This is a genomic window from Desulforhopalus glucosivorans (assembly GCF_054397165.1).
Genome location: NZ_AP044854.1, coordinates 3,145,001 through 3,202,671 on the forward strand (window position 1 = coordinate 3,145,001; position 57,671 = coordinate 3,202,671).

General features: G+C 43.5%; 47 protein-coding genes and 2 rRNA genes (2 of these 49 running past the window's edge). 27 read left to right on the forward strand and 22 right to left on the reverse strand.

The window, feature by feature from the left end; translation table 11 throughout:
* The 4 genes from ACX6CI_RS13635 to ACX6CI_RS13650 all read left to right on the forward strand — a co-directional run.
* Nucleotides 1-2,002 (forward strand): 23S ribosomal RNA (locus ACX6CI_RS13635) (it extends 1,017 nt beyond the left edge of the window).
* A gap of 192 nt (nucleotides 2,003-2,194) precedes the next feature.
* Nucleotides 2,195-2,311: ribosomal RNA gene (rrf, locus tag ACX6CI_RS13640) — 5S ribosomal RNA — on the forward strand.
* A gap of 310 nt (nucleotides 2,312-2,621) precedes the next feature.
* On the forward strand, nucleotides 2,622-3,641 hold the full coding sequence (locus tag ACX6CI_RS13645) for a bifunctional UDP-N-acetylglucosamine diphosphorylase/glucosamine-1-phosphate N-acetyltransferase GlmU (RefSeq protein WP_458774194.1): 1,020 nt from the start codon (nucleotides 2,622-2,624) through the stop codon (nucleotides 3,639-3,641).
* Nucleotides 3,642-3,699: 58 nt separating this feature from the next.
* The gene (locus tag ACX6CI_RS13650) at nucleotides 3,700-4,989 is read left to right on the forward strand and encodes an IMP cyclohydrolase (RefSeq protein WP_458774195.1); all 1,290 of its coding nucleotides are present in this window, start codon (nucleotides 3,700-3,702) and stop codon (nucleotides 4,987-4,989) included.
* Between the two features lie 123 nt (nucleotides 4,990-5,112).
* On the opposite strand, the gene ACX6CI_RS13655 is transcribed toward ACX6CI_RS13650, so the two are convergent.
* From ACX6CI_RS13655 to ACX6CI_RS13665, 3 genes are all read right to left on the reverse strand, one after another.
* Nucleotides 5,113-6,048: a divergent polysaccharide deacetylase family protein gene (locus ACX6CI_RS13655; protein WP_458774196.1), complete on the reverse strand. Its 936-nt coding sequence runs from the start codon at nucleotides 6,046-6,048 to the stop codon at nucleotides 5,113-5,115.
* 66 nt (nucleotides 6,049-6,114) lie between these two features.
* Nucleotides 6,115-7,101: a polyprenyl synthetase family protein gene (locus ACX6CI_RS13660; protein WP_458774197.1), complete on the reverse strand. Its 987-nt coding sequence runs from the start codon at nucleotides 7,099-7,101 to the stop codon at nucleotides 6,115-6,117.
* 42 nt (nucleotides 7,102-7,143) lie between these two features.
* On the reverse strand, nucleotides 7,144-9,108 hold the full coding sequence (locus ACX6CI_RS13665; protein ID WP_458774198.1) for an ATP-dependent DNA helicase: 1,965 nt from the start codon (nucleotides 9,106-9,108) through the stop codon (nucleotides 7,144-7,146).
* Between the two features lie 135 nt (nucleotides 9,109-9,243).
* On the opposite strand from ACX6CI_RS13665, the gene ACX6CI_RS13670 reads away from it, so the two are divergent.
* The gene (locus ACX6CI_RS13670; protein WP_458774199.1) at nucleotides 9,244-11,133 is read left to right on the forward strand and encodes a response regulator; all 1,890 of its coding nucleotides are present in this window, start codon (nucleotides 9,244-9,246) and stop codon (nucleotides 11,131-11,133) included.
* On the opposite strand, the gene ACX6CI_RS13675 is transcribed toward ACX6CI_RS13670, so the two are convergent.
* The 3 genes from ACX6CI_RS13675 to ACX6CI_RS13685 all read right to left on the reverse strand — a co-directional run bounded on the left by ACX6CI_RS13675 (nucleotide 11,130) and on the right by ACX6CI_RS13685 (nucleotide 15,720).
* Entirely contained in the window at nucleotides 11,130-12,533 is a 1,404-nt protein-coding gene (locus tag ACX6CI_RS13675) for an MFS transporter (RefSeq protein ID WP_458774200.1), read from the reverse strand. The two genes, ACX6CI_RS13670 and ACX6CI_RS13675, sit on opposite strands and share 4 nt — an antisense overlap.
* Nucleotides 12,534-12,637: 104 nt before the next feature.
* Nucleotides 12,638-13,804 (reverse strand): hypothetical protein, encoded by a 1,167-nt coding sequence (locus tag ACX6CI_RS13680; RefSeq protein WP_458774201.1) that lies wholly within the window; start codon nucleotides 13,802-13,804, stop codon nucleotides 12,638-12,640.
* A 185-nt stretch (nucleotides 13,805-13,989) separates the two neighbouring features.
* Nucleotides 13,990-15,720: an FG-GAP repeat domain-containing protein gene (locus ACX6CI_RS13685; protein ID WP_458774202.1), complete on the reverse strand. Its 1,731-nt coding sequence runs from the start codon at nucleotides 15,718-15,720 to the stop codon at nucleotides 13,990-13,992.
* Between the two features lie 330 nt (nucleotides 15,721-16,050).
* Between ACX6CI_RS13685 and ACX6CI_RS13690 the strand changes: the two genes are divergently transcribed.
* The 7 genes from ACX6CI_RS13690 (at nucleotide 16,051) to ACX6CI_RS13720 (ending at nucleotide 23,686) form a co-directional block, all read left to right on the forward strand.
* Complete coding sequence (locus ACX6CI_RS13690; RefSeq protein WP_458774203.1) at nucleotides 16,051-16,602, forward strand: hypothetical protein; 552 nt, start codon at nucleotides 16,051-16,053, stop codon at nucleotides 16,600-16,602.
* 262 nt (nucleotides 16,603-16,864) lie between these two features.
* Nucleotides 16,865-18,115 (forward strand): glycosyltransferase family protein, encoded by a 1,251-nt coding sequence (locus ACX6CI_RS13695; protein WP_458774204.1) that lies wholly within the window; start codon nucleotides 16,865-16,867, stop codon nucleotides 18,113-18,115.
* A 67-nt stretch (nucleotides 18,116-18,182) separates the two neighbouring features.
* On the forward strand, nucleotides 18,183-19,451 hold the full coding sequence (locus ACX6CI_RS13700; protein WP_458774205.1) for a glycosyltransferase: 1,269 nt from the start codon (nucleotides 18,183-18,185) through the stop codon (nucleotides 19,449-19,451).
* Entirely contained in the window at nucleotides 19,451-20,089 is a 639-nt protein-coding gene (locus ACX6CI_RS13705) for a histidine phosphatase family protein (protein WP_458774206.1), read from the forward strand. Before ACX6CI_RS13700 ends, ACX6CI_RS13705 begins: the two co-directional genes overlap by 1 nt.
* Nucleotides 20,086-21,246 carry a glycosyltransferase family protein gene (locus tag ACX6CI_RS13710; protein WP_458774207.1) on the forward strand — a complete coding sequence of 387 codons (1,161 nt, stop codon included), beginning with the start codon at nucleotides 20,086-20,088 and terminating at the stop codon, nucleotides 21,244-21,246. The genes ACX6CI_RS13705 and ACX6CI_RS13710 overlap by 4 nt, the downstream gene beginning before the upstream one ends.
* A 44-nt stretch (nucleotides 21,247-21,290) precedes the next feature.
* On the forward strand, nucleotides 21,291-22,034 hold the full coding sequence (locus ACX6CI_RS13715; RefSeq protein WP_458774208.1) for a polysaccharide deacetylase family protein: 744 nt from the start codon (nucleotides 21,291-21,293) through the stop codon (nucleotides 22,032-22,034).
* 155 nt (nucleotides 22,035-22,189) lie between these two features.
* Nucleotides 22,190-23,686: a carboxypeptidase M32 gene (locus ACX6CI_RS13720; protein WP_458774209.1), complete on the forward strand. Its 1,497-nt coding sequence runs from the start codon at nucleotides 22,190-22,192 to the stop codon at nucleotides 23,684-23,686.
* 97 nt (nucleotides 23,687-23,783) lie between these two features.
* Here ACX6CI_RS13720 and ACX6CI_RS13725 read toward each other — a convergent pair whose 3' ends face one another.
* Together ACX6CI_RS13725 and ACX6CI_RS13730 are read right to left on the reverse strand one after the other, a co-directional pair.
* Nucleotides 23,784-24,953: an ABC transporter substrate-binding protein gene (locus tag ACX6CI_RS13725; protein WP_458774210.1), complete on the reverse strand. Its 1,170-nt coding sequence runs from the start codon at nucleotides 24,951-24,953 to the stop codon at nucleotides 23,784-23,786.
* Nucleotides 24,950-26,851 carry a TIGR00341 family protein gene (locus tag ACX6CI_RS13730; protein ID WP_458774211.1) on the reverse strand — a complete coding sequence of 634 codons (1,902 nt, stop codon included), beginning with the start codon at nucleotides 26,849-26,851 and terminating at the stop codon, nucleotides 24,950-24,952. Before ACX6CI_RS13730 ends, ACX6CI_RS13725 begins: the two co-directional genes overlap by 4 nt.
* 218 nt (nucleotides 26,852-27,069) lie before the next feature.
* Here ACX6CI_RS13730 and ACX6CI_RS13735 point away from each other — a divergent pair, with 218 nt between their 5' ends.
* The 9 genes from ACX6CI_RS13735 to ACX6CI_RS13775 all read left to right on the forward strand — a co-directional run bounded on the left by ACX6CI_RS13735 (nucleotide 27,070) and on the right by ACX6CI_RS13775 (nucleotide 40,023).
* Nucleotides 27,070-27,264, forward strand: coding sequence for a twitching motility protein (locus tag ACX6CI_RS13735; RefSeq protein ID WP_458774212.1), 195 nt, complete (start codon nucleotides 27,070-27,072; stop codon nucleotides 27,262-27,264).
* Nucleotides 27,265-27,545: 281 nt separating this feature from the next.
* Complete coding sequence (locus tag ACX6CI_RS13740; protein ID WP_458774213.1) at nucleotides 27,546-28,172, forward strand: ABC transporter permease; 627 nt, start codon at nucleotides 27,546-27,548, stop codon at nucleotides 28,170-28,172.
* Between the two features lie 27 nt (nucleotides 28,173-28,199).
* Nucleotides 28,200-28,937, forward strand: coding sequence for an ABC transporter ATP-binding protein (locus ACX6CI_RS13745; protein WP_458774214.1), 738 nt, complete (start codon nucleotides 28,200-28,202; stop codon nucleotides 28,935-28,937).
* Nucleotides 28,938-28,969: 32 nt separating this feature from the next.
* The gene (locus ACX6CI_RS13750; protein ID WP_458774215.1) at nucleotides 28,970-33,808 is read left to right on the forward strand and encodes an FtsX-like permease family protein; all 4,839 of its coding nucleotides are present in this window, start codon (nucleotides 28,970-28,972) and stop codon (nucleotides 33,806-33,808) included.
* On the forward strand, nucleotides 33,808-35,808 hold the full coding sequence (locus ACX6CI_RS13755) for a DUF6785 family protein (RefSeq protein ID WP_458774216.1): 2,001 nt from the start codon (nucleotides 33,808-33,810) through the stop codon (nucleotides 35,806-35,808). The genes ACX6CI_RS13750 and ACX6CI_RS13755 overlap by 1 nt, the downstream gene beginning before the upstream one ends.
* A 136-nt stretch (nucleotides 35,809-35,944) precedes the next feature.
* Complete coding sequence (locus ACX6CI_RS13760; RefSeq protein WP_458774217.1) at nucleotides 35,945-37,903, forward strand: peptide transporter; 1,959 nt, start codon at nucleotides 35,945-35,947, stop codon at nucleotides 37,901-37,903.
* A 251-nt stretch (nucleotides 37,904-38,154) separates the two neighbouring features.
* Nucleotides 38,155-38,763, forward strand: coding sequence for a hypothetical protein (locus ACX6CI_RS13765; protein WP_458774218.1), 609 nt, complete (start codon nucleotides 38,155-38,157; stop codon nucleotides 38,761-38,763).
* Nucleotides 38,760-39,629, forward strand: coding sequence for a hypothetical protein (locus ACX6CI_RS13770; protein WP_458774219.1), 870 nt, complete (start codon nucleotides 38,760-38,762; stop codon nucleotides 39,627-39,629). The genes ACX6CI_RS13765 and ACX6CI_RS13770 overlap by 4 nt, the downstream gene beginning before the upstream one ends.
* Nucleotides 39,607-40,023 (forward strand): PqqD family protein, encoded by a 417-nt coding sequence (locus ACX6CI_RS13775; RefSeq protein ID WP_458774220.1) that lies wholly within the window; start codon nucleotides 39,607-39,609, stop codon nucleotides 40,021-40,023. The genes ACX6CI_RS13770 and ACX6CI_RS13775 overlap by 23 nt, the downstream gene beginning before the upstream one ends.
* A gap of 485 nt (nucleotides 40,024-40,508) precedes the next feature.
* Here ACX6CI_RS13775 and ACX6CI_RS13780 read toward each other — a convergent pair whose 3' ends face one another.
* Nucleotides 40,509-41,564: a cytochrome c3 family protein gene (locus ACX6CI_RS13780; protein ID WP_458774221.1), complete on the reverse strand. Its 1,056-nt coding sequence runs from the start codon at nucleotides 41,562-41,564 to the stop codon at nucleotides 40,509-40,511.
* Nucleotides 41,565-42,432: 868 nt separating this feature from the next.
* On the opposite strand from ACX6CI_RS13780, the gene ACX6CI_RS13785 reads away from it, so the two are divergent.
* A complete protein-coding gene (locus ACX6CI_RS13785) occupies nucleotides 42,433-42,951 on the forward strand; it encodes a hypothetical protein (protein ID WP_458774222.1) in 519 nt (172 codons plus the stop codon).
* A 52-nt stretch (nucleotides 42,952-43,003) separates the two neighbouring features.
* Nucleotides 43,004-43,477 carry a hypothetical protein gene (locus ACX6CI_RS13790; protein WP_458774223.1) on the forward strand — a complete coding sequence of 158 codons (474 nt, stop codon included), beginning with the start codon at nucleotides 43,004-43,006 and terminating at the stop codon, nucleotides 43,475-43,477.
* 225 nt (nucleotides 43,478-43,702) lie between these two features.
* Here the strand turns inward: ACX6CI_RS13790 and ACX6CI_RS13795 are convergent, their stop codons facing one another.
* Nucleotides 43,703-44,509, reverse strand: a complete 807-nt coding sequence (locus tag ACX6CI_RS13795) for a uracil-DNA glycosylase (protein WP_458774224.1) — start codon at nucleotides 44,507-44,509, stop codon at nucleotides 43,703-43,705.
* A gap of 54 nt (nucleotides 44,510-44,563) precedes the next feature.
* A complete protein-coding gene (locus ACX6CI_RS13800; protein ID WP_458774225.1) occupies nucleotides 44,564-45,070 on the reverse strand; it encodes a hypothetical protein in 507 nt (168 codons plus the stop codon).
* Between the two features lie 376 nt (nucleotides 45,071-45,446).
* Here ACX6CI_RS13800 and ACX6CI_RS13805 point away from each other — a divergent pair, with 376 nt between their 5' ends.
* On the forward strand, nucleotides 45,447-45,818 hold the full coding sequence (locus tag ACX6CI_RS13805; protein ID WP_458774226.1) for a helix-turn-helix domain-containing protein: 372 nt from the start codon (nucleotides 45,447-45,449) through the stop codon (nucleotides 45,816-45,818).
* Between the two features lie 64 nt (nucleotides 45,819-45,882).
* Nucleotides 45,883-46,071: an FmdB family zinc ribbon protein gene (locus tag ACX6CI_RS13810; RefSeq protein ID WP_458778468.1), complete on the forward strand. Its 189-nt coding sequence runs from the start codon at nucleotides 45,883-45,885 to the stop codon at nucleotides 46,069-46,071.
* Nucleotides 46,072-46,158: 87 nt separating this feature from the next.
* Here ACX6CI_RS13810 and ACX6CI_RS13815 read toward each other — a convergent pair whose 3' ends face one another.
* Entirely contained in the window at nucleotides 46,159-46,518 is a 360-nt protein-coding gene (locus ACX6CI_RS13815) for an FtsB family cell division protein (RefSeq protein WP_458774227.1), read from the reverse strand.
* Between the two features lie 13 nt (nucleotides 46,519-46,531).
* On the opposite strand from ACX6CI_RS13815, the gene ACX6CI_RS13820 reads away from it, so the two are divergent.
* Nucleotides 46,532-46,951 (forward strand): 2-thiouracil desulfurase family protein, encoded by a 420-nt coding sequence (locus tag ACX6CI_RS13820; RefSeq protein WP_458774228.1) that lies wholly within the window; start codon nucleotides 46,532-46,534, stop codon nucleotides 46,949-46,951.
* 183 nt (nucleotides 46,952-47,134) lie between these two features.
* Here the strand turns inward: ACX6CI_RS13820 and tatC are convergent, their stop codons facing one another.
* Nucleotides 47,135-47,860 (reverse strand): twin-arginine translocase subunit TatC, encoded by a 726-nt coding sequence (tatC, locus tag ACX6CI_RS13825; RefSeq protein ID WP_458774229.1) that lies wholly within the window; start codon nucleotides 47,858-47,860, stop codon nucleotides 47,135-47,137.
* 303 nt (nucleotides 47,861-48,163) lie between these two features.
* Here tatC and serS point away from each other — a divergent pair, with 303 nt between their 5' ends.
* Nucleotides 48,164-49,441 carry a serine--tRNA ligase gene (gene serS, locus ACX6CI_RS13830; RefSeq protein ID WP_458774230.1) on the forward strand — a complete coding sequence of 426 codons (1,278 nt, stop codon included), beginning with the start codon at nucleotides 48,164-48,166 and terminating at the stop codon, nucleotides 49,439-49,441.
* A gap of 86 nt (nucleotides 49,442-49,527) precedes the next feature.
* On the opposite strand, the gene mobB is transcribed toward serS, so the two are convergent.
* From mobB to ACX6CI_RS13875, 9 genes are all read right to left on the reverse strand, one after another.
* The gene (gene mobB, locus ACX6CI_RS13835; RefSeq protein WP_458774231.1) at nucleotides 49,528-50,205 is read right to left on the reverse strand and encodes a molybdopterin-guanine dinucleotide biosynthesis protein B; all 678 of its coding nucleotides are present in this window, start codon (nucleotides 50,203-50,205) and stop codon (nucleotides 49,528-49,530) included.
* A 164-nt stretch (nucleotides 50,206-50,369) separates the two neighbouring features.
* On the reverse strand, nucleotides 50,370-50,969 hold the full coding sequence (locus tag ACX6CI_RS13840) for a redoxin domain-containing protein (protein ID WP_458774232.1): 600 nt from the start codon (nucleotides 50,967-50,969) through the stop codon (nucleotides 50,370-50,372).
* Between the two features lie 23 nt (nucleotides 50,970-50,992).
* Entirely contained in the window at nucleotides 50,993-51,562 is a 570-nt protein-coding gene (locus ACX6CI_RS13845; RefSeq protein ID WP_458774233.1) for a peroxiredoxin family protein, read from the reverse strand.
* 235 nt (nucleotides 51,563-51,797) lie between these two features.
* Entirely contained in the window at nucleotides 51,798-52,679 is an 882-nt protein-coding gene (locus ACX6CI_RS13850; RefSeq protein WP_458774234.1) for a formate dehydrogenase subunit gamma, read from the reverse strand.
* 85 nt (nucleotides 52,680-52,764) lie between these two features.
* Entirely contained in the window at nucleotides 52,765-53,349 is a 585-nt protein-coding gene (fdh3B, locus tag ACX6CI_RS13855) for a formate dehydrogenase FDH3 subunit beta (protein WP_458774235.1), read from the reverse strand.
* A gap of 15 nt (nucleotides 53,350-53,364) precedes the next feature.
* The gene (locus ACX6CI_RS13860) at nucleotides 53,365-56,157 is read right to left on the reverse strand and encodes a molybdopterin-dependent oxidoreductase (protein WP_458774236.1); all 2,793 of its coding nucleotides are present in this window, start codon (nucleotides 56,155-56,157) and stop codon (nucleotides 53,365-53,367) included.
* 28 nt (nucleotides 56,158-56,185) lie between these two features.
* Entirely contained in the window at nucleotides 56,186-56,374 is a 189-nt protein-coding gene (locus ACX6CI_RS13865; protein ID WP_458774237.1) for a twin-arginine translocation signal domain-containing protein, read from the reverse strand.
* 200 nt (nucleotides 56,375-56,574) lie between these two features.
* On the reverse strand, nucleotides 56,575-57,186 hold the full coding sequence (locus tag ACX6CI_RS13870; protein WP_458774238.1) for a TorD/DmsD family molecular chaperone: 612 nt from the start codon (nucleotides 57,184-57,186) through the stop codon (nucleotides 56,575-56,577).
* A 2-nt stretch (nucleotides 57,187-57,188) separates the two neighbouring features.
* On the reverse strand, nucleotides 57,189-57,671 hold the 3' portion of the coding sequence (locus ACX6CI_RS13875) for a 4Fe-4S binding protein (RefSeq protein ID WP_458774239.1). The gene runs 1,383 nt beyond the window's last position; 483 of the gene's 1,866 nt are visible here — the last part of the coding sequence; its start codon lies beyond the right edge, outside the window — the gene reads right to left on this strand; its stop codon occupies nucleotides 57,189-57,191.

A 57,671-nucleotide genomic window follows, 5' to 3' on the forward strand; every position in this document is an offset into this window, starting at 1 on the left:
CCAAATCTATGCTAAGTGGAAAAGGATGTGGAATTGTTTATACAACCAGGAGGTTGGCTTAGAAGCAGCAACCCTTTAAAGAAAGCGTAATAGCTCACTGGTCTAATGATACCGCGCCGAAAATTTAACGGGGCTAAGCATAGTACCGAAGCTACGGATTCAGAAGCTGATTTAAGTTTATTAATTATGTTGGGATGAGCGGTAAATTTCGCGAGCGTTTTTTGCGAGCAACTACCCTCCCCGGCTAAGCAGTTAGTAAGTTTAAATCAGCTTCTGAATGGTAGGAGAACATTGTGGTCGCCTGAGAAGGTACACCGTAAGGAGTGCTGGAGGTCCCACAAGAGCTTATGTTGACACGAGTAGCGAAAAACAAGGTGAGAAACCTTGTCGCCGAAAGCCTAAGGTTTCCTGTAGTCAAGTTAATCTGCTCAGGGTTAGTCGGCTCCTAAGGCGAGGCCGAGAGGCGTAGTCGATGGGAAACAGGTTAATATTCCTGTACCACTATCATAATGTTATGGTAAGGGGGGACGGAGAAGGTAAGACCATCCGGGCGTTGGTTGTCCCGGTTTAAGCGTGTAGGTTTAGGACTTTGGCAAATCCGGGTCCTTTTAAGACTGAGGCGTGATGACGATGTCTTTTAGACAACAAAGTGGTTGGTTCCATGCTTCCAGGAAAATCCTCGTATCTAGTTATGATTGTGACCGTACCGTAAACCGACACAGGTAGGCAGGTAGAAGATACCAAGGCGCTTGAGAGAACTCTGGTTAAGGAACTCGGCAAAATAGCACCGTAACTTCGGGAGAAGGTGTGCCTGCATGGTGATGTTATTTACTAACTGAGCCTAGTCAGGTTGCAGTGAAATGGGGGGAGCGACTGTTTACTAAAAACATAGGACTCTGCGAAGTCGAAAGACGAAGTATAGGGTCTGACGCCTGCCCGGTGCCGGAAGGTTAAGGGGACGTGTTAGCGCAAGCGAAGCATTGAACCGAAGCCCCGGTAAACGGCGGCCGTAACTATAACGGTCCTAAGGTAGCGAAATTCCTTGTCGGGTAAGTTCCGACCTGCACGAATGGCGTAACGATTTCCCCACTGTCTCAACCAGAGACTCAGCGAAACTGTAGTACCGGTGAAGATGCCGGTTACCCGCAACAAGACAGAAAGACCCCGTGAACCTTTACTACAGCTTGGCATTGGTTTTTGAGGTAACATGTGTAGGATAGGTGGGAGACTTTGAAGTGGGCACGCCAGTGTCCATGGAGTCACCCTTGAAATACCACCCTTGTTATCTTAGGAATCTAACTGCGGTCCATTATCTGGATCCAGGACATTGTCTGGTGGGTAGTTTGACTGGGGCGGTCGCCTCCTAAAGAGTAACGGAGGCGCGCGATGGTTCCCTCAGGCTGATTGGAAACCAGCCGTAGAGTGTAAAGGCATAAGGGAGCTTGACTGCGAGAGAGACATCTCGAGCAGGTACGAAAGTAGGTCTTAGTGATCCGGCGATTCCGCATGGAAGGGTCGTCGCTCAACGGATAAAAGGTACTCCGGGGATAACAGGCTTATCTCCCCCAAGAGTCCATATCGACGGGGAGGTTTGGCACCTCGATGTCGGCTCATCACATCCTGGGGCTGAAGCAGGTCCCAAGGGTTTGGCTGTTCGCCAATTAAAGTGGTACGTGAGCTGGGTTTAAAACGTCGTGAGACAGTTTGGTCCTTATCTGTTGCGGGCGCAGGATATTTGAGGAGATCTTTCCCTAGTACGAGAGGACCGGGATGGACGAACCTATGGTGCACCAGTTGTTCCGCCAGGGGCATTGCTGGGTAGCTAAGTTCGGCAGGGATAACCGCTGAAAGCATCTAAGCGGGAAGCCCACTTCAAGATGAGATATCCCATGGCATTAGCCATCTGAAGGGTCGTGGTAGACCACCACGTTGATAGGTCAGGTGTGGAAGAGTAGTAATACTTGGAGCTAACTGATACTAATAACCCGTGTGGCTTATCCATATTTTTTGATTAAACTAACTACTGATTATTCTACTATTCGATTATTTAGATACTCTTAGTATTGCAAGAGCCTAGCTCTTGCAACGCTTAGAGAATCGTATCCCACGAGCCACAGGCGAGATGGGATTACATAGTAAAACAGTGCACGGTAGAATGGATACAATCCTCCCCTACCCCAGGCACAAAAAGTTTTACGGCGGTCATAGCAAAGAGGATCCACCCGTTCCCATTCCGAACACGGAAGTTAAGCTCTTTAGCGCCGATGGTACTGCACGGGCGACTGTGTGGGAGAGTAGGTCATCGCCGTATTTTTTATACAATCCCCAATTAGCATTTATGCTGATTGGGGATTTTTTGTTCTATCATATGTATTACTTCTCATAAGGTATCAGCAGAAGTGGTCTTTTCAACACAGCCTGGGCTCAATGTTCAAAAATTTTTCCCCCTCTTTCATAGACACCCACTTTTACTCTATCTGCTTTTCGCCACGAAAAAATAACGTGCCTTGCAATTCACTTCTCTTTTTAATATATAATTGAGCTATGTAGAATTTGAAAAATATCCTTACCAATCTTTCTTTATTTACCCTTGAACTACCCTACTAATTATTGAGTATATTATGAATGATTCACTTTCTGTGATCATCCTAGCTGCCGGAAAAGGTACTAGAATGAAATCTGCAAAAGCCAAAGTTCTTCATGAAGTATTTTACGCCCCTATGGTTCAACATGTACTAGATAGTGTTAACACCTTAGAAATTGCAAAAACTGTAGTCGTCGTTGGCCATCAAAAGCAATCGGTGCAAGAACAATTAAAAGATTATGATGCGACTTTTGCCGAACAAACGGTTCAATTGGGTACAGGCCATGCTGTACTGGCTGCAGAACAGGCTCTAGAGGACATTTCAGGCACTGTCATGATATTATGTGGAGACACACCTCTGATTCGTCCAGACATGCTCTCTAAACTCTTTCAAAAGCATCAAGAGCATTCAGCCACAGTAACTCTTGTGACGACCCTTCTTAACGACCCGAGTAATTACGGAAGAATTATAAGTGATACTGATGGAAACATCAGGGCTATTGTTGAGCACAAGGATGCAAACAGTCAAGAGTTGTTAGTACAAGAAATCAACGCCGGTATCTACTGTGTAAACAAAGAATACCTCTTTTCAACACTTAAAAATGTTGGAACTGATAATAGTCAGGGCGAAGTATATCTCACCGACATTATCAAAATGGCTGTTGAAGATGGACTAATTGTCAAAACTTTTGTAACAGAAAATTCAATTGATGTTCTTGGTGTCAATTCACGACTCGAGCTATCCCAGGCGCAAACCGAACTTCAATCACGTAGAAATGAACAACTAATGGCCTCTGGTGTTTCCATGATTAATCCTGAAACTATTAGAATCACACCTGATTCCATAATTGGACCTGACACTATTATCGAGCCATGCGCACATATATGTGAGAAGTCTCACGTCGGTTCCGGAGTAACGATTGAACAAGGTGCAGTTATTAAAGGTTGTGTTATTGCAGACGGTGCTTTTATAGGTGCCCACAGTTATCTTGTTGATTGCACTGTTGCCGAAAATCAACGAATACCTGCACATACTGCCAATTTTTCAACCCATTGAAAGAATTACAAATAAAATATCGCACTTTACATGTACCAACTTTAACGAGGATACCACTATGAGTGATCTAAAAAAAATGTACTCAACCATTCTGGGAGATAGTTTTCCAGCTGATATGACTATTACTTTTGGCGACCAGAAACTTGTATATAAAAAGAAAACCTGGGGAATAAAACAGGAAGATGGAACCATTGATGAACGTGGAGTTCGTTACGGTGAGAACCCAGACCAGGAAGCCGCACTATACGAACTTGTTAATGGTAATTTAAGTCTCGGTGACTGCACTTTCATAGAGCCTGGTCATGGTCTTGTATCATCTATTAATGTTGAAGACATGTTACAGGTTGGAAAACATCCTGGAAAAATTAACCTGACTGATATAGATAATGGACTTAATATTATCAAATATTTGATGGCTAAACCAGCAGCAGTCATCTTGAAACATAACAACCCTTGTGGAGCTGCCTGGGATGCTGATCTTCCTACAGCTTTTAACAGGGCGCTTCGATGTGACAGAATAGCAGCCTTCGGTGGTGCCGTTATACTTAACCGTCCTTGCGATACAATAACTGCTGACCTGCTTGCTAAAAACTACCTTGAAGTCGTGTGCGCTCCTGCGTTTGAAGACGGTAGTCTTGAGATACTCCAGAAAGCAAAAAACCTTAGAATAATTCAGATCAATGATATTGAAAAGCTTAGTGATTTTGAAAAATATCGTTTTGTTGATTTTAAAAGCCTTATAGACGGTGGAATTATTGTCCAACAATCCGCTGTTAATTCAATCCGATATATTGATGATTTATCTCAAGCCACCACTACCTGGAAAGGGAATAGTTACAGCTGTGAACGACAACCAACCCCGCAAGAACTCGATGACATGCTTTTTGGCTGGGCAATTGAACATGGAGTAACCTCTAACTCTGTTTTGTTTGTAAAAGATGGTTGCACTGTTGGTATAGGAACAGGAGAACAGGACCGAGTAGGCGTTGCTGAAATTGCTGTCCAGAAAGCCTATGTTAAATATGCCGATATCGTCTGTTGGGACACCCATGGTATCGGCTATGCTGACCTTGTTCTTGCCATTAGCAAAGGAGAACGACCTGAAGCTGAAAAGGAGGCCATTGACTTTAAAGTGCAAGAAGATAAGGCTGGATTACCTGGTTCAGTTATGATTTCAGATGCATTCTTCCCATTTAGAGATGGAGCGGACGTTGGTATTGCTCAAGGAATTTCAGCAATCCTCCAGGCGGGTGGTTCAATGCGTGACTTTGAGACAATCGAGGCATGTAATGAAGCAGAACCAAAAGTTGCAATGATGTTTACCGGACAACGCTCTTTTAAGCATTAATCCTCCCATTGTATCATCCCACAGCGTAAAACGGCCAGAAGATCAATGATCATCTGGCCGTTTTACTCTCAACATCTCGTTATCTTGTTATTCCAAACTTACAGGCACAAACTTAAAAAATATCTATAGAAGATCTAAAACACTCACATATTGCACTTCAGATTTGTAACCGGGAGCACACGTTTTAAGTGCCTCTAACGTTACCCTATGGGGATGAGCAATGCCAATTGCGACACCACCATCTTTTGCTATATTTATGAGTTTATCTAATTGTCCACAAATATGATCCTGACTGATTTCATTGTCTAGAAATACATTTCTTCTGGCATTTTTAATTCCATATCTTTGAGCACTTTCTATAGCAATACTTGAGGAAGTTGTATAGCTGTCAATAAAATAGAGCGACTTACTGGCAAGCGTAGTCATCACCCCATCCATCGCATCTGTATCTTCTGTGTACAGTGATCCCATATGATTGTTAACTCCAACGGCATAAGGGACCTGCTCAAGACAACGATCTAATTTTTCTTTTTGCAGCTCAGTGGAGTCTGTAAGCAATAAAGCACCAGGTCCTGGATCAAACTCATCCGACTGGGGTTGCAAAGGCAGGTGTAAAAAAATTGTCTTTCCCAAATTGTACGCAGTTTCCTGAAGCTTTTGTGTATATGGAGCAAAAGGTAAAAAGGAAAATGTCAACTCAAAGGGCATTTCAAGTAGCTGTTTACCAATTTCGTATTGATAGCCAATATCATCAATAATCACAGCAACTTTAGGCAACTGCGGTTCAGCGGCTATTACTTCTGCTTCTACAGAAACAGGAGGCTCGACAACCTCTTCTATCAGCAGGGAGATATCTTCCCCGACTGGCGGGTCCGGCTCTTCAAAGACGATACTGTTTTTCAGCACCGGCATTATTTCCTGGGCAAAAACAGTTCGGAAGAAAATCACATAACCTGCGGAGCAAAGGGAAAACAGGAGAAGAAAAAATAGCGTAAAGAAGATTAAAATCCGTCTAATATTTGGAATAAACCACTGCTTTTTTGCAGGCTTTTTTCTCACACGCCTCTTTGATGTTTTTCTAACGACCATGCTAAATTTCTAACCACCAGTGTAACTGTACATACGTTACTTATTTCTCTTGAGAACAAACTGTCCTAATTTTTGCAGAAAATCTCGTTCCCTCTGAACTTCCGGACCACTAAATAATTCCAACTCGGCAAAGGCCTTTTTAATAGCAAGTTCAGCCTGATTTCTCGCAGCGGTAAAACCTTCGTATTTTTCTATTATGTCTATAACTTTATCAACAGATAGATCTTTACTCGCCGAGCTCAAGCCTTCCATTAAATACTGTCGATCTGACTCATCTGCCTTGGTTAGAGCAATAATCAATGGAAGAGTCATTTTACCCTCTGCCAGATCATTTCCCACAGCCTTTCCTGTTGCTGCTGAATCGCCTAAATAATCAAGAATATCATCAATTATCTGGAAGGCACACCCAAGATGTTCTCCATAGCTTCGTAAAGCCGCAACAGACGTATCATCAGCACCTGCATAAATACCACCAACCTCACAGGACGATGCTATAAGCAATCCGGTTTTACCCATAATCGCATTATAATAATCAATTTCTGACAAATTATGTTTATCTGCATTCTGCAGCTGCATAAACTCACCATCCACCATACCCATGGTTGCAGTGCAAAAACTGGCGAGTCCTTTGGCCCCAGCATATTTAGATACCGTTGCCATGGAGTGCGCATGGAGGAAGTCTCCCCCAAGTATAGCAGCCACAACACCAAATTGTTTATGAACTGCTGCTTTACCGCGCCTGGTCGCTGAATCATCTATAATATCATCATGGAAAAGCGTAGCCCCATGAAGGTACTCAAATGCTATGGCAAGCCTGTACACCTCTACAGACGTCATCCCGCATAATCTGGCACAGGTCACAACCAGCATTGGGCGTAGACGCTTACCACCGTTAAATAGACCGTATTCTAAAACCTTATTCAGCAAGGGATCAATTGCTGACTGCATAGCTCCTAGATCCTCACGCATATAGCGATCAATAACAGCAGCCTCTTTTTTTACAACTTCCAGTAAGTCTCTCATATTCCTATAAATAGACTAATATTATGTGTTTGTAACATAGTCTTATTTGTACCTTGAAAAAAACTGTCTTACACCCTCAATCTCCCGACTAACCGGCGCCTGGGGCAGACTCTTCAAAAAGGTTTTTCCATATCCCTTTGTATATAAACGAACATCCATAATTGCGACGACGCCTGTATCTGTAACAGAGCGTATAAGACGTCCAACGCCCTGCTTTAATGCAAGAACAGCCCGGGGAACCTGGTACTCAAAAAAAGGATTTCCCCCATCGCTACGTAATTTTTCAATCCTTGTCTGTAAAACAGGATCCGTTGGAACCTCAAATGGCAGTTTATCAATTATCACACAACTGAGAGATTCACCACTCACATCCACCCCTTCCCAAAAACTGGCTACAGCTATCAAGACACTGTTCGTTTCTTTACGAAAGGTATCAAGTAAGGCAGTTTTAGCCCCCCTGCCCTGTACGAGTATTTTATAATCCAGTTTCTCTTCGAGATAATCTGCAAGTCTTTCCAGTGCCTTAAAACTTGTACATAAAACAAGGCCCCTTCCTGAGCTGAGTTTAAGTAACTCACACACCCGTTTGTTCAATTCTTCTGGATAGTCCTGATCCACAGGCGCAGGAAACTCTCTACCTGGAATATAGATCATCGAATGTTGTGCATAATTAAATGGAGATGCAAACTGTAAGTACGTTGTTTCCTCTTTCAATCCAAGTCTTTTTTTAATATAAGAAAAGGACCCTCCTGTGGAAAGAGTTGCCGAGGTCATAATGCAGCAGTCTACAGAGTTATACAGGTGTTCTCCCAGCAGGTCGGAAACCTCAAGAGGTGTTGCTGAAAGTGCAACAGATCGCTCCCTCTTTTCATACCAACGTATCATTTCACCCTTCTCATCCTTGGATGAAATCGCAATATCCCTTAGTCTTTCCCCAAGACCATTACTGCGCCCGGCAAATGAGAGCCAGCTCTCCCCATACGGCGTAAGTATAGTCATCTCCTTTTCAAGATGAGCAAATCCCGTATTCAGTAACTCAACTTCTTCAAGCCATACCTCGGGTGTAATTTTATCGATAAATGAGTTAAGATAATACCTTCCCGTCTCCTTAGGAAATAAAGCGGCAAAGATCTCTCCCCGTTTTCTAAGACCACTTAACATTGGAAGCAGAGTATCAATTTTTTCAGCAGTTAGATCATTTTTGGCTTGCTGTTCAATATCACTGAGTAGATCAATTAATTGATAGTGACTAAAACTGCAGGAAAAAAAGAGGCTGGATATATCTTCAATATGGTGGGCCTCATCGAATATGACTGCTTCATAGCGTGGTAAAATTTCACCATACCCTTGCTTTTTAAGGGCAAGATCTGAAAAAAACAGATGATGGTTAACTATCAATAACCGTGCTGAACCTGCTTTTTTTCTCAGCCTTGTGACAAAACATTCCGATCCCTCAGGGCAATTACTCCCGAGGCATTGAGAGGACTTCGCAGATATTTTCGACCAAAGTTCTCCCCTCTCTCCAAGCCACTCTAGCTCAGCCTTGTCTCCGGAATACGTTTTTTTTAACCACTTATCAATCCGCTTAATATCATCTGCCGCGCCAACTGAGAGCTGTGGATTAGAGCAGAATTGATAATAGCGATAAGAACACAGGTAGTTTTCCCGGCCCTTGACGCAGACAACAGGTAGATCTTCTCCGACGATGTCTTTTACAAGTGGTATATCCTTGTAAACAATCTGATCTTGAAGATTTAAGGTCGCCGTGGATATAACAATTTTCTTTCCTGACAATGCTGCCGGTATTAGATAAGCCAATGTCTTACCAATGCCTGTCTCAGCCTCAACAACAAGACAACCACTCCCCTCCAAACGATCCACACACCTTGCACCAAGAGCGGTTTCAATGGCAAAGGCCATCTCTTTTTGTCCTTCTCTTGGCTCAAAACCAGGCAAGACGTCTGCCAACACGCCATTTTTTACAAATATATCATCTAACTGAAACATGCATTCACCCTATAAAGTAGAGGCCACTATACACCAGAATCCAATGCTCTGTAATACAGATTTTCATCGGTCACTATTATCTGGTATAATAAAAGAAAGGTTAATGACCTTTTTAATGCATGACAGTCACTTTCTATGCTACAAGTAGAAAAGCAGTTATTGTATTTTAACCGTTCCTCTACCGCTTTCGGTGTCATGGTTGAATTGCGTTTTTCCCAACATCTACAAGAAGCTAGTGCAACAACGTTACTCGCCCAGGACGAGGTTGTAGCTGTTGTTGATGATTCTCCTGAAGTATCTCTGTTGCTGTCCCACTTTCTTGAAAGTGAAGGCTTTACAGTTATTCAGGCGGGAAGCGCCTACGAGTTTCAAGAACTACTCAACACCCATAACATCGCTTTAGTTCTTCTTGATATCGGTCTTCCTGATCGCAACGGTGATGAGTTGCTTAAAGATATTGTCCCCGCTCACCCTGATCTTGGTATCATCATGGTCACAGGAACAACGGATATTGATACAGCTCTTGCCTGCCTTCGTCGGGGAGCTGATGATTATTTAACAAAGCCGGTGTTCAAAAAAGAATTTTCTCGTACAGTTCGAAATACACTCAACAAAAGAAGACTGGTTATAAACAATCGTAGCTTTCAAAAAGAGCTGCAAAATACCAACAGTAGAATGCAGTTTTTGCATCAACTGAACTACAAGATGAATACAGCTTATCTGAATGCCAGAGAACTGCGGGCAATTCTAAAAGCTATTTTAATAGGTATCACAGCCGACGAAGGTCTTCGCTTTAACAGGGCTTTTCTCGCCCTTGAGAATAAAGAGAAGAATCTCCTGGAAGGCCATATTGCCATTGGTACTTCCTCGAAGGTGAAAGCTGGGGAGATATGGGAATCCTTCAAACAACAGGGAATTCAGCTGGAAGATATCCTTAATAGTGGCCTTGGTGATGATAACTCCACTGATGTAACCACAAACGAAATTATTCAAGCGCTTCAGGTTCCAACAGATGATACGGATAATATTCTCATATACGCATTACAACACAAGAAGACAGTGTATGTCGAAAATGGAATTGCCGATGAGTGCACTGTGCCAAGCTCACTCATCGAAAATTTAAAACAGGCAACCTTCCTGGTTGTTCCTCTCTTCTCCCCAAGTCAGTCTTTTGGTGTTATCATTGTTGATAATTTTATAACCCAGGCCACAATAAGTCCTGCTGATACCAATGATTTGGAGATTTTTGCAAGTCATGCAAGTCTTGCCATTGAACACAGTTACCTCTATGAGGAAATGGCATGTAAAATCTCTGAGTTAGAGCTAGTAACAACTGAGTTAAATAAGAACAAAGACCTGTTGCTGCAAGCTGAACGCTCAATGACAATCAATAGAATTTCGTCTCAACTCCTGCATGCCCTGCGTAATCCAATTACTTCCATTGGTGGAACTGCACGACTCCTCACCAAGAAAACCCACGATCAGTACACAGTAGATTTTCTCAATATAATTACAAATGAGACTGACAAGATAGAACAGACCTTGGAAGATTTATTCAGTTATACAGAAGAGAAAGAGATAAAGCAGCAACCATATCACCTCTATTCAATCATCCGGGAAGCCGCCTTTGTCTTTTATTCAAGATTTAAAAAGTATAACATCGAATACCATCTCTGTTTTGAAGGAAATGGACCTGAAATTAGTCTTAATGAGAATAAAATTCGCCAGGTTTTCTCACACTTAATCCGAAATAGTACAGAGGCAATGTTAGGAGGCGGTTCATTAATTATCGAGACCTTCGAAGATGAAAACAACGTTTCTATTTCCATTAGCGATACCGGGCCAGGTATTCCAGTAGAACAGCTTCACAGGGTGAAAGAACCATTCTACACCACAAAGACATATGGAAACGGTATGGGACTTGCTCTGGTTCAGCAGATTATTGCTGCACACAACGGTACATTTCTTATCGAGAATCGCACGCCACATGGCTTAAAAGCAACAATTACCCTACCAAAGCTTTAATCCCGTAGTAGTGAAACGAAACACGCCGTCAAACTGAGTCCTGCAACACACTTCAAGGTCATTGATAAAGCTTCAATAAATGTGTCATTACTGACCATCTGAATACTCATATGACTCAAATCAATATCTGCCCCAGAACTAAAATGACTAAAGAGAACTGTCGCAAGGGTTGCACCAACGACCATACCAAAGTTACGTGCAGTTGCGAGTATCCCTGCTGTTGCGCCAACGCGATTATCTTCAACCCTTGAGAGAACAGATGCACTATTGGGGGATAGGAAAATAGACTGGCCAGCTCCAACAGTTGCGAGTAAAAGGATCAATTGCAGCGTCGAACTGTCCACAGACAATTGAGAAAGGCCAAAAAGTGCAAAACAACTAACAAAGAGGCCGGAGCTTGTTAAAAACTTTGCACCAATTTTATCATACAGAAAACCAGCTGATGGAGAGCAGAGAATTAATGTGGCGGGTACGGCCATCATGATCATGCCAATCTCCCTACTTGTAAGCTTTTGAACGTATTCCAAATAAAATGGGATCATAACAAGTACGCTGAAAAGCGAAGCGAAAGAGATTGCAGCTGTAACAATCCCAACCCAATAGTATCGCTTGGAAAAAATATCTAGCGGCAGTATCGGATAGCCAGCCTTTCTCTCAACCCTGATAAAAAAAATTATCAATAAAAAAAGAGCTATGGCCTTTACCACAGATACCATGGGAGAAACCAAATGCGCTTTTTGCAATAAATTGATGAGTAAAAGAACAATCCCTACCCAGCATAACCCACCCTTCCAATCAAACCTTGTTGCAAACTGTTTTCTCTTTTCACGTAATTTTCTTTTAAAAAGAACAAAGGCACCACAGCCGATCCCACAACTCAACAACGCCATAAGCATATAGATACTGCGCCAACTAAAGTGTGACAGTAATTGCCCACAAACAAATGGCCCTGTAAGCAGTCCACTTGCTGTGGCAACACCCACAAGACCAAGATTACGCCCTAACTCGCCTTCAGCTACAGAAGACTTTATAATAGCAGGCCCCGATGACATCATCATCGATGCTCCAAGCCCCTGAATACAACGGGCAACCAGAAGAACAAAATAGCTTTGACTCATATAGCAGGAAACTGCACCTAGAGAAAAGATAAACAAGCCAGTAAGATACACTTTCTCAAGACCTAATCGATCGGCTATTCTGCCCCAGAAAACGAGTGAGATGGTAATTGTGAGTAGATAGACTGTAACAACTTGTTCTGCAGCTTCTATTGGCAGCTTGAAATAACGCATGATTGTGGGAATAGCGACGTTTATCATCCCACTGTCCATTGTGGACAGAAAGACCCCACCCATTACAACAAGGATCGCATACCAGTTTCTTTCTGCTTTTAGTGGATGCATATTCTGCGGCATAGAGACCTTATAACACAAAAAAAAGCCCAGTGGATAAATCCACTGGGCTTAAGATAACTACTACAACGTATTAAAACGTGGTGTTTCTCAGATTAGAAGCTTAGAGATAAACGTACACCAGTTTCAAGAGAGTCTTCATCGCCAACAGCGTCACCGCCTACGAGATAGGCAAGAATGAACTCAGCTTTCAAGTTATCCATGAGAGAGTAAGTAAGCTTACCATCAAATTCAAGACCAAGCTCATCTGCACCGTCTACATCTTCAGAAAGCATTGCGTACCAAACGTCAGCATCAATCTTTAGTTTGTCAGCAGGCTTAAGGGTAACACCAGCGTTTACAGCCCATACGTTGCTGATTGCGTTACCTACACCACCAGCAGGTGAGGAGTTATCAAATACACCAAGACCTAAGATCTCAGACCAGTAGTAAGACTGACCTGGAGCAGATACGAAATCTTCAGTAGCGTAGAAAGCTTGACCGTGTGCGATACCAGCGTCAACACCAACAGCACCGAGGAATTCGTCTCCATCAGTATCCATGATCTCAAAGCTATTGTATATCAAGGTACCCCAAACAGATACAGCGTCCATCTTCATATCGAAGTCAGTACCGAGGTACCAGTTATCAATATCGCCAGAAGCAGCTGAAGTTTCAACACCATCTGCATCTACGGTTACGGTGGTACCGGCACCAGCAGCGTCATACAGGAAGTATGGAGTTAAAGAAACAGCATCACTGATCTTAATACCAGCGGTAAGACCAAAGAGGTTGCGGTCGAAATCTTTACCACCAGCATCTTCACTGTCTACAGCGATCCAGAAAGGAGTTACAGAAGCAGCACCCATATTTGCGGTCATCATGATTCCAGAGAAATCATCGTCGAAGATGAAACCACGAGCAATTGCAGCACCCTGAATACCAACCTTAGTTCTTACTGAACCCATGGTGAAATCAGCGTAAGAATTCTTCACTTTCCAGGTAGAACCATCTGCTCCAATATCTCCACCGTCGCTATCACCCCAGTTAGAGTTGAACTCAAACTTGTTAACGAATTTGAAGTTGTCGTTAAACTTAGCAGTGTAGTAGAGACGGGTACGATTATCGACGCGGAAGTAGTCTGTATCAGGTGTGAATTCATCCTGATAGAAAAGACGTGTACGCCAGTAACCACCAAACTGGCTTTCAAAAGCTTGAACGGATGATGCAGCAACACCACCAACCATCATAAGACCTAGAGTTGAAGCAATAATCTTCTTCATTGTTAACTTCTCCTGAGTTTTTTGTTTAACCCTTAACGGGTCAAGTAAGCTCTACCAAAATGTGTACACCAAACTACCGGTAAACATTTGGTAAAGTTTTGTTCTGACGCTTGTACGTTAAACCCGCAAAAATCCTTTGTCAAGATTTTTTTACCCAGAAGTATAATTTTTTATACTTTTATCAGTTAATTATTATCGACTTGTTTTTGTTTATAAAAATCTAGGTCGTAAACAGTAATTTTCGTATCATTTGTTCCAGGAAGCATTCCTATAAAGGTACCGCTGAGAGGCATATTTGCCACATAGAGCTGCCCGCTTGATGTAAGCATTCCACTTTTACCTGGCTGTATAGATGAAGTATTTTCAGTTTTTCTGAAGCCATAATCCACCAGATAGCCTTTATAGTGCCCTGTTTTCCACGCTTCAGTGAGCGCCTCACCATTCCAGATAAGGCCCACAACAGAACCTCCATCATAGGATCTCAGTCTTTTCAAAAATCCTAGGGTTCCACTTTTATTTTCATTCACCACAACTTCTGACAAGCCATCGCCATCAACATCGGTCACGAGGATTCGTGCAGGGACAAAAATGAGCTCCCGATCAGCATCTTCATCTACACTAAGGCCAGTTTTTGACTGTTCATCGACAGCACTACCGATACTTGGGCCGATATAAATTTTGCTACCACCATAATTAGATTCACTCACCCAGAGTAATTCATTATTATTACTTATCACCTGAAGCTTCTCATTAGTATCGAGAACGACCAACTCATCACCTTTCTTCCCATCCAGTTCTGCAAAGGCAAAGTCAAAGAGGTTTATACTATCTGGTATCCCGATACGCTTATTTTCAGATATCTTGAAATTTTCATCTATGTTAAGCCAGTACAAGCCCTTGGCCAAAAAATCGGTTTTTGCACGTCCCCGCTTTTGCCCAGCCAACTGCCAGGCCTCATTTGTATTTTTTACAGGTCGAAGATACCATCGAATGTTTTTTGCAAACGTTGTAAAATTTCCCTTTCCATTCCAGCCAATGATCATTGAAGCGACCCATAAATCATCGGTTGCACTAATATAAATCTCTTTTTTCCCATCACCATTGAGGTCTGCAACTGTCAATCCGTGGCTTCGCAGGCCATTGGGCAACTTCAAACTGTCAATTTGTATGATTTTTCTTTCCTGACTTTGGTAAATATTGATATTTGAAGAGGTCAGTGTAATTATTTCATCACTTCCATTGCCATTGAGGTCTCCAACTGTACAGGCCAGTATTCCGCCGGATATATCGAGTGTTCTTTTAACCCCACGGGCTTTTGCTTGAATACCATGGAGGTCAGAATCAACTATGGTTCCTGAATAGAGGCCTTTTTTATATTCTGCCTCGGGATGAGTTGTAGTGAAACCAGCAGTAGCCTCTCCAGGAAAGTCAGGTCTCGTTTCCACCGTTGACTCCCCAAACAGCTTTCCCACAACAGCATTTATAAGTGCATCGTTACCGGCAATGATGTCATTTGGTGTTTCAGATAATTGAGAAAAATTCAGCACCTCGTTTTCAGCATTAAACGGGTACATAGTAATTTGAACCTTTATTCCATGTGCAAGGGCATAAATACTGCCAGTTACCATATAATCTGCGTCAATTGAGCTAAGGTCACTAGAATGATTCTTTGCCAGAGCTGTGACTTCCTTCTTGCTCAGGACCTTGTCTACAACTTCAATAGCATCATTGGCTGAAAGCCGGCTCATCAACATTGTCTGGATACTATCTCGTAAGAATGCATAGTCCTTTGCTGACGTATTATCAAAGGTTGAAAAAATCAGTTTGTAATCTTTGTCAGTCTCAGCGGCAGGTGCCAGTCCAAAAGAAACAAGAAGAAAACAGATACAACAGGTCAGAACAGAGAATAAACGCATACTTTCACCAAAAATTATTTTTGTAATATTGATCAATTAATACTGTCGTGCTGGTGCCTTTAATTTTTACACTATCTATATCGCACTTCCATGCTACTAGCAAGTATATGTACCCACCTGTAACATCTTTCAGGTAGCTATTTAAAATAGCTTGCAATTTGTATCATCCAGGTAAAGTTATATATCGTTTCTGAAAACTTCGTTCAGCTCCATATAACAAACAAATTACACTTGACTTTTTCTTCGTCACGTTACAAAATATACATATAATAGAGTAAACTTTACAAGCATAAAACCGGACCTTTTACACTGTACATATATGTGATTACAATGAGATACAAGCTCCTCTCACTACATATATTTTTTATTTTCTTCCTTGTTGCACCGTGCAGCTATGCAGCTGAGAAGAATACACACCACGCCTACAGGGTGACATCATATAACCTTGGTGCCATTTTAGATTTCCACAAAAAAAGTTCGCTTTTTCAGTCAGGAAACTATAATCCACTCATGATCACCTCCACAACCTCTGATATTCTGAATAATGAACTGACCCCAACTGTTTCCTGGGCTGAACCTATACCCCATACTGCATCCAGCAAAGGTATAGCAGTTTCTGCACAATTTGAAGCAACTGATAGAATCTCACTTCAAGGTGCATTTGGTATCACCCGGAACCTATGGACGCCAGATAATGTAGAATATGAGAATGAGTCCAGCTGGGAGGCCAATCTTGGGTTCATCTACAAATTAGTAAACAATCTCTCATACGAAATTCATTTCGGCTATATGGATACAGGAAATTTATTTACCGATCAATCGTCCTATAGTGATGTTGAAAATATCATCATGGTCAGCAACAGGCTGAGCATGAGTTTCTAATGTAGTTACCTTCCTTTTATACCTCATCGCCTGCTCTTAATATCCACACCTGCTTGACTTCTTTGGCTACTTAGAATAAGAAAAAGTTTCTCTATAATATAATGCGCGCACGCTTATCCGTTTACCATTATTTATTAATGGGTTTCAGTTATTCCAGACTTTGCACATTCGTTATCCTATGCAATTGATCTGAAATGGCTATGCTCTGTTACTGGGAATAGTATTCTTGTATCCGCAACCATAAAACCTGCGTCTTTAGGCCATGATGAAACGAGAAAACAGCACATATAATATCCTGATGTATTCCCACGACACATACGGACTTGGTCATATCCGCAGGACCATGGCCATTGCTAACCATCTGAGGGATGAGAATACCAATGTTCTCATTCTTACTGGTTCTCCCCTTGCTGGACGTTTCAAGTTTCCCCAGCAGGTTGATTTTGTAAGAATCCCGGGGATGATAAAGCACACCAATGATGAGTACAAATCACTCTCAATTAAAATTGAAGAAAAGCAGGCCCTTTCGATTCGAACCAATATCATCCTGGCTACTGCCCAAACCTTTAAACCAAATTTGTTTATTGTAGACAAAGAACCCTTAGGTCTGAAAAAAGAAGTTTTACCAACCCTCCAGTGGTTTAAGACGGACAGCCCCACAACCAAAACCGTACTTGGGCTCCGGGATATTCTGGACCACTCATCGGTTATCCAGAAAGACTGGCAGGAAAAGAATGTCTATTCCTACCTTGATGAACTCTACAGTGAAATTTGGGTCTATGGGAATCGGGAAATTTATGATCCCGTTAAGATGTACAAAATTCCTGCACCCATCCATGATCGCGTTAAATTTACGGGCTATATTCCTCGTAAAAGTATCAGTCATAGTAAAAGAAGGACCGTTCGCAAACAATACAGGATCATGGATGAGGACAAATTTGTCCTCGTCACAACAGGAGGTGGTGGGGACGGCTTTGAAGTCATTGATCATTTTCTTGACATGCATGACTACTATCCAACCTCACTCCCATTTAAATCCATCATCATTACCGGGCCATTTATGCCCAAGAAGGTCCGTGAAGGTTTGAAGAAGAGGGCGAAAAAATTTGGTATTAAGACCCTCCCCTTTCACCCCCGTATGGAAGAGTTGATGGACGCCGCCGACCTTGTCATATCCATGGGTGGCTACAACACAATCTGCGAAATACTCTCCCAGAAAACTCCTGCTCTTATTATCCCAAGAGAACATCCTAGAAGGGAGCAGCTTATCCGCGCAGAACAATTAAAAGAGCAGGGTTTACTTGATTACATTCCGTGGTCCGAGGTAACCCCCCAAGGCCTGCGAGAAAAGGTCTTTGATCTTATCAAACAGCACAGTCGTTATGTCGACAAGATAAATTCTTTTAAACTATCCGGCCTTGATACAATGCTGGCAAGACTCACTCACTTTAAGGATGTTGATAATTCGACCGTCTCCTCTAATGTTGACAAAACTCCTGTGCACAGCCTTTAAGTTATCTGATGTTTATGACAGGTGCTCTTGAGTAACGCACTAAAATTTAAACCACAACGAATTCTCCATGAATCAACCCGCCCCTGCAAACAACAAAGCCCTTGCATATATACTTAAAGGCTATCCACGTATCTCTGAGACCTTTATCTCCAACGAGATCCTCCTTCTTGAAAAATTGGGTTTTTCCATGCACCTCTTTCCCATGAGGCAACCAAGAGAGTCCTTTACCCATGCCTCAGTTAAAGAGATTAAAGCGGAAGTGAGTTATCTGCCAACCGAGCTGGGAGACAACTTCAAAGAACTCCTCGCGCCAGCAATTTTACTCGCAGCTCAGGATCCTAAGAAGTTTCTCAAAACCTTAAAGCTGGCGTCTGCCGGCAAGCCCACAAATAAACTTGCCACACTCAAGCATCTTTTACAGGCAAGTTTTATGGGATACTACCACCTCACAGGTGACACCAGCATTGGTCATCTCCATGGCCATTTTGCCCACTCCCCAACTTCTGTCACAAGATTTGCAGCCTCCCTTTCAGGGCTACCCTATAGCTTTACAGCCCATGCTAAAGATATATACACCTCTAAAAGAGAAAAATTACGCCAGAGAATTACGGAGGCTGAGTTTGTAGTAACCTGTACAAAACACAATAAGGAATATCTCGAAGAACTTCGTGGTGATGGAACAACTCCTGTCCACTGTATCTACCACGGTATTGACCTCGCTCTTTTTAAAAATGATTTGGGAGATAATCAGAATAAAACTCCCCATAATATCTTTACTGTGGCACGGCTTACGACGAAAAAAGGTCTACCTACAATCTATAAGGCCCTCGCTCTGCTTAAACAAAAAGGTATTAATTTCAGTCATACCCTCATTGGGGATGGTGATGATCGCGAAGAAATTGTACAACTCATAGAAACACTTGACCTTGGTGCTTGCTGCCAATGGCTAGGTACCAAAACCCATGAAGAGGTGTTAAAAAACTTTAGAAACAGCGACCTTTTTGTCCTGGGCTGTGAAATTGCTCCCAATGGCGATAGAGACGGCATCCCTAATGTTCTGGTTGAAAGCCTTGCCATGGGAATACCTGCCCTTTCCACCCATATTTCAGCAATTCCTGAGATATTAATTAATGAAAAGACAGGACTCACAGTCCCTCCTAAAGATCCTGAAATAATGGCTCAGGCAATAGAGAGAATGCTCACAGATTTTCAACTCAGAGACCGCCTTATCAAAGGCGGAAAAGAACATGTCGCGGCGCATTTCAACAACAAACAACTCATTGGCGACTTGGCTAAAATTTTCAAAGAGCAGGCCCCGACACTTGCCTCGTTATAATGGACCAACAACTCCAATCAAGCGTTAAACGCTCCCTATTTGGCCTCCTTCGACATGGGGAAACTGAATGGAACACCCAAAAGAAAATTCAGGGCTTGAAAAACTCTCCTCTCACACCTTGGGGGATTAGTCAGACAAGAGCCTGGCTTCCCACCCTTCAGAAGTGGGATTGGGATCAGATTTACGCCAGCGACCTCGGTAGAGTAAAACAGACGGTTGCACTACTTAATGAAGGATTACATATCCCCTTCCATTTTGATGTGAGACTACGGGAACAGAATTGGGGGGACTGGGAAGGTCGTACCATTGCATCAATACGCGCTGAACAGGCAGAACAACTCAAAACAAGAGTTGCACGAGGATGGGATTTTTCTGCGCCTGGCGGAGAGACAAGAGCAAGCGTACGGGACCGGGTTTTTACCGTCCTTAAAGAGATTGCGGATAATAGTCCAGGTAAAAAAACTCTTATTGTCTGTCACCAGGGTATCATAAAGGCAATCCTCTACCACTTAAGTAACCGGGCCTTTCTTCCTGAGGAAGATTCTATTGTCAAGGCAAATAACCTTCACCTCATTACCCACAACGACAATATCTTCACCATTGACACTCTCAATATTGAAAGGGGCGCACGACCATGAGAGTATCCTACTATTGCCAGCATGTACTTGGAATCGGGCATCTTAGGAGAAGCCTTGAAATATGTAAAACACTCGCAGAAAATCATGAGACGACCTTAATCCTGGGTGGCCCTCCTGTATCAGTAGACACCTCAGGTCTGACATTGCTTCAGTTGCCGGGATTGCAGATGGATTCTGAATTCAACAATCTGACTCCCTGCGACAATAACCAGAGCCTAGGGTCCACCAAAGAGTGTCGACAAAAACTTTTATACAGCCACTTTGAAACTACAGCTCCTGAGTGTTTTATAACGGAGCTCTACCCATTTGGCAGAAAGGCATTTCGTTTTGAACTCGACCCTGTACTCATGGCTATTAGTAAAGGTACACTTCCTACCTGCCAATGCCTTTGCAGTGTCAGGGATATACTTGTGGAAAAACAAGAGGGTAAAGAAAAGTTCGAATCAAGAGTCGTAAAAACACTAAATGACTATTATGACGCCGTCCTTGTCCATGCAGACGCCGCAGTTGTGACTCTAGACGAGACATTCACCCTAGTGAAAGAGATTACTATTCCGGTTCAATACACTGGCTTTGTCAGTGAAAAAGTGTCAACCAAATCAGTCGGAACAATACGTAAAAAACTCGGCCTTGATAAGAAACAAAAGCTCATAATAGCAAGTTCTGGTGGTGGAGGCGTGGGAGCCGAGTTACTCCATGCTGTACTGCCTGCCTTTAGAAAGCTCCTTGAACACGAACCGGAGTCCCATCTCCAAATCTTCACTGGTCCCTACTGCACAAAAGATGACTTTGAACTCCTCAAGAACCAGAGCCAGAAGAATATCACAGTAGATCGCTTCACCAGCAACTTCCCTGACTGGCTTGTCGAAGCTGATCTTTCTATCTCCATGGCTGGCTACAATACCTGCATGAATTTATTGCAGACTGAAGTTCCAGCTCTTGTACTCCCTTTTTCCCAAAACAGAGAACAGTCTCTTAGGGTTGAAAAGTTACGTGAAAAATCAGCTATCAGAACCCTTTCAGAGAACGACTTGTCTTCTGACCGTCTATCCAAACTAATGGCCGAGCAGCTTAAACGCCCTCCGATACATAACACTATTAATCTTAGTGGTGCAGCAAACAGTCGCACAATCATCGACAACATTCTTGGGCAATAAAAAATATGAGCAAACCATCATCACAACTATACCGAGTAGGGCTAATGGATGTAGAGTCGCGCATTCAGAAAGCTATTGAAGAGGGTGTACATCAAATTGATGGAAAGGCCACTGTTTTTTTCCGTGCAGATGATATTGGAATTGCTTCGCTAAATTTCACTCAACTCATAGACTGTTTTACTCAGCACAAGCTTCCTCTCTGCCTGGCGACTGTTCCGACATGGCTGACTCCCAGTCGTCTCGCCGAACTGCAATCGCTCACCGGGATTTCAGAGCACCAATGGTACTGGCACCAGCATGGCTATGTTCACCGAAATTTTGAGAACACAGGTAAGAATCAGGAATTTGGCCCAGCAAGAAATTATGAAGATGTGCTGACAAGCCTCACAAATGGCAAACAACGCCTCGACTCACTCCTGGGACCACTCAACAAACCTGTCTTCACTCCTCCCTGGAACAGGTGCAGTGCGGAGACTCTCCAGGCACTTAAATTCTTGGGATTTAAAGCTATTTCAAGATCCCGGGGGGCAAAGCCATCAACGCTGCCTCCCTTCCCCGATTTACAGGTAAATGTTGATCTTCACACAAGAAAAGAACCTTTGGCAGAAGAAAGCTTTCAGAACCTGCTGGAAGAATTGAAGAGAAGCCTTAGCTCAGGCAATTGCGGCATCATGCTCCACCACCAAAGGATGAACAAACGTGCGACGGAGTTTCTGGATATTCTTATGAAATGTTTAAAGAAACAACAGAACATTTCCTTCGTCCATTTTGGAGATCTCATTATTTGACCCTTGCCAGTGACTCATTTTCCACAAAGATTGGTGATAAAAATGACATCTATACAATTCATTCCTATTGTCACATAAGTTCAGGACAAATTCACCAGTTCAGCAACTCACCATTTAGATGAACGTTCCACAGGCACCTATCATTTGGAAATACTATGAATGAATCATATAAAAAATTGATCGCCCATTTCGAAAAACTTGGGCACCTTGAGCATGCTCTCACCTTTCTTCAATGGGATCATATGGTCATGATGCCCCCTGGAGGTAACACAGCCAGGTCCGCAGCAATTGCCGAGCTCACCAGCATCCATCACCAAGAACTCACCTCCGCTGAAACAGGGGAACTGCTCAGTACTGCAAAAGCAGAAACTCCAATTGAGCAGCAATCTATAAAAGAGATGCAACGAGAATACAGCCAGGCAGTCTGTCTGCCTGCAGATCTCGTTAAAGCACAGTCCCTTGCGGGGTCTCAATGCGAACATGACTGGCGTTGTCAGCGTCAGGCCAATGACTGGAAAGGATTTGTAGGAAATTTCAAAGAAGTCGTTGCCCTGTCTCGAGTTGAAGCCCGTGCACGTTTTGAAGCTGCAGTTATCCCGCTTGAGACACCATACGATGCAATGCTTGATCTCTACTGCACCGGCGACAGTACTGACTTTATCACCAAAATATTTAATCGATTAAAAACAGAACTTCCCCCACTGTTACAACGCGTCATGGAGCAACAACAGCTGGAAGTCAAACCCGTTTTCACTCCGCCATATGATATAGACGCACAAAAACGACTCAGCCAACAACTCATGCAATCCCTTGGTTTTAATTTTGAGCGAGGTCGCATGGATGTCAGCGCCCACCCTTTTAGCACAGGATGCCGTGGGGACCAGCGAATTACGACACGGTTTCGTGAAAACGATTTCCTTGATGCTTTAACAGCAACAGCCCATGAGACCGGACATGCAAGCTACGAAAATGGTCTGCCGGAGCAGTGGGATTCCCTACCAATCGGAAGAGCTCGAAATCTATCCCTCCACGAAAGTCAGAGCCTGCTTTTTGAAAAACAAATTTTCCTCTCAGCGCCCTTTATAAATCATTTTGCGTCAGCTATTCATAAGCAGCTTCCTTCAACAAAGCACCTGTCCGGGCAAGAATTACGGCGTGCAGCAATTTCAGTCCAGCCTAGTTTTATCCGGGTAGAAGCGGATGAAGTAACCTATCCTCTGCACGTTATTCTTCGTTTTGAAATCGAGAAAGAGCTCATCAATGGACAGATTGAAGTGAAGGACATACCTGAACTCTGGAATGAAAAAATGAAGGAATATTTAGGTCTTTCAACATCCAATAACTACAAAGACGGTTGCATGCAGGACATGCACTGGACAGATGGCTCCTTTGGCTATTTCCCATCCTATACAATGGGAGCGCTAAACAGCGCCCAGTTTTTCTCGGCTATCAAAAAAACATATCCTGAATGGGCTGAACAGGTCAGTACAGGCGATATTTCGTTTATAATAGAATGGTTACAGGACAATGTATGGTCCCAGGCTTCAAGTCTAGAGGGGCAGGAAATCATCGAAGCAGCAACTGGTGAAAAAACAAATCCTGATTACTTCCTCACCCATCTGGATGAGCGTTATCTTAAGAATTTGTATTAATACTGTAGAAATTCATTTGACACTTCTAGTATCTGCCGATTTGTATGAATAGATTTCGTGAAGGTACTTATCCCGGCTTATTTTCCATCTTCCGGGGTTAGTAGACCATCACCTCAAACTCTAATTTACTGTTCACAATTTTATTGATAAATATTGGTCTCTCGACCTTGCCTTCAGCACTGATAGAAATTTTACTGTTTACACCTAGAAAATTATTTGTCTTATGGATATTGCCGTTAATACACTCCGTATCACTACTATTCCCGCAACGCTCCATAGCCCCTAAAAGAATAGACATACCTTCAGCACCAAGTGCTGCGTATGTCGTTTTAGGGGCATCAAAAGAACTATCGAATATCTTCACCAGCTTTTCACCATATCCTTTCGTCAACACCAAACTGGAATAAAAATCAGTCGCCATCATCCCATCCACAAGGCTGAGGTCGTGATCAAAGTCTAGAATAACCCGGCTTAGAACACCATCACTTAACATAACCTCTGGATTGTAGTTCAATTTACGGCAAATCCTCTTGATCTCAACAACACTGGAGCCATGGAGCGGCAAATACAAAAAACCTTCCCCACTCTCTTGTAACCGTAACAGGATTTTTTCAAGCTCATTATTATCCGACGGATATTCTATACGCTTCGCGTGACCTCCCGCCTCAATAAATTTATTGACAAATATTTCAGCAAGAAAGAAAGAATGCACTCCCTCAGGTTCTACAAAAACAGTCGCTTTATCAATAATCATTTCGTCTAAAACATATAGTGCGGCCACCGTACCCTGAAGTTCATCATCAATTGGTAACTGTGTAGTATAATCGCCCCTGGAAACGTCCGGGTGTGTTGCAAGAAGCGCAATGGCCGGAATTTTTTGCTTGTCTATGTAATCTGTTACTGATAATAAGGCCTTACTTGTTGAGCCCAACAAAATTGCAGAGACACCTTCTTCTCGTATGAGTTTTTCCACTGCAGAAGTTGTAAGAGCCGGGTCATTCTTATCATCTGCGACAACTATTTCAGGACGATCACCATTAAGCAGAAACGGCTGAAGCAATAATGCTGTTTTTACTCCAACGAGACTATTTTCCCCGAGACCGCTGCTCTCACCAGTCAGGGGGCCAACAAAGCCAATTTTAACGACCTTACCACTAGTGCCACTCGCCTCATACGTTTCCTGCGTCTCTTGACACGCAGAAAGAAACAAACAGACCAACAGTATTACCAATAAACATCTCACCTGTTGTATACGTAAATTTTTCATAATATATAGGAAACCTGGGCTCTAATCACAATATCATCTCCAAAATTTCTCTTAATTTTTCGCCTGAACTCATTAAGGTCACTTCTATTCAACTGCTCCCTGGCATGAATCTGTATATCTAATATTTTACTGTTCTGAATTTTATTCATCTTAGTCTTGTGCACGATTAAATACTTACCATTGACAAGAAACCTATCCTTTTCCCAGCTCGACTCAAAAGATGAACGTTCCACAATTCCCTCAAAAGAGACAAACAAAGGAACACAAATAGCCAGAAGAAAGAAGATAACTATACTAATTCCCCTTTTGTTGTGTACAGCAGAAGAATAACCAAGCAAACGAAAGGTGAGTGCCGCCGCCACCACAATACCTATAAGATTTGTAGAAAACAGCAGAAATGCTTCAGAAAAGATATAGAAATCAAAACGACCTAAACCAACGCCAGCCACAGCCAGAGGCGGCACCAAGGCAACAGCAATAGCCACACCAGCCAGACTCTGGAGGATTTCCTTAAATGACTTAGTGTAAGCCCCTGCAACCCCTGCTGCAATAGCCACTGTCAAATCAAGTACGGTGGGATTTATCCTCGCCCCCATCTCACCGGTAAAAGGCTGATACGGTGAGATCAGAGTTAACATTGCAGATGCAGTTAAGGCCAAAAACACCCCGAAGATAATTTTATATACAGATTTCTTGAATAATTTCTGGTCATGGCGAAGCAATCCCATGGCAAGGGATATTATCGGGGCCATAAGTGGGGCCAGCAACATAGCACCAATAATAACCGAGGCGCTATTTAAATAGAGCCCAACAGTTGCAAGCACAGTACTGAGTAGCATCAGTACGACATATTGCGAATTGAGTGATGCATCTTCCCTAAGAGCAATAAACAGATCTTTAAAACGCTCCTCAGAGGCGTAGGTAAAAAAAGGTACCTTGCGGTTGCGTGCCTTTGACAGCTCCTTACCGGCAGGAAGAGAACTGGTGACAAACTTTTCAGTCCTGTCTCCACCGGCACTGGACCGTTCCTCTCCATCCTCTGGCTTAAAATTGAGCTTCAGTGCAGCGGGTTTTACTTCAATGTGAACTGGCAGAGTGGTCAGATCCTCACCATCGATATTAAAATTGAGAGGAGAATCCGAATCAATGGTCAGCTGCGGGCTCTTAATGAATCCTATGGAGGCCGGAACCCGATTTGAGTCCCCGGAAAAAAGGATACGAGTCCACATAAGTTTGAGATAATCCAGCACTGATATTGGAGCCACAATTACAGTGGAAATCAACCCATCCATTCGTGAGGTATTATGCCCTATCATTGCAGAGGCATAACTCTTTTCGGAGTGCTCAAGAATCATACAACCACTTGCCGCTGTCTTTACTGTTGTGACACTCTTTCCCTCGCTTGTAATCTCAAACGGCAACAGTTTCAGAGCATTTACCTTTTTTAGACCATCAATAAGAATTGACCATTTACTGGTATTACTGAGATTATCAATGAGAGGAATCCTACCCACTGTTCCCTTAAAGAGTAATAGTCGGTCATTACAGTAGACAATATCCAACTCGATTGACTCATCACACAAACTAAGACTCACCATTTCACCGACATCTTTTGGTAACAGGTAACTTTTCCGGAGCGTCTGCTGCTCGGGTAGGGGTAAAAGTCCCATAGTGAGATTATGATCTATTGTAAACTGCATCACCTGTTTTATGGCGGAAAGATCGGCTGCAACCACAACATGAGAACCCGGCTCAATTAACCTTTCTCCCAGCTCTATAAAATCCTCAATAGAAACTGATGTGACCTGGACATCATGGAGGTTATTTACAACAGCTTCCCTGTACTGTGCGCCCTCTTCGTTATGAACAAAAAAGGCCGATTTAACATATCCACTCATATTTTGTCTCTTTGCCTGATTCCTTTTTCCGATCAATGCATCTTGATAGTGTATCTATCCGGGTGAAACGATGTCCCTTGCATAAAACAAATTAATCTGGTCAAACTCCATCTATAATTTGCACATTTTTAAGTTCCTGTTGTATATTTTATATCTAGAATTACTTAAGATATCATTATTACATTAATTATTGTTACATAAAAGGAGTAACTTTCCATATGGAGCTCACAAAAAACCAATCAGCCTTAATCCTGGATGCTTCAGAAGATGGTGAAATCACCGTGGATATAGCAGCATCAGATCATACAAACCTCGCCGGAGCAATTTGCCAGGCGATTGCGACCAAGCTGATGAATGATGAAGAGTTCCAGGCCGAGATCATGCAAATGGTTGAAGGCGACATCATGAACTAGCCTGCCTTCCACCCGGCCCATCAGCAAACTCACTGATGGGCAACCTCTCCCCAGCCAAACGTACGTGCTCTATCACGTTTAGTCTCAACGAGCTTTCCTTCTGAATTCACTCTAAAAAGTTATCTTCACTGTAACTTGTTCAATTAGTTTTCTCTACATTGACAACACGTTGATAAGCAGCTAGATTTATAAAGTAGAATTCATCTCTTCATTGTTAGTATTATTTTGTTCCCCTACTTAGAAAGGCTATCAGACCCATGAGACGCTTGGTTGCATTACCTTTGTCAAAATCCTTTCAGATGGCCTACCAATCCATCAGAGTACGATTTTTTCGCTCTCTGGTAACGACCATGAGTCTTGTTCTTGCTGTTGCATTTTTCACCTTCATACAAGCTGGTAATGACACAGCATCAGGTCTTCTTGAATCCGGCAACCCTGCCATAGAACGAAGTCTCAGCAAGGCCGGCTACGATATAAACAGTGAAACCGGGACAATAGCAAGTTCGGCTAAACAGAGATGGATAGTATTTCTTTCCCTGCTCACCTGCGTGGTGGGGATCATAAACGCCCAACTGATGTCAGTTACAGAGCGGTTTCGAGAAATTGGTACTCTTAAGTGTCTTGGAGCACTAGACCGCTTTATTGTTAGAATTTTTGTCATTGAAGCAACTCTTCAAGGGCTTGCCGGAGGATTCTTGGGTGCACTTCTTGGAGGATTTGTTGCCTTTCTCTCCACCCTCGTTACGTTTGGATTTTCGGCAATTATGTATATTCCATGGTCAACCATTTCTCTTACAATGTTTTATGCCATGTGCACTGGAACATTTTTAAGTCTTGTGGGAGTTCTTTATCCAGCCATTGTGGCCTCGAGAATGCAGCCGGTTGAAGCCATGCGCGTTGATCAATAGCTTAAGCTTAAGAGAAGGGACTCTGCTATGGGTGAGAGTAATAATATTGTTAGAGTTTCCGGGGTCACAAAAGACTTTGACCTTGGAAAGATTGTGGTAAAGGTCCTTAAGGGAATAGACCTTGAGATAGAAGCTGGAAAGTATATTTCCATCATGGGCCCTTCAGGCTCTGGAAAGTCTACGCTGTTCAATATGATCGGCGGCCTCGACAAACCTACCGGCGGTAAAGTTTTTATCGATGAAGTTGATATCGCCCAGCTCGACGCCTATGAACTTGCCTGGCTTAGATGCAGGAAAATTGGATATATTTTTCAGACCTTTAATCTGATTCCGGTAATGACAGCCCTTGAAAACATTACCATTCCCATGACATTTGCTGGTATCCCTTCAGATGACGCCAATAAACGAGGAATGCAACTCCTTGACCAGGTGGGCCTTGACGGACGACACAGTCATCGCCCCTCAGAATTATCAGGTGGCCAGCAACAAAGGGTCGCTGTTGCCAGGGCTCTTGCCAACAGTCCATCAATTATACTGGCCGATGAGCCCACCGGAAATCTAGATCTAACAACAGGGGAAGATATCATTAAGCTCCTCAAAACAATGAGTCTTGAACGTGGCGTGACCGTCATATCCGCTACCCACGATTATAAGATGCTTAACGTCTCAGACCAGGTAATCTGGATTCGGGACGGACGGATTGACAAAATCCAGGAAAGAGACGAACTGGATATACAAACAGGTGGCCTTGCGAGTACCAGCTAATCACCATTACGAAAATTCTTAGACCCTATTGAATGCGAAACTCTTCTATCCTACATATCCTTATCGTTCTTCTTACCCTCATGGCCTGCAGCCCATTTGCGGCCTATGGAGAGATCGATAAAAATCGTCTGACTGAAAATATTCAGACCTTGAGTAGTTTTGACAGCAGATCAACTGGATCAGCGGGGTATCTTAAAAGTCTTGAATTCATCAAAAACAAGCTAACTGCACTTGATCTGGAACCACAAAGTTATCTCTACAACCTCCCTGTACGTCGCTTTCTTGGAGCCCAGCTGAGGGTAAACAGTAAAGAATACCCTCTCGCGCCACTTATATACAATGCCATCACCCCCGAGGCCACAGACGGAACTCTCATCGCGCCCATCTATTATGTTGGAAAAGGAGAATTGAGTGACCTTGATGGAATAGATCTCAAAGACAGTATTGTACTTCTTGATTTTGACTCAGGCCGTAATTGGCAGAGACTTGCATCAATTGGTGTCAAAGCTGCTATCTTCCTCCAAAACCAAACGGGTAAAAGTAAGATTTTCTTTACAGAGAAATCAGAACTCACCCCCCTTCAGTTTCCATGCTTTTTCATGGGGTTTGAAGAGGCAGAATCCATTTTTGGCGCTCTTACTCCCAAGAACACCCCGGTGGCACAAAGTGTTGAAGTCAGTTCAAAGGCCGTCTGGGAAAACACGCTCGCTGAAAATATATACACAGTCATTGAAGGAAGTGATCCAACATTACGAGAGCAACTGCTTGTAATCGAATCTTTTTTTGACAACGAGGAATTTGTAGCGGGTAATTCTCCAGGGGCTGATGCATCCAGTTCAATTGCAACCTTTTTAGAACTCGCCACAAGCCTTAGTAAAGCCCCACCCAAACGTTCAGTCATGCTCCTTGCAACCAGTGGTCAGGCACAGACTCTTGCAGGTATGCGCGATGTAATGTGGAGTCTTAACGCCAGATCAAAGGATTTACGCGATACAAAGAAATCTCTAAAAAAGGAACGAGCATTACAGCAGGAAAATCTCGATCTTCTCCAATCTCTCTCCTTCCCCCTTAAAGCCGACAGTGAAAGAGACCTCCTGCTCAGTAGGGCCGTCCGCCACAGCATTAACAACGCCGTCGACCAGATATCCCGCAGGCTCATTCAACTGCGCATGAAGGGGGCAAACAGTGAAGATAAGTCCTTAATTTCTGAGACTGCCAGTCAACGTTTTCTCTATAGAAGGCTCAGCTGGGCAGAAAGCTTCCATGACCTGCCACCTGAAGAACTAGACATCTTTAAGCAGATTCTACCTCAGGCCATAGAACGAGGGCTGAGAGTATTACAGGATATCGAGCACCAGCAAAAAAGCCTCACTTCAGCCACCTCATTTAGAAACACTGTGCGGGATTTTGAGGTTGCGGCAATGGTCAGCCTCCACTTGTCCGGACACGGTGACGGTGTAGGTGCCTTTAATAAAGGCTGGCTCTATAACCTTAAACGAACAATAAACAGAACGGGCATCTACAGTCCCATAGCCAAGGTACTTGAAGATGCAGCTGAACATGCGCCCCAATCTACACGGGTAAATTATCAGGACACCCTGCGTCCAAGCCATTTGCGCAGCTGGGACTCCTGGTTCTTTGACCGCCCCAACCTTGGTGGCGAGGTCAGCGCTCTTGCTGGTTACCTCGGCCTCACCCTAGTGACCACAGGAGATGCAAGGCAGCTCTGGGGCACACCAGATGATACCCAGAAAAACATCGACTGGAACTACCTCTATGAACAAGCACAACTGGTGGAACATCTCATACGTGCCCTTGGAACAAGTGACAAACTACACAACGACAAATTACCCCGAGATGGTTTTGTCACCGTTACGGCTAGAACAAACCTTTTGCTCCAGGGTGAGCTTTTTGCCAACTTCCCCGCTAACAACACAACCATACTCGGTTATCAGGGACTGAGTAAGTACTACTCCATGGTGGATGAACTCGGCTATTTCACAGTTAAAGGATTAGCCGATAAAAAGCATGTCTTAGATAAACTCGTCATTGAAGGCTACAAGTTCGACCCAGAAAGTGGCAAGGTCATTTGGGCCATTGATAAAAAAGAGACCGGTAAAAATAACTACCGTCTTAAGCTCCTGCGTAAGTCGATGCACACTGATCTGGTCATGTTCAACTGCAGGGAAACAACACTTTTTGACCTTCTTGAACCGCGCAGTTTTGCCTTCATGACCAAGCTGCATCTCTTTGATGGCAGAAGAGACGCTCCTCCCGAGCATTTCTGGTACAGTAGAATCGATACAAGGGATTCAATAATTTCTTCTATCTATACAGAACCGGGTACAATGTTGAAACTCACACTGTCTGATACGGTGCTGACCAACAAAATGATCCTCACAAACGGCAATGAGGACAAGGCCCTTGGTATTGGTTACCCGGTTGATCAATATCCAGCCATATTTAACACCACCTACCACGCCGCACAGGACGCCTGGAGACTACTTACTCCCAGAATTAACAACCTGGAAAGTCATGGAATATTTGACGAACGCATCAATGAGCTGAAGAATAGAGGCATGAAGGCTCTTGCGGAAAGCCAAAACGGATACGAAAATTTTGTCTACTCCCAGGCTCGCGAAAAAGCAGCAGAGGCGCTGGCTCTTGCAGCCAGGGTATATGTACAGGTTGAGAAAACCCAGAAAGATGTTCTTTTTGGTGTCCTCTTTTACATCGCTCTCTTTGTTCCCTTTGCCTTTGTAATGGAGAGATTTCTCTTTAGCTTCGCCAATATCTATAAGCGGATTATCGGCTTTAGTGTCATCCTCGTCCTGCTGATCACCATTATCTATAACGTTCACCCTGCCTTTGAGCTCGCCTACAGTCCCATGGTCGTCATCCTCGCCTTTTTCATCATTGGCCTATCCTTTATGGTGACGCTTATCATCTTCTTTCGCTTTGAAGATGAAATGGAACTCCTCCAACGAAGAGCAAGTCATAAACGCCCTGAAGAGATCAGTCGCTGGAAGGCCTTTACCGCTGCCTTTTTCCTTGGCGTTTCCAATCTCAGGCGGAGACGTATCAGGACCATATTGACCTGTACAACACTCATTATTTTGACCTTTACCATAATGAGCTTTACCACCATCAAGTCTAATCAGCAGCAGGTTCGGCTTCTTTTCCAAGCTGAAGCTCCTTATCAGGGACTGCTACTCAAAAAGGTTAACAGACAGAGCCTTCCACCCCAGGCAACAGATATCCTTGTCACCTCCATGGCCACCATTAATAAGCCCGCCCCCAGGGTTTGGCAGGAGAGCCATGATCCCTCTAAGCCTGTCACCGTTCCGCTTAGAAATGGGACGTTTCAGATCAATGCCCAGGGACTCATAGGCCTCAGTCCAAATGAGGCCTATGTGACTGGTCTCAACAACCTTTTATCCACGGGAAGATGGTTCACCGATACAGACCGTACTGCCATTATCTTAGAAGAGCAGATGGCAAAAGAACTTGGAGTTACTCCCGGAGCATCAGAAACAGTAGAGTTATGGGGAAGCCCATTTACGGTCATTGGAACCTTTAACGGAGAGCGTTTTGATAGCGCCATTGACCTTGATGGAGAACCTCTCACCCCGGTTATCTTTCCTGAAGAGGCCGGAGCAGAAATGTCTGAGGAAGAACTTGAGGCCATGGAATCGGGCGACGATGTCAGATCCTTTCAAAGCCGTTACCAGCACATTCCAGCAGGCCAGATCGCCATCATCCCCGCAAGAACGATGCTTGCCGCAGGAGGACGTCTTAAAAGCATTGCAGTGCGTCCTGAGGATTCGAGCAACATTAAAAATATTGCCACAGAACTCTCGGATAGATTTAACCTTGCAATCTTCACCGGAGAGAAAAACGGGGTGTGGCTCTACAATATCAGTGACACCATGAACTACAGCGGGGTTCCCAATATCATTATCCCCCTGCTTATCTCAATACTCATTGTTCTCAACACAATGATTAGCTCGGTATACGAACGAAAAGGTGAAATAGCTGTTTATACATCTGTTGGACTTGCCCCCTCCCATGTGGCCTTCTTATTTGTGGCAGAAGCCATGGCCCTTGCGGTAATATCCGTTGTACTCGGTTATCTTGTGGCCCAGGTTTCTGCCGCAATACTGTCGACAACATCTCTCTGGCAAGGCATCACAGTTAACTACTCATCCATGGCCGGCGTTGCAGCAATGATCCTTGTTATCCTTGTGGTCCTGATCTCAGTTATATACCCCTCAAGGGTTGCCGCCAGAATTGCCATCCCTGATGTAAACCGGACGTTCAAACTTCCGGCTCCTGTTAATAACCAGATTACTGTCACCCTCCCGTTTCTCATGAAGTACAGAGAACATGAGTCCATAGGAGGTTTTATCCACTCCTATCTGATCAGTCATCAGGACATCTCCCACGGCCTCTTTTCCACTGGCCCTGTAGATGTTATCTTCAGCTGTTCCACCGTTGATGAAATTGTCGAAATGGTGAACCTTTCAGACAACCCGAATGACCTGAAATGTCTCCACATCCGTGCCAACATATGGCTCGCTCCGTTTGATTTTGGAATAATGCAGACGGCAGATATTCAGTTTTGTCCGGCAACGGAGGGTGAGGATTTTCTTGAGATAAAGATCACTCTACAACGCCAATCCGGGGAGTCAGGTATTTGGCAGAGAATTAACACCTCTTTCTTGCATGAATTCAGGAAACAACTCCTTATATGGAGATCTCTTGATGATGAAGCACACCGAGAATTACAGCAATCATTTAAAAAAATAATGCACACACCCGATGACAACGGCTCACCTCTTCCAACTCAACCACCTGCAGAGGTAGCCTGATGACAACGAGCGAATTCACAAACAACTCAAGGACAATCAGATGGAGAGCACCTATTGTAGGCATGCTCTTTGCCGTGGCAATCTGCCTGCTCACCCCATATAATAACATATACCTGAGAGCGACCCCTCTTGGTGGAGGGCACTTCCCCCTCGCCCCGTTTTTTATATTTCTGCTTCTTGCAGTTCTGGTCACAATCATCTGCAGAATCTTTACATCACCTCTACTCTTAAACGGTCCTGAACTTCTTATCGTATGGATTGAAATGGTTATCGGTTCGGGTATTGCCTACACCGGTTTTGCCAGAACATTTCTCATTAACCTCACAGTTCCTGTACAATTTGCAACTCCTGGAAATCGCTGGGATGAGGTGCTGCACCCGCTTATACCACCATCTTTGACCCCGACAAACCATACTGCCATTGAAATGCTCTATAATGGTTTGCCTGCAGGTCGTGATATGGGCTGGCTTGAGGTGATAACTGCCATTCCATGGGAATCCTGGGTTAAACCCCTTAGCCTCTGGGGCGGGTTTATCCTGGTCTCATATCTGGTTATGCTTTTTCTTATCAACATTCTTTCACGTCAATGGATCCACAACGAAAGAATGAATTTCCCTTTGTTAAAAGTTCCAGAGATGCTCAGTAATGCGGTAAGTGACGGGAAAACCGGGGAGTTTTTCCTTAATCGTTTTTTGCTCACCGGGCTTTCTATTCCTATCTTTATACATCTTGTAAATGGACTGAACCTTTACTACCCATCCGTTCCATCGATTCCGACTCTCTTTCTAGCTGGTCCATATTTCTCGGATACCGGTCTTCTCACAGGATTTAGTAAATTAAAGATTTACCTCTACCCCTCCTTCATCGGCTTTGCCTTTCTCACCTCAAGACAGATATCCTTTTCTTTCTGGGCCTTCTTTCTTGCGGGCTGCCTCTTTTATGGGATACTCGGCCTTCTTGGCTACTCAATTCCTAGCTCAGAACTTGGGGTCACCTTTGGTCCAACGCTTGCGCGGCCTGAAGAGATGCAAATGATTGGTGCCTACGGGGTGTTCTTTCTTTTCCTTGTCTGGCTCGCTCGCCTGCACCTGCTTGATGTTTGTAAACAATCATTTTTCTTGAAATCACCAGCCCCGGATCGTTCTGAATGGTTTGACGTCCGTATTTCTTTCTGGGGAGCAGTCATCGGATTTGGTCTGCTCATCAGCTGGTATGTGCAGCTCGGAATGACCATCCCCACTGCATTTATGGTTGTAGGTGCGTTTTTTATGATCATGCTTGTGGCAACCAGAATAATCTGCCAGGGTGGTCTTGCATACTTTACCTTAACTGCCGCTCCCACCGATGGAATCATTGCTCTTTTTGGAGCAAAAATTCTTGCCGGTGCTAGTGGAGTACTTGCTGGAATCAGCCAGAAGGTTCTCTTTGTTGATCTGCGTGAATCCCTCATGCCTTCACTTTTACATGGTCGACATCTCCACCAGAACCGTCATCCTTCAATCCTTCTTTTTTCAGGTCTTGCGCTCACCATCGTAGCCTCAATGACAGCATCGATTCTCAGTATGATGGCGCTCTGCTACCGTTATGGTATACGAGAACTGCAGCTTGACTGGGCCACCCAGACCACAACCACGGTGTATGAAAACATCTATAAACTTATAGCAACAGAAACGGTAACGGGGAGCTGGGTTTTTATCTTTGCTATCATCGGTGCACTGTTAATGCTTATACTGGTTACCTGTTACCACCGGCTCTACTGGTGGCCCATCCATCCCATCGGTTACCTCACAGCATACAGTTCTGCCATGAGAATTCTCTGGGTGAGCTTTTTTATTGGCTGGGCCTGCAACACCCTTTGCATGCGCTATGGTGGCGTTGGTCTTTTCAGAAAACTCCAATTCTTCTTTATTGGTCTTATCATTGGAGATTTTCTCATGGGTGGTGGCTGGGCCATAGTTGGCCTATTTACCGATGTAAGTTATCAGGTCTTACCTGACTAGAAACGTTTCAATAGTATTGTCTCAATTTCACTGTAATCAAGGTACTTTCAACATCTTATGTACAAAAACGAACGTATGAGAAACTTGGGACAGAAAGTTATAGGCAGTAGTAAAACTATTGCCAGGCGGTATACATATGTATGACGACAAAGAACTAAAAGAATACCGGGATCTTCTACCTCCCCCAAAGAATTTTGAGGAGGGGTTTGACTGGAAGACTATTATCGGAGCCATCTTTATCGGCTTTCTGATGATGCCGGGATCCATGTACCTGCAGCTTGTGATCGGTCAGGGCATTGGCCCTGCTGCACGCTGGGTTACCATCATACTTTTTGCAGAAATCGCCAAACGGGCCCATTCAGATCTTAAACAACAGGAAATATTTTTACTCTACTATATGGCAGGCGCAGCCCTCGCTTCACCCTTTTCGGGCCTGCTATGGAACCAGTATCTTGTGCAATCAGACGCCGCAAGAATGCTTGGAGTAACAGAGTTTATTCCCACCTGGATTGCCCCTGGGCCAGACTCAATGTCCATGGTGGAGCGAACATTTTTTCACAGGGACTGGCTTATCCCGATTTTGCTGCTTGTAGGCTCCCAGATCATACAACGTATCGATCACTTTGGTCTTGGCTATGCGCTTTACCGTATTACGTCTGATGTAGAAAAACTTCCGTTCCCAATGGCCCCTGTTGCAGCCCTTGGTACCATGGCTCTGGCCGAATCCGCTGAGGAGAAAAAAGAGAGTTGGAAATGGAGGGTCTTTGCAATAGGTGGGGTTATTGGCCTTGCCTTTGGCTTTATCTATGTGCTCCTTCCAATCATTTCAGGGCTCATTTTCACAGAACAGATCCGTCTTATCCCCATCCCCTGGATTGAACTGACCAGATATACCGAAAACGTTCTTCCTGCAGTAGCGACAGGTCTTCAACTTGATCTTGGACTTCTATTTATCGGGATGGTCCTCCCATTTTGGGCGGTAATAGGCGGCCTTATTGGTCTTATCATAACCATAATACTCAACCCAATACTCTATTCGGCAGGAATCCTGAACAGGTGGCATCCTGGAATGGCTACTGTGGATACTGTCTTTGCCAATAATTTTGATTTTTATATGAGCTTTGGTATTGGCTTAGGCCTTGCCATCGGTGTCATTGGTATCTGGTCAGTGGTACGATCATTTCGCGAAAAGGATTCCAACAGAGGAACACTCCACGATCTCTTTAACCCACCTCCTGGACGTGGCGATTTCAATTTCTGGATTGCAATTGCCATCTATTTTTTCTCAACCCTTGCCTATGTTGGACTCTGTGTCTGGCTGGTGCCATCCTTTCCATGGGTCTTTTTCCTTGGTTACGGCTTCATTTATACTCCGATTATTTCCTACATTACCGCCCGTATGGAAGGAATTGCCGGCCAGTTTGTGAGTCTGCCTCTGGTAAGAGAAGCAAGTTTTATTGCAGGAGCGAGATTCTTTGGTTATCAGGGCATTGAAATATGGTATGCCCCAATCCCTATTCATAACTACGGGGAAGCAACAGTACAGTTTAGACAGATTGAACTGACCGGCACATCCCTTCGTGGAATTATCAAGGCAGAGCTTCTCGTCTTTCCTATTGTTATGGTCGCAAGCCTGATCTTTTCACAGTTTATCTGGCGCCTTGCCCCCATACCTTCTGCAAATTACCCCTTTGCCCAGGAACTCTGGCACCTTCAAGCCTTAAACACCCTGCTTATGCAGACCTCGACCCTTGAGGGTAATTCAATGTTCTATCAGGCACTCAACGGTACAACTGTCTTTTCAGGACTTGGGTTTGGACTGGTCATGTATATGGTGCTCTCACTCTTTGGCCTTCCCGTACTCCTTATTTATGGTGTCGTACGAGGCCTTGGTCAATCCACTCCCCATGGTCTGGTTCTTGAGGTAGCCGGTGCACTCTTAGGAAGGTATTATTTCTTGAAGAAATTTGGACCGATGTGGCGACAATATGCTCCGGTTCTGCTTGCCGGATTTTCCTGCGGTATGGGGTTGAGCGGCATGTTCGCCATGGGTTTTGCTCTTATTATGAAATCTCTTGGTCATATGGCCTACTAATATTTTGGGCTTACCACAGACAGCATCACATAATCCGAATGTGTCCTTACTTGACACCGCGCTTTACAACCACCATTATTTCTACTAGATAAAAATGAACCTTAGTTAGTACCTTACTCAGGAAAACCTGTCATAAAAAACAGGTAGAGTAGACTCCGAGAAACTGAGTTGAGGTACATTCATTGTTTCTGGTAATTCACAAGGTACGTATCCCGTTTATCGGGGTTAGTTATATGATAATGAGATGATAGATGAATAAACTACTACCCACCCTAACAGTACTTTCTCTTTTGATTATCTGCTGCACTGTTACCTATGCAAAAGATGCTCAGGTTCCCATCTCCATCGCAGGGATCAGCCTTGGAAGTAATGTGACAGCGTATCCTGAGATAATTGATTCAAACTTCATGAAGGAAGTGGTGGTAACTGACTGGCACGGCTTTAGAAAAGGTGTTATTTCCTATGGCATCTGCCTTAATCAAGATGTTATCCTTAAAATTGATATGAAGTATGAGGATAAGAGTAAAAAGTTTTACAACAAATTGCTCAAAAAGATAAAATCTACCTATGGAGATCCTGATACCTGGAGTGGAGACTCATTTGGTCTAAAGTATATCTGGAAATGGCATTTCACTGACAAAAATGATGATAGAGTCACGCTCAAATTGCAGTATAATAGTAAAGATTCCAATGAAACCATTGGTAATATGATCAAACTATCCTACCCAGACAAAATCGCAGATGAACGTCGATGCTTTATGGATATGTGTGAAGAAAGTAGGGAAGGTTTTGATACTGGTCGCCTTGAAGAACTCAAAAAGAGCGACTGGTCCCATCTTATTCCCGCCCCACAAAAGTGATTGATTCACTCACCAAACATACTATTGCGATCGGCTGGAATGGCTTGCGTCTGCAATCTCCCCAGAATTGGGAGGTAATTGTTTCAGAACCAGAACATCTGGTGTTTGAAGAGGACTTTGAGCCCGTTCTCCAGATTCGCTGGAAGACAATTGGTCCATTAACCGATAAAAACTGGTCTAAAAAAAGTGCAGAATGGTGGAACAACCTTGGTCTCACAAGCAAAGAGACTGCTCTTCCGGCAGAAATGCTGCCTCTAAACGACACCTACACCCACGTTCGCTACTTCCGTGGAAAAGGCCCAATGGAAAGTGGTGGCGTATGTTACTGCAGTCAGTGTAACACCGTTGTTATTTTTCAACTACTCAGCACAACAACCACTGCGCTGACAAAAATATCTCAAACCCTCAGCTCCATATGCTGCCATGGTTTTAAACAGACACTATGGCAGATTCAGGACTTTTCTATTCAGACGCCATTAGAGGTACAGCTCACGGACTATACCTTTAAGGCTGGGCTCAGTCGCTTATCCTTTAAAGCAAATAACTACACCCTGCAAATATGCAGATTAGGTCAGGCCGCAACACGACTTGCAGAAGAATCTCTTCAAAGCACCTTACTCACCCTAGCAGGCACGCGAGAATTGCAGACAGAATTGTCTTCAGATAATATCAGCTGCCACGCCTCACGTTGTCCGAGCCTGGGCAAACAAATATTACTTAGAATGCGAAAAGAGAAACCCTTTATAGAAGCTAGAATATGGCAAGTAGTCAAACATGACAGGCTTCTCGCTTGTTTAATCTCTTCCACTCGCCCAATTTCTGAAGACGATGTGAATTACTGTTATGAAACTTTTAAGATTGTTTAGACGTAAAACTACAGTTCCCCCAGAAGAGCCAAAGGTAACCCGTACAGAATCCCTCGCCTGTGTTCCCGCACGTGTGCCTTCAATTAGCTGGGATGAAGATGAGGCTCACAAGGTGATTATCGAGTACCCGCTTGCCATCAAACCATTTTTTATCAGTATCGCTAAAAAGTTTAACAAGGGCGAGGAGCAGAGACTCACAAAGAAACTTCAACTAGACAACATTGGCAGCAGGGTTTGGCTGATGCTTGATGGAGAAACAGATGTAAAAACCATTATCAAAAAAATAGCTCCACCTGCTGGATTAACCCTTCAAGAAGCTGAGGTTTCAGTGACAACTTTTTTGCGTGAACTTGGACGGCGTGGTCTTATCGTAATTAAATTTCCTGTGCCTTGATCTCTAACAATACTATCGTTTTAAATATATCCCTTATTGGCTGTTTCTGGGGTACTGTCTTCCCTCATGCCTGGCGACATCGACGCTCACTCATTGAGGCGATCCAAAGAAGAACAGGAAGAATCCTAAGTTGCAGGATTTCTTAAATGGTTGACCTTAGCCAAGGCTAACCTCGAGAATAAAATTGTCGGGTTTATCCGCAACTTCTCTGGCACCTTGATTCTATCCCAAAATACCATCATGTTTCGGTGCTCATGGACAAGGCCTGATCTTGGAATGCTTGTTTGGTTTTAGGTTTTCCAGGTATTTTGTTGCTTTTATTTACAGGAAAAAATCAAATTAGAGGCGTTGACATTGCTGTTGTGATCTGATCAGGCAAGCTACGATAGTCAATGTTCTGGAATCATCTTTTTCTGCATAATCCATTACAAACAACCGCAAAAACGTTGCGGTTGTTTGTATGTTGCTAGTAACCAGATAGAATACTATTTGTTGTCGTGGAAATTAGTAGCATACTTAGATGCCCATGCTTTGTCTCTACTGCTATGACAGCTTAGGCAGGTATATTCCACAGTGACAAAACCCTTTGCATACGTTGCTTTTTTCCCATTTTTCTCAACTTCTTTGAACATGTTGGCGTCAGCTGCCGTATTAATCTTTACAATGTGTGTACGTACATCGCCAGTATAGCTGGCAACACTTATTGCCGACTTGCTGGCCTTTGGCATATGACACTCAATACATTCAGTACCCTGCTTGCCGTGTAACGTCTTAGCATAGTTTACAGAGATGTCCTCATGGCAATCAGCACAGAGGTTCTTTTTAACGAGAATAGCACGCTCATGGGGATTATGACATTCTACACAAGAGAGGTCTCCATGAGCACCTGCTTTCAATTCATTAATCTGCTCATGATGACGAATAAACCCGCCCTTTGCTGGAGGTTCTGGCCCGGTACCACCTCGTTGGTGGCACTTACCGCATAAATCTACCTCAGTGACTTTGTTTATAGTCTCTTTAACGGGATTCCGGAGATGCTCCATTCCGGGACCATGGCATTCCTCACAAGTGATTCCATCTTCCGCCCATGTGCCGATCATTCCCGGCATATTGTCTTGATTCCCTTCCTTTGAATATGCAGTCATATGGCAGGGACCGCACTTATAAGGTTTCTTCTCTCCTTTATGGTAGAATGACCAACTCCCATCTTCCAGGTTGTACTGAGTCTTTGCTTCAGAGCCATCTTTGGCTGATGTAATTATGTATCCTTCCTTGTCGATAAACCGGGCCTTTTTGACCGCTCCTCCAATAACGTAAGAGATATCATCCCAGCTGTATCCTGGCGGCAGAGGTAACTTTGCGTACCTTGCTTTTTCGACTTTGCGAAGTTTCCATGGATGCCCTGAAGCCTGCCATTTATTAAACTGTTCAGCATGACATTCAAAACACTTTTCTGAGCCTACATAATCATCTGCCAGTGCTGTAGATAATGTAAAAATACAGAAAATTGACAGAGTAAACAGAAGCAGTTTCGTTCTCATACAGTCCTCCCTTTGAATGATATATGTTAACAGGTCCTTACGACACTGTTTGTCGACAATATTAGAACAAGAGACGGAGAGTGGTGTAGCTTAGCTTGCCACTTTTGTGGCACCCTTCCTACATTAACACCTCTCATTATATCAGCTGCTGTTATGAATTGAAACAGTGGAATTGATACTATAAGCTTGTTCTCCTGAAAGTAGATCTGCTTATTTGTATGGAATGTTCAGAAATGGAGCAACTTCATGATAGACAATGCCAAAGAACATCTACCTCTGTGATGTTGAAGCACAGCTGTTTTTTTGTTGTTTAAAACGATTTCATTAACAGAGTTTGCAGTTAACATTGCCAGATTGAAAGTACCAGATTTGGTTCCATGCTCATGCTTGACCTTGTTCCTGTACATCGCCGATTTTGAGTCTCTGGTCGGTAATCATTTCCTATCCTCTCCTTTCCGGAAGAGATACAAGAATAGTCTACAATTGCGACCCAGTTGATTATTGGAAAGATGCAGTTGGGCAAGTTCAACTATTATTAAGTTAGATTAGAAATAGTTATCTTGTTCGGTTCCTAAAAATATCGTAGCGTTCTTTTCTTGTTTTTGATCGTTTCACTCACTATAGAAGATCCTCACACACTCAACAAAGCTGTTCCTAGCAACACTCTCAATGAGAATTACTAAAATTATTTTAGTAATGTCTGCATCAAACAATACACAACCCTTGACTAACTAAAATTATTTTAGTAAACTTCACCCATAACTACAAAACTAAAGGTGTGGAGCAATTCGTAATGAAACCGTCTGAAAAATGCAAGGCCGAGGGCCTAAAAAGCCTGGTTGAACTGTCTGAGATAATCGGTGAGAGCGTGCAGACTCTTAACAACTGGTACAAACACAAGCCAAAAGTCTTTGATGCCGTGCTTATGTGGGCTGTCCAGCATCAACAGCTAAAGGAGGAAATGAAGATTACGGCAAGAGATTTTTCTACCGGTGAATTAGTCAACTTGACCGCGAAACTTACAACAGAGCATTTAACATCAAAACATGGCCAGCCGGTTATGATAATAAAAGAATGGGGTGCTGGGATCATGAGTTATGACAATTGGAAAATGGCCACTTGCGTTGTTACTGATCCAGGTAGCCAGGAACAGCAAGAGCTTTTTATAAAATGGGTTCAGACGGATTTGCAGCAAAGGATAGATCGTTTAAAAACGACAGCAATGATGAAAGCAAGAGAACGGATGGGGCCGGTTGAATTGGTTAATTGGTGGGCTACCTTTCAGGAAAATGTCCTTAAAAAGGGTAAGTTTGAGGATCTTGATGAAGAAATACAAACTCAAATCCTGGAATGGGAGGCTTCCCCTTACGAAATTATCAACCCATGAAATTGTGGTAATAATATCAGATATTTTATTCCTCTAACACAGGGAGAATAGTATGAAGAACAAAACCTTTACCTTCGCACCACTGAATAAGAACTCGGCCATTCTACGAGTATTTTTCCTTCTCGTGGGCGTCATGCTGATAATCACGGGTTGTAGCAAACTTTACTATTACGTAGACTTTCGATTGATGGGCGTTGAGACGTCTGGAATAATTGAGCATCCAGCTACCACTACGGTTCTTGGCGGCAGACCTCTCATTCGATACGAGGATGGTTTAGGTAAAACACATGAGTTCAGAAGCAAAGCGAAAACTCATTGGTTCACCAAGCCTCAGAAAGGAGAGTCGTTAAGTATCATATATAAAAGAAAAGAAGGTCAAAGCGCGATTGCAAATAACTTGTTGTATTACGTTATTGGCCCGATCGGTTTCATGGTAGTTGGCTGTTTCTTTTTGTTACAGGCTATTTACTTAAAAAATAAGTTTGGCATTTTTCCTGTCAGACCTCTACAAAAGATCAGCCATTGATTGTTTCTAATCATGCTCACTTTGCTTCATTTTTGAAAGGTACAGGAAAGGATGACATGGCAGTATTATGTAATCTGGCCTTGAAGGTTAGCCCTGGCAGTATCACATTCCTTCATGCCTTACTCAGTTAATACTATTCCTGTTCTTCTTTGGATCATGTCACCCCTAAGTTGCTCCATGCTATGAACATTGAATGGAAGAGAGTACTTTCATATCAGAAACCAGTTACAATACACCCATTTTATGAGCGAGAAATTGCAAATCATCCCAGGTTGCGCGTTTCATTTCAGGATTTTGTAAGAGATAACTGGGGTGATAGGTTGTAAGAACAGATGTTTTTTCATTGCCTCCGAGGGAATAATCATGGAGTTTACCACGCAGTCGTGACAACGACACTGAACGCTCAAGAACAGCCCTTGCTGCAACCATACCCATTGTGCAAATAAACTCAGGTCGAAGTAGTAGGATCTGTCGTTTCAGATAGCTGACACATGCCTGAACATGCTTTGCCTGGGGCGGTTTCTGTTCAGATACCGCACATTTTATTACGTTGGTTATAAATACCTGTTCCGCTGGGACCTTCATTGCATCTAACATCCGAAACAGCATCTGATCCTGCTGGAGCCCAAAGAGAAGATTTTCGTTCGCGGGCCCCGAGCCTGAAAGGGACAACCAATCGCCGACAATCATAAGTCGAACCGGCTGAGTACCACGCCCCGCGACGGGATACACTCTCTTTTCATGTAAATCACACGCACTACAGCAAGCTACTTCTTTTTCTATATCACCTAAGGTATATGACAAATCCTCTGATGTACTCTGAAGAACAGGTGTTTGTTCTTTTACAACAGGCTTTGCAGTTGCACTCCTCGTTATTTCTGTTGTCCCAAGCACAGAAGCAGGCACCGGAGGTCTACTACTCAGAAAGTCACGAATATCATCATTTATGACAACCGGGCCTAGCCCAATCTCGTCGTGATATCGTAAAAGTGACTCGAGACCTGCGTAAAAATCGAGGTTTTTATCCCCCATATATGCACCTCAACAGAGTCAGGACAGAGCATATATGACATCTCTTACACATCATCATTGAGCTGTAAAAGGAAACAAAAAGATATCCCACTCTTCACTAACATCAGGTTTTTCACCCTGGAATACACCGAAATAGTTAAAGCAGTAAGCTACACTTCCAGGGGCTACCGGTATAGTCTTGTCAATTTTCAGTTTATTAGGAGCAAAAGTGCGATAACTAAAAAAAGGACTAACATCCACCGTTTGTAACACAACTCCTTCCGCATCCAACCAGTTTAACTTAAGAAAAAATTTCAACATTATGGGAAACGAATCAGTGAGACTCCTGTCAAACTCCAACTCTCCTTTAAACCGTGTTTCAACATCACTTCCTGACAGAGTGTACTTCACTTTAAGGTCTTTATTATCAAGCAAACCTTCCTCATTGTCAGTTCCCTTATAGACAATGCGACTCTCTTCACTCGCAACGGACCCTACTTCAGGGACGATATAAGCAGCACATCCACCAAGAAATAGACCACACAGACCAAGTATAAGCAGCACATTCAATTGGATTTTCATAGCCTCAATTCCCACCGGGGGAAACCTCAAAATATAGTAGATGATTATTTTCATTCGTCTAAAAGTAACTATAATTACCAATCAACGTAAAAGAGGACAATAATTTCTTGAAAAAAAAGGGAAAATCAAAGCCATTTTATACATTTTTTGGTAATTATTGAACCTATGATTATTTATGCTCTATAGAAGATTATTGCTGTTATCTCATCTCGGCAAATGGGAATAAAGCTGGGTTAAGTACGATTATGATTGGTTTAAGTGTCAAATTTCAAACCCATCTACAGTTTTCTCGGAATCTGGGCTACCTATCTTTTATGACAAAATTTCTGAAGTAAGGCACCAAATAGCATTTAAAATAACAAAGCGGGGTATCACTTTGACAAAAGAAGAATTTAGTCTTGCAAGAAAAAAACTTGAAAAGACTCAAAAACAACTCGCCCAACTCCTCGGGATGTCTCTAAAAACCATCCATAGTTACGAACAAGGATGGCGCACAATCCCCACTCATATAGAACGACATTTATACTTTTTGCTCATCAATCAACGCGGACGTAAAGCCAGCCTCAAACCATGTTGGGAGCAGAAGACCTGCAATATAAAAGATCAATGTCCTGCCTGGGAGTTTCAAAGCGGGCATCTGTGTTGGTTCCTGAGTGGAACTCTATGCGAATGCACTCTTGATACCACTCAAAAAGACAAGCTGGAAATATGTAAAGAGTGCAGCATATTTACCAACCTACTATCGTAGTGGTTACAGCGCTTACAGGACCTCTCTTTTCTGAGGTGTATTAATGGAATTGGAGTAGATGGATATGCCGATTTACGAGTACAAATGTAATGATTGCAACGAGGTGTTCGAAATATTGAGCACCTCAGCTAAAGACAACAAAAAAGTAGTGTGTACAAAGTGTGGTAGTGAAAATGTAACAAAGCTCATTTCTGCAGGTTCACCTGTCTCCCTTACGCCTGCTGGCTGTGGTGGCAATTCGGGATTTTCCTGAGCTTCGTAAGATACCGGCTCCGGGTGAGCCGGCTAACACGTATGATTTCAGCTAGGGGCCAAATATTTTTTGGCCCTTTTGCTTTGGTTACTCTTCTTTATCTTTTTTAGAGTGTTTAGATTTTCTGGTAAAATCGTATACCTTCTCATTAGGCTTCAACAGGTTATACTTTTCACGTGCAAGCTGTTCCAGATAATCAGGGTCAGTCAGCAGTCTGTCAATTTCTGCCTGCAGCTCCATGTTGGCCTTCTGCAAAGAAATTGTTTGGGCCTGAATCCGTTTCAACTCTGATTTTTTGCTCATATAAGAGACGATTCCAAGACCTGGAGCAAAAAAAATCCAGAGTAGTGCACCGCACACAATGAGAAACACGATTTTTTTTACCCGTGCCTTCTCCTGTTCAGCCGATTTATGGGACGGTCTTGGTCTCTTATTTCTATTTGCCATAATATTTTCAACTATGTCTACAACACAACCTATTTGTTTAATCAGCAGCTGCCTGCTTGGTCTCTGCACCCGTTATGACGGTAAAATCAAACAGTACCCTGAAGCGCTATCGGAACCTTCTGGCACCATATTTATTCCTATTTGTCCCGAACAACTTGGAGGCCTGTCAACTCCCCGGGAAGCCGCTGAACTTACTGGTGGAGATGGGAAGGATGTACTCCAAGGCACTGCACAAGTTACCACCAAAAGCGGGACCGATGTCACAGCACAGTTTATTCTAGGAGCAAAACAGGCTCTACAAATAGCTCAACTACAGCATATTGATAAAGCTATACTAAAATCTCGTAGCCCCTCATGCGGAGTAACAGGAAATATCGGTGTTACTGCGGCCCTTTTTAAGAGTCACGGGATAATAACCATCGAAATTGATTAGTGCCTTACTCCTAAAAACCTGTCATAAAAAACAGGTAGCGTAGACTCCGAGAAACTCAGGAATTGTTTTTGAAATCCTAAGGTTAGTCTTATCGCCGGATAGTGAATGGAGTGAGACCTTCGTGGCACTTATCCCGTTTATCGGGGTAGCACACATAAACCATTAGCAAAAGGCTCAAACGTCTTACTGTTCTATATTCTGAGTATCCTTCGTTGGCTCAAAACGAAGCACCTTCAGTATGACTATACCAGATTCATAGAGAAGGTATAAGGGGCCACCCATAAGCAACATATTTACAATATCCGGGGTTGGAGTCAAAAGTGCCGATAAAATTGCGATGAGGAGTACTGCATATCGCCTGTTCTTTTCAAAAAACTCCCTTGAAAAAACACCCACCTTTGCTGAAAAGACCATGAAAATAGGTAACTCAAAGATCGTTCCAAAGGCGAGTATAAAAATTGTAACAAAATTAACAAACTTACCGACCGATATAACTGCTCTCAGCTCCTCTGAACCGAAGCCGAGGAGAAATTTTATTCCAAAGGGAAGTGTAATATAATAACAGAAGACAGTTCCCGCATAAAACAATAGGCAGGTAAAGAAAATAAAGAAAAACAGTTGTCCCCCGTCAAGCCCAAACGGTTTACCCATGGCCCGCCACAAAACGGTCATAAACCACGGCATGATAAGATAGACCGAGGCAAACAGTGATAATTTTACATGGGCCAGAAAAGGTCCAGCCACAGAAAAGAAATATAATTTATCTGCAAGATGCTGTTGTACAAAATGAAGAAGCTGTGGCGAGAGAAAGAACACAGCCAGAGTCAGGCAGGCAAGGACTAAGGCCAGATTACGAATCGATTTTCGTAATTCCCCTACAAATGAAATAATTTTTTCGTGTGCGGCCATGGAAAGATAAGGGTGTTCCGGGTAATTTGTTACGTCTCTCTTGGGACAGATAAGATTGGACGGTTACACATCAGAAGGCTAACGTATCAGAAGGATGTTAAAATTGCAATTTGATAGAGGTTGATTTCACCCTTCAGCCATGCTAAACATGAGTTTTTCTAATACCAAGCTCTGTTTGTGAACAATTTCCAACTTGAAAAGTGCAGCACGGTACAGAAATTATCCCTGATTCTCAAAATCTGACCATAGCTCAAGTAACTGAACTTAAAGTAGACTTATTCAAAATCAACCAGACAAAACGATATGCTCGAATTACGATTTATACGCGAAAATCTCGAACTAGTAAAAGACAAATGTGTCAAAAGAGGAATGGACACTTCACTCGTCGACAACTTTGCCACCACCGATAAAAAAAGGTTGGCCCTGCTATCCGAGGTAGAAACGCTCAAAGCTGAAAGAAACAGAGTTTCTGGTCAAATTGCTGAGCTAAAAAAAGGTACCGATGATCAGAAGAAAGAAGCTGATCCGCTCATCATTGAAATGCGAGAGACAAGTCAGCGTATTAAAGAAAAAGATGTAATCCTGGGCGAGATTGAAGAAGATCTGAAAAAGATTGTTATGTCTATTCCTAATCTTTGTGACGACAGTGTACCTGTTGGCCAGGATGATACAGACAACATAGAAATACGAACCTGGGGTGAAAAACCATCCTACTCTTTTACCCCAAAGCCTCACTGGGAAATCGGAACTGATCAGGATATTATCGATTTTGAAACTGCAGCCAACATTGCAGGAGCACGGTTTGCACTCTTAAAGGGTTTTGCATCAAAGCTTGAACGCGCTCTGATCAACTTCTTTCTCGATCTCCATACCCAAAAGCATGGGTATACTGAAGTGTTGCCACCCTTTCTTGTCAACTCTGCCTCCATGACAGCAACGGGCCAACTGCCAAAATTTGAGGAAGATCTCTTCAAAATTAAAGATTGGGATCTGTATCTTATCCCCACCGCTGAAGTCCCTGTAACTAATATTCACCGGGATGAAACCATCGCTGAAAAAGATCTACCCATTAAGTACACCGCATACACCCCATGCTTTAGATCCGAGGCGGGAAGCCATGGCCGTGATACGAGAGGGCTGATCAGACAACATCAGTTTGACAAGGTAGAGCTCGTAAAATTTACTACCCCCGAAACCTCAGAGCAGGCCCTTGAAGAGCTTTTATCAGAAGCGGAGACAGTACTCCAGCTCTTAGGCCTCCATTACCGTGTAGTTAATCTATGCAGCGGCGACCTTGGTTTTTCTTCATCTAAGACCTACGACATTGAAGTCTGGTTGCCAGGCCAAAACGCCTATCGTGAGATATCTTCCTGCTCTAACTTTCTTGATTTTCAGGCTCGACGTGGCAGTATCAGATATCGCCCTGATGGACAGAAGAAATCCAAACTGGTTCATACATTAAACGGATCCGGCCTTGCAGTGGGCAGAACCCTGCTCGCTATTCTCGAGAATTATCAGCAGGAAGATGGGACCATCAAAATTCCAGAAGTTCTCCTGCCTTATTTCGAAACCCGTTTCTAATTTAAGAGCTGGAAACGACTCAACAGAAAAAGCCATACAATCATAGCGATTGTATGGCTTTTCTTTTCAATATTCCCTATAGGAAATTATTTTCCTGACGTATCCTCGAATTTGCCTAAGCGAATACGAACCTCAATTTCCTCCAAATTATCATTACACTTGAGGGTCTTCACGAACCCTTCAATAGTTCCAGCAAGCGCCTCTTGAATATACTCTTTTATTGGTATCTTATTTCCGTTGACCAGTAGCGCAGTTTTTTCCCCACCATATTTTTTAGTAAGAAATCGTTTTTGGATAAAGAGTGCAATTTCCCTTGCCTCGTCGAGCCTGAACACATAATCACCGGCAACTCCTTCGATGTTAGTGGCCACTGCAATGACACCATGGACCTCATCCCGTAACTTCTGATCATTGTTTCTAAATACTTCGATCTTAGGTATTTTTCGGGCCCTTTTAAAGCCCTCACCTATCACAATATCAACATCGGGAAAATATCGGTGGGCAAGCGTACGAAGGGACAGATCGCTTTTACCAGTCTGAAGAATCATCTGGTCTGGAGCCACCAACATTACACTGTCGGCTCCAGCCTTCTTATGTTTAAAGGTATCAGTGCCCTCTGTATCAAAGGCAATTCCAGAAGCGCTGGAAGATTTGATGACAGCAACCCGGTAGCCAAGATTTTTCAACTCAGTTACCACCTGACAGACGAGGGTTGTCTTACCACTATCGTGCCAGCCAATAAACGAAACAATCGAGGACATCATTCACCCCTGAATAAGAGAAGACTTCATATGGATGAGCCTTTTGAAAAAGTGGACTTTCGTAAGCAGCTCGGATATCGAATACAATTTTATGACTATATATATACGATTATATTCTAATTTCGCAATCTATTCAGAGAATCAGATATTCTGGACTATGGAGTGTATTATATATCAGCAAGAGCTGCGAGGGCGGCAACCAGCTTTTCAAGATCTGGTCGCACGTTAATATCAGTTACAATTATTTCCCGGACTACTCCCTCTTTATCTATGAAAATCAACGCTCTTTCAGCAGTACCATCCGAGCGCAAAACCCCATATTCTGAAGCCACTCCCCCATGGGGCCAAAAATCAGAAAGAACCTTAAACCAGAGCGGTCCCATCTGTTGTACCCATGCATGAAGAGTTGGAATATTATCAACAGTTATCCCAAGTAGAACCGTGTCATATTTTGAAAAGATAGACTCAGCAATATTATAACCAGGCCACTGATCTGAGCAAACAGGTGTCCAGGCAGCAGGCACAAAGGAAAGAACAACATTCTTTTTATTTTTAAACTGGGCAAGACTGATCCATTCACCGTCAATGGATTTAAGCCGAAAGGAAGGGGCTGGATCTCCAACAGAGACATTAAGCTCACTATCAATTGGCTTAAGTGCACCAGGATCATAAATATAGTCCAGCTGTGTGACGTTTTTAGCAAAACAAACGCTCTGTCCCATGAAAAAAGCAGACAGACACAGTAGTAAACTCACAATGTATTTCATGGATTCCCCTCCCCTGAAAAAGCCTACAACCCACTATTTTTGATCATATCCAACAAAAAATCCTCAGCACTGTAAAAGCCGCCGGAATTTCTAATCACGTTTACAGGTGGGTTTGAATCTTTTAATTTATATGCTACAAAACCTGGTGTTCCCTCTCCACCCAACGCCTTATACATACTCATATCCTTATCTGGAAAAAGTGGAAATTTAACATCATAGGTTGAAGCAAAATGTTCAACTTCAAACTGTGAATTAGATGCTCCTAAACCGATAATTTTAATTTTCAGCCCTCTATTCTCCCCCTCTTCCATGAGATGGTATAACTGGTTAACAAGAGGAGCCTCTTTCTGGCAAAACGGGCAGTACATACTAAAGAGTTCTATCACCAGTATGTCTGCATCGATATCGCTCATTTTAAACTGCTCACCTGCTCCCTTAGTCAGACCAAGATATGTGCGGTGTGTTGCGTTTTCAGGTGCAGCGAGCATCAACTCAGGCAGAGTTGAATCATCCTTACTCTCAGCGGCGAAAGCCTGACTGTTAAAAGCAAAACAAACACTGACTAAACAGCAGAAAATCAAATTTTTCATCATCACCCCATGTTCATTAAGTTTTTAGTATCTTATTTTGAGCAGTTCACCTTAGAGAAACGGTTCTAACACTATAATACCACTTTCAACTCATGCAGAACTTATGCGTAAATTCTCATCAACAGTATCCCAGCTTATCTGCTACCAGTGGATTTCAACAGTGTTATAAAAAGAAAGGGGCTGATAATCAGATCGATCATCAGCCCCTCTCACACTACACCAAAACTATGGCCATAAATTATAGCTCATACTTGTGAAGACTATGGAGAATATCCACTTCATGCTTAGGCTTATAACCAGTTTTAATAGAGTCAAGCGAGCCCGCAATAGCAAAAACAGACATGTACACATGGGTCAGGTAAAATGCAACAATACCCATACCAAGTACATTGTGAACAATGGTCAGCAATCGAACGGTTTCAATGGATGCTCCCATTCCCCAAATGATATATCCGGTGAAAGCCATGATACCACCACCAAAAATTGCAAACCAAAAATACATCTTCTGACCTGCATTAAATTTAGCAGCCGGTACAGGTACTTTCTTTTTGCTGAGATACCCACCCACAATAAACATCCATTTAATATCGTGGAGCTGAGGCAGCATATCTTTAAGCCACATAAGAAACATCAACACACATGGCAGTGCGAAGACAATGGCAGAAATAAGATGGGTGTACCTTGCAAGGCGTATCAAGGTCCCACCACCAAGAAAACTGCCAAAAACTATCATAAGTCCTGTGATAACCAATAGTGAAAAACTAATGGCTGCAACAAAATGGACTATTCGTGCATACAATGAAAAAAAGTAAATTTGTGGTCCATCATGGTCAAAATGTTTTGCACCAATGATCAGATAATGAAGAGCAAAAACCACTGGCACCGCTGTTATGATGACCAGAAAAATCTTCCAGAACCACTCACTTTGTAAAAAGGTAAATAACTGACCATATTCCTGCCAGTTTCCCGTTACCACACCAATAAGGTTGTGGTAATAATCAGCCGACGACCCCGCTGCATAATTAGCGAGAGCCCCACCATCCTGGGCAGACACTGATGTAGCTATTCCTGCCACAAGAAACAATGTTAGCAGGAACACAGAATGTACTAATCTCTGCATGATACGCTCCTGTAAAAGCAAGGCCTTCCCCCTACCTTAACAGGTAGAGAGAAGACCAGCCTTTGATTAAGACAAATGTCTGTAGTTATTCTTTGTACGCCTTATTCCAGCCCCAGGCATTTACACCTGATCCACGCTGGAAAACACGTTCGCGATACACGTCAGCTACAACATCCGCATCACCTGCCAAAAGTGCTTTAGTTGCACACATTCCAGCACAAAGAGGTACCTTGCCTTCCGCTATACGGTTCTGGCCATAGAGATGTTTTTCTTCATTACTGAAATTCTCTTCAGGTCCACCGGCACAGAATGTACATTTGTCCATTGCTCCCCGTGCGCCAAAAACGTTACCCTTAGGAAACTGTGGTGCGCCAAATGGACATGCCATAAAGCAATAACCACAACCGATACAGGTTTTCTTGCTCACAAGAACAATCCCGTCGTCCCGTTGATAAATTGCATCAACCGGACAGACCGCGATACATGGTGCATCAGCACAATGCATACAGGAAACAGAGATTGATTTCTCACCAGGTTTGCCTTGATCAAGGGTGATTACACGCCGACGGTTTACACCTACCGGCACATGGTTCCCTTCCTTACAGGCGACGACACAGCCACTACAATCAATGCAGCGCTCAACATCACATAAAAATTTAACTCTTGCCATTTCAGATCCTCCTCATCAGGCCTTAGCTATCTTACACAGGCCATCTTTGGTTGCCTGAATCTGTGTAATAATGTCATATCCATAATTGGTTACCGTATTTCCAGACTCACCGGAAACAAACGGTGCGGTACCCTCTGGATAATTATCGACATAGGATTTACCCTGCAATATGCCTGCAAAGTGATACGGCAGGAAGATTGTTTTATCGTCAACCCGCTCGGTCAAGAACGCCTTAACCTTAATCTTGGTGCCTTCAGGCGAGGAGATCCAAATCATCTCTCCATCTCTGATACCAAGGTTATTTGCAAGACGTGGATTCACCTCAGCATACATTTCCGGCTGGAGTTCTGCCAGATACTGATTAGAACGGGTCTCAGCGCCTGCACCCATATGCTCAACCATACGACCGGTGGTGAGAACATAAGGGAATTCTTTAACAAGCTCAGGATTCTGTTCACTTTCGAATCGAGTATCAACGCGGTAGTGATTTTCCTGATCCTTGTATGTTGGATATTTGGCAACGAGATCAGGACGCGGAGAATGCAGCGGCTCACGGTGGACAGGCACCTGATCAGGGAAGTTCCAGACAACACAACGTGCACGGGCATTTCCAAATGGAGCCATACCTTTAGCGATGGCTTCTTTTAGAGTTTTCTGGGACAAATCAGTCTTCCAGTTAGTCCCTGGTACAACATCCTTAAACTCAGGATAACCACCCTGAACTTCACTACCAGGATTACAAACGCCCTTAGCTGCAAGCTGATCTTCGACTCGACCAGAGGAGTCGTAGGTTTTCTCTACGCCAAAGCGGTTTCTAAATGGCAGGCCACCTTCGGCTACCGGTTTAGAGACATCATAGAGAATTGGGGTACCCGGATGTTCATCAGTCCAACATGGCCAAGGCATTCCATAATACTCACCATCACATGGACCACCTTTTGCCTGGAGATCATCAATATCAAAAGTATGCCAGTTCTCCATGTGCTTTTTGATACGCTCAGGAGTCTGACCGTTGTATCCGATGGTCAGGGAACCACCACCAAGCTCACGGGTGATATCTTCAGGAACTTCCTTGATGTTCTTGTAAAACTCATCCGCAAAGCCCAACTTTTTAACCAGCATTTCCATGATCTGGTAATCGTCTTTTGAGTTGTGAACAGGATCAACAACCTTATGACGCCACTGGATCTGACGGGAAGTGGACGTTACACTACCGGAAGTCTCATACTGGCTTGCACTTGGAAGCAGGTAGATATTATCACTCTCACAAGCGGCAGCAGTCATTGTTGGGAATGGATCCACAACAACAAGAAGATCAAGCTTGTCATACGCCTCTTTTACCTTGGCATATTGAGAGTTGGAGTTCGCACCACAACCCCACTGAAATACTGCCTTGATGGGAGTATACTGATGAATCTTCTCGTTCCCGAGAACACCCTCATACCATCTTGATAGGGTGAATCCTTTCTTGTTCATCCAATCTTTTTCTTTAAAGCGTCCAACCATCCACTCATAATCTACGCCCCATACACGGCACCAGTGCTTCCATGCGCCATCGGAGAGACCATAGTAGGCTGGTAAACTGTGGGAGAGGATACACATATCTGTTGAACCCTGAACATTGTCATGGCCACGGAAGATATTAGTACCACCACCTGACTTACCCATGTTACCGAGTACCAGCTGAAGGATACAGAAACTACGGGTAATGGAACTACCGATTGAGTGCTGGGTTCCACCCATACACCAGGTAAGACTTGTAGGACGGTTCATGGCAAGAGTCTTGGCCACACGAACAGTCTGCTCAGCTGGAATACCGGTGATATTTTCTACTTCTTCAGGAGTGTAGGTCTCTGCAACCTTTACCATCTCCTCAAAACCTGCAACACGAGTTCTGATGAACTCTTTGTCTTCCCAACCATTTTTTACAATCACATGGACCAGACCCATCATAAATGCGGCATCTGAACCGGGTCGTACACGAACATACTCACTCGCTTTTGCAGCAAGCTTAGTACGACGTGGATCGACTACGATAATTGGTGCATTATTTTTTTCCTTGGCATGAAGAACATGCTGCATGGAAACCGGATGTGCTTCCGGTGCGTTTGAACCGATAAAGATCATACTCTTGGCATGTCTCATATCGTTCAAGCTGTTAGTCATTGCTCCGTAACCCCAAGTATTGGCGACACCTGCCACCGTTGCGGAGTGTCAGATTCGGGCCTGGTGGTCTACGTTGTTCGTCCCCCAGAACGCAGCAAATTTTCTATGCTGATACGCCATCTCTGTGGAGACTTTTGCGCTGCCGTTGAAGTGCAGTGCGTCAGGTCCATCATTTTCACGGATTGAAAGCAGCTTATCACCAATCTCATTCATCGCCTGATCCCAGGTGATATTGGTCCACTTACCGCCCACTTTTTTCATTGGGTTCTTCAGACGTTTTGGGCTCGTAACCATATCGATGGCACCAGCACCCTTACAGCAATGTGCGCCGTAGGATACAGGATGATCAGATGCGATTTCCTGACGTACCCAGACACCATTATGTACTTCGGCTTCAATACCACAACCAACCGCACAGTAGGTACAGATTGTCCGTACAGTTTTAGAACCGGCATACGGTTCAGTTTTGCCGGCAGCATGCGCCTTCGTGGTCATCTTAGTGGTCATCGCCACACCGGTGAGCGCAGCAGTTGCAGCCGACAACTTCAGAAAAGATCGCCTGGCGACCTTTGGATTGAGAGTCACCCTGCGACCGGTTGATACACCAGCTCCAGAGGAAGTCTTTAGTTTACTTCGGGCCATTGATTATTCTCCTATTGAAAGAACACTTTTAACGTAAAGTTTTGTAATATTTCTTAAAACTCTCACTCTCGTGATAAAGCGTTTCGTCCGAACGATCAACCGCCGTTACAGTCTTCGCCTTCACGGGTTTGACAATGGCCGCAGTTCCAACGACAGCTGCAGTTCCTGCCAGGATGTGCTTGAGGAATGATCGCCTCTTGCCCTCTTCCTTTTTCATATACAACCCTCCTTTTAATCTCGTTATACAACCCAAGCGGTTCATGTTACACCTTCCATGCTCCGCACATTCAACTCAACCCGGCAAACGAGATATTTGCCCGGGTTGTACGACATAATGCTAAAGTTCTTTAGTGAATTTCGAGACAGAACACCGAGATGACTGGCATAACGAAATTCATTGGCGTATCGAATGAATTTCTACGCCACTAAGCTCTTCTCCAGATCAAGGTAGCCTCCCAGGACCCTGCAACAGAGATAGTAAAAATCGCACTGCTTATTATCCTTGAGCTGTGCTGTAAATTTTTCAGCAAACGGCTCCAAAAACTCTCCGAGCAGTCTTGCCTGCAGTTCTTTTATTTTTGCTCCGGAATCAGTCTTTTCCTCTTCGACCAGGGACGCAAAGGTGTCCAGCATCACCACAAGTGAATCTTCCGGCTCTGAGATATCGTCTTTTTTTACAATACCCGCCTCATCCATAAGACCGCGAAACTCAACAAGTGCGGTGCTATAGCTTCGCCCATTAAAATAGTAGGAGGCGTTGCTCTCAATATTGGCACCTTCAAACGGATCAGTGAAAAGGTTGTAGTACTCAGACTGTATATCCTCGAGATTCTTCTCATTCAAAGCCCTTGATATTTCCTGAACAGCGCTATCAAAACGTGGACTAATCTGTTCTGTACAGAGTGCAGAAAAGGTTCCCCTCCATCTGCTCATTTTTTCAGAATCAGGCTCTTCCACAAAAAAGGACTTAACGAGATCGATAAATCTCAAACGTATGCGGACCAACTCAGTATCATTCATTTCATTCATAGTTATTCCGCCTCAAAAAGTTTAACGACCCTGCAGTCTTCACAGTATTCAAAATGACTCGTATCCACAGACTCTTTCTCCTGAAGAATCTTCATAACCCTGTCGTAGGCCTTTTTCGTACCAAAAACCTTACCGCATTTCTTACAGGCCATTGGCTCGGCATGGGCCAGGGTGACACCCCTAAAAAAATCAGTGTTTAAAGTAAAATGAGGAGATATAGAAAGTGCATTTTCTGGACAAACCCGAACACACAGGCCACAACCAACACAGAGTGTACCCACGTGATTAAGATTCAATTCAGTGGTATCTGCCTGCATAGCACCTATCTGACAATCATTGAGACAGGCCATACACTGGGTACAACGATCGGTATTACAGCTTACTGTAGCAAAAGGGACATAACCCTCGGGTGCAAGACGCACCTCTTTACCACTTCCAGCAGAAAGACCAGCCAAAGCTTCAGCCAGGGCCTGTCTGCGATGAAC

Coding starts and splice junctions, on each gene's coding strand:
- ACX6CI_RS13765 (WP_458774218.1), top strand. CDS start 38,155: ATGAATAAACTACTACCCACCCTAACAGTACTTTCTCTTTTGATTATC.
- ACX6CI_RS13700 (WP_458774205.1), top strand. CDS start 18,183: ATGAATCAACCCGCCCCTGCAAACAACAAAGCCCTTGCATATATACTT.
- ACX6CI_RS13845 (WP_458774233.1), bottom strand. CDS start 51,562: ATGATGAAAAATTTGATTTTCTGCTGTTTAGTCAGTGTTTGTTTTGCT.
- ACX6CI_RS13695 (WP_458774204.1), top strand. CDS start 16,865: ATGATGAAACGAGAAAACAGCACATATAATATCCTGATGTATTCCCAC.
- ACX6CI_RS13670 (WP_458774199.1), top strand. CDS start 9,244: ATGCTACAAGTAGAAAAGCAGTTATTGTATTTTAACCGTTCCTCTACC.
- ACX6CI_RS13755 (WP_458774216.1), top strand. CDS start 33,808: ATGACAACGAGCGAATTCACAAACAACTCAAGGACAATCAGATGGAGA.
- ACX6CI_RS13780 (WP_458774221.1), bottom strand. CDS start 41,564: ATGAGAACGAAACTGCTTCTGTTTACTCTGTCAATTTTCTGTATTTTT.
- ACX6CI_RS13795 (WP_458774224.1), bottom strand. CDS start 44,509: ATGGGGGATAAAAACCTCGATTTTTACGCAGGTCTCGAGTCACTTTTA.
- ACX6CI_RS13710 (WP_458774207.1), top strand. CDS start 20,086: ATGAGAGTATCCTACTATTGCCAGCATGTACTTGGAATCGGGCATCTT.
- ACX6CI_RS13735 (WP_458774212.1), top strand. CDS start 27,070: ATGGAGCTCACAAAAAACCAATCAGCCTTAATCCTGGATGCTTCAGAA.
- tatC (WP_458774229.1), bottom strand. CDS start 47,860: ATGGCCGCACACGAAAAAATTATTTCATTTGTAGGGGAATTACGAAAA.
- ACX6CI_RS13790 (WP_458774223.1), top strand. CDS start 43,004: ATGAAGAACAAAACCTTTACCTTCGCACCACTGAATAAGAACTCGGCC.
- ACX6CI_RS13850 (WP_458774234.1), bottom strand. CDS start 52,679: ATGCAGAGATTAGTACATTCTGTGTTCCTGCTAACATTGTTTCTTGTG.
- mobB (WP_458774231.1), bottom strand. CDS start 50,205: ATGATGTCCTCGATTGTTTCGTTTATTGGCTGGCACGATAGTGGTAAG.
- ACX6CI_RS13745 (WP_458774214.1), top strand. CDS start 28,200: ATGGGTGAGAGTAATAATATTGTTAGAGTTTCCGGGGTCACAAAAGAC.
- ACX6CI_RS13720 (WP_458774209.1), top strand. CDS start 22,190: ATGAATGAATCATATAAAAAATTGATCGCCCATTTCGAAAAACTTGGG.
- ACX6CI_RS13870 (WP_458774238.1), bottom strand. CDS start 57,186: ATGAATGAAATGAATGATACTGAGTTGGTCCGCATACGTTTGAGATTT.
- ACX6CI_RS13775 (WP_458774220.1), top strand. CDS start 39,607: ATGAAACTTTTAAGATTGTTTAGACGTAAAACTACAGTTCCCCCAGAA.
- ACX6CI_RS13760 (WP_458774217.1), top strand. CDS start 35,945: ATGTATGACGACAAAGAACTAAAAGAATACCGGGATCTTCTACCTCCC.
- ACX6CI_RS13815 (WP_458774227.1), bottom strand. CDS start 46,518: ATGGCAAATAGAAATAAGAGACCAAGACCGTCCCATAAATCGGCTGAA.
- ACX6CI_RS13810 (WP_458778468.1), top strand. CDS start 45,883: ATGCCGATTTACGAGTACAAATGTAATGATTGCAACGAGGTGTTCGAA.
- ACX6CI_RS13750 (WP_458774215.1), top strand. CDS start 28,970: ATGCGAAACTCTTCTATCCTACATATCCTTATCGTTCTTCTTACCCTC.
- ACX6CI_RS13680 (WP_458774201.1), bottom strand. CDS start 13,804: ATGAAGAAGATTATTGCTTCAACTCTAGGTCTTATGATGGTTGGTGGT.
- ACX6CI_RS13675 (WP_458774200.1), bottom strand. CDS start 12,533: ATGCATCCACTAAAAGCAGAAAGAAACTGGTATGCGATCCTTGTTGTA.
- serS (WP_458774230.1), top strand. CDS start 48,164: ATGCTCGAATTACGATTTATACGCGAAAATCTCGAACTAGTAAAAGAC.
- ACX6CI_RS13645 (WP_458774194.1), top strand. CDS start 2,622: ATGAATGATTCACTTTCTGTGATCATCCTAGCTGCCGGAAAAGGTACT.
- fdh3B (WP_458774235.1), bottom strand. CDS start 53,349: ATGGCAAGAGTTAAATTTTTATGTGATGTTGAGCGCTGCATTGATTGT.
- ACX6CI_RS13730 (WP_458774211.1), bottom strand. CDS start 26,851: ATGAGTGGATATGTTAAATCGGCCTTTTTTGTTCATAACGAAGAGGGC.
- ACX6CI_RS13665 (WP_458774198.1), bottom strand. CDS start 9,108: ATGTTTCAGTTAGATGATATATTTGTAAAAAATGGCGTGTTGGCAGAC.
- ACX6CI_RS13800 (WP_458774225.1), bottom strand. CDS start 45,070: ATGAAAATCCAATTGAATGTGCTGCTTATACTTGGTCTGTGTGGTCTA.
- ACX6CI_RS13725 (WP_458774210.1), bottom strand. CDS start 24,953: ATGAAAAATTTACGTATACAACAGGTGAGATGTTTATTGGTAATACTG.
- ACX6CI_RS13820 (WP_458774228.1), top strand. CDS start 46,532: ATGTCTACAACACAACCTATTTGTTTAATCAGCAGCTGCCTGCTTGGT.
- ACX6CI_RS13705 (WP_458774206.1), top strand. CDS start 19,451: ATGGACCAACAACTCCAATCAAGCGTTAAACGCTCCCTATTTGGCCTC.
- ACX6CI_RS13660 (WP_458774197.1), bottom strand. CDS start 7,101: ATGAGAGACTTACTGGAAGTTGTAAAAAAAGAGGCTGCTGTTATTGAT.
- ACX6CI_RS13650 (WP_458774195.1), top strand. CDS start 3,700: ATGAGTGATCTAAAAAAAATGTACTCAACCATTCTGGGAGATAGTTTT.
- ACX6CI_RS13685 (WP_458774202.1), bottom strand. CDS start 15,720: ATGCGTTTATTCTCTGTTCTGACCTGTTGTATCTGTTTTCTTCTTGTT.
- ACX6CI_RS13715 (WP_458774208.1), top strand. CDS start 21,291: ATGGATGTAGAGTCGCGCATTCAGAAAGCTATTGAAGAGGGTGTACAT.
- ACX6CI_RS13865 (WP_458774237.1), bottom strand. CDS start 56,374: ATGAAAAAGGAAGAGGGCAAGAGGCGATCATTCCTCAAGCACATCCTG.
- ACX6CI_RS13690 (WP_458774203.1), top strand. CDS start 16,051: ATGAGATACAAGCTCCTCTCACTACATATATTTTTTATTTTCTTCCTT.
- ACX6CI_RS13840 (WP_458774232.1), bottom strand. CDS start 50,969: ATGAAATACATTGTGAGTTTACTACTGTGTCTGTCTGCTTTTTTCATG.